The 45,343-nt window shown below is 71.3% G+C and carries 33 protein-coding genes and 4 pseudogenes; 17 read left to right on the forward strand and 20 right to left on the reverse strand.

All coding sequences use genetic code 11. From position 1 onward, the window contains the following. From AC3ET4_RS20435 to AC3ET4_RS20445, 3 genes and pseudogenes are all read right to left on the reverse strand, one after another. Positions 1–198: pseudogene (locus AC3ET4_RS20435) on the reverse strand (hypothetical protein); the annotation flags it as partial. Positions 199–288: 90 nt separating this feature from the next. Continuing rightward, the gene (locus AC3ET4_RS20440) at positions 289–741 is read right to left on the reverse strand and encodes a hypothetical protein (RefSeq protein ID WP_431951418.1); all 453 of its coding nucleotides are present in this window, start codon (positions 739–741) and stop codon (positions 289–291) included. Positions 742–1,200: 459 nt separating this feature from the next. Then, complete coding sequence (locus AC3ET4_RS20445) at positions 1,201–1,470, reverse strand: hypothetical protein (protein ID WP_431951420.1); 270 nt, start codon at positions 1,468–1,470, stop codon at positions 1,201–1,203. A gap of 169 nt (positions 1,471–1,639) precedes the next feature. Between AC3ET4_RS20445 and AC3ET4_RS20450 the strand changes: the two genes are divergently transcribed. From AC3ET4_RS20450 to AC3ET4_RS20460, 3 genes are all read left to right on the forward strand, one after another. Next, the gene (locus tag AC3ET4_RS20450; protein ID WP_431951422.1) at positions 1,640–2,701 is read left to right on the forward strand and encodes a cytochrome P450; all 1,062 of its coding nucleotides are present in this window, start codon (positions 1,640–1,642) and stop codon (positions 2,699–2,701) included. A 162-nt stretch (positions 2,702–2,863) separates the two neighbouring features. Beyond that, the gene (locus AC3ET4_RS20455) at positions 2,864–3,826 is read left to right on the forward strand and encodes a JmjC domain-containing protein (protein WP_431951424.1); all 963 of its coding nucleotides are present in this window, start codon (positions 2,864–2,866) and stop codon (positions 3,824–3,826) included. A 73-nt stretch (positions 3,827–3,899) separates the two neighbouring features. Continuing rightward, complete coding sequence (locus AC3ET4_RS20460) at positions 3,900–4,781, forward strand: GNAT family N-acetyltransferase (RefSeq protein ID WP_431951426.1); 882 nt, start codon at positions 3,900–3,902, stop codon at positions 4,779–4,781. A 595-nt stretch (positions 4,782–5,376) separates the two neighbouring features. On the opposite strand, the gene AC3ET4_RS20465 is transcribed toward AC3ET4_RS20460, so the two are convergent. The 3 genes and pseudogenes from AC3ET4_RS20465 to AC3ET4_RS20475 all read right to left on the reverse strand — a co-directional run bounded on the left by AC3ET4_RS20465 (position 5,377) and on the right by AC3ET4_RS20475 (position 8,216). Next, positions 5,377–6,264, reverse strand: coding sequence for an IS3 family transposase (locus AC3ET4_RS20465; protein ID WP_431951428.1), 888 nt, complete (start codon positions 6,262–6,264; stop codon positions 5,377–5,379). After that, positions 6,261–6,560 carry a transposase gene (locus tag AC3ET4_RS20470; protein WP_431951430.1) on the reverse strand — a complete coding sequence of 100 codons (300 nt, stop codon included), beginning with the start codon at positions 6,558–6,560 and terminating at the stop codon, positions 6,261–6,263. The genes AC3ET4_RS20465 and AC3ET4_RS20470 overlap by 4 nt, the downstream gene beginning before the upstream one ends. Positions 6,561–6,640: 80 nt before the next feature. Continuing rightward, positions 6,641–8,216: pseudogene (locus tag AC3ET4_RS20475) on the reverse strand (IS4 family transposase). Between the two features lie 169 nt (positions 8,217–8,385). Between AC3ET4_RS20475 and AC3ET4_RS20480 the strand changes: the two are divergent. The 3 genes and pseudogenes from AC3ET4_RS20480 to AC3ET4_RS20490 all read left to right on the forward strand — a co-directional run. Beyond that, positions 8,386–8,919, forward strand: a pseudogene (locus tag AC3ET4_RS20480) (aminoglycoside phosphotransferase family protein); the annotation flags it as partial. 50 nt (positions 8,920–8,969) lie between these two features. After that, a pseudogene (locus AC3ET4_RS20485) lies at positions 8,970–9,106 on the forward strand (IS701 family transposase); the annotation flags it as partial. Positions 9,107–9,231: 125 nt separating this feature from the next. After that, positions 9,232–10,206 carry a GNAT family N-acetyltransferase gene (locus AC3ET4_RS20490; RefSeq protein ID WP_431951432.1) on the forward strand — a complete coding sequence of 325 codons (975 nt, stop codon included), beginning with the start codon at positions 9,232–9,234 and terminating at the stop codon, positions 10,204–10,206. A gap of 278 nt (positions 10,207–10,484) precedes the next feature. On the opposite strand, the gene AC3ET4_RS20495 is transcribed toward AC3ET4_RS20490, so the two are convergent. Then, complete coding sequence (locus AC3ET4_RS20495; RefSeq protein WP_431951434.1) at positions 10,485–12,746, reverse strand: heavy metal translocating P-type ATPase; 2,262 nt, start codon at positions 12,744–12,746, stop codon at positions 10,485–10,487. A 118-nt stretch (positions 12,747–12,864) separates the two neighbouring features. Beyond that, positions 12,865–13,092, reverse strand: coding sequence for a heavy-metal-associated domain-containing protein (locus tag AC3ET4_RS20500; protein ID WP_431951436.1), 228 nt, complete (start codon positions 13,090–13,092; stop codon positions 12,865–12,867). Between the two features lie 381 nt (positions 13,093–13,473). Here AC3ET4_RS20500 and AC3ET4_RS20505 point away from each other — a divergent pair, with 381 nt between their 5' ends. After that, on the forward strand, positions 13,474–16,263 hold the full coding sequence (locus AC3ET4_RS20505; protein ID WP_431951438.1) for a heavy metal translocating P-type ATPase: 2,790 nt from the start codon (positions 13,474–13,476) through the stop codon (positions 16,261–16,263). A 191-nt stretch (positions 16,264–16,454) separates the two neighbouring features. Then, a complete protein-coding gene (locus AC3ET4_RS20510; protein WP_431951440.1) occupies positions 16,455–16,685 on the forward strand; it encodes a DUF397 domain-containing protein in 231 nt (76 codons plus the stop codon). Between the two features lie 266 nt (positions 16,686–16,951). Here the strand turns inward: AC3ET4_RS20510 and AC3ET4_RS20515 are convergent, their stop codons facing one another. Then, complete coding sequence (locus tag AC3ET4_RS20515) at positions 16,952–19,522, reverse strand: cation-translocating P-type ATPase (protein WP_431951442.1); 2,571 nt, start codon at positions 19,520–19,522, stop codon at positions 16,952–16,954. Between the two features lie 454 nt (positions 19,523–19,976). Between AC3ET4_RS20515 and AC3ET4_RS20520 the strand changes: the two genes are divergently transcribed. Further along, a complete protein-coding gene (locus tag AC3ET4_RS20520) occupies positions 19,977–20,975 on the forward strand; it encodes a phosphotransferase family protein (protein ID WP_431951482.1) in 999 nt (332 codons plus the stop codon). A gap of 222 nt (positions 20,976–21,197) precedes the next feature. On the opposite strand, the gene AC3ET4_RS20525 is transcribed toward AC3ET4_RS20520, so the two are convergent. Both AC3ET4_RS20525 and AC3ET4_RS20530 read right to left on the reverse strand, forming a co-directional pair. Then, positions 21,198–22,157 carry an alpha/beta fold hydrolase gene (locus AC3ET4_RS20525; protein WP_488175948.1) on the reverse strand — a complete coding sequence of 320 codons (960 nt, stop codon included), beginning with the start codon at positions 22,155–22,157 and terminating at the stop codon, positions 21,198–21,200. 27 nt (positions 22,158–22,184) lie between these two features. Beyond that, the gene (locus AC3ET4_RS20530) at positions 22,185–22,544 is read right to left on the reverse strand and encodes an FAD-dependent monooxygenase (RefSeq protein ID WP_431951446.1); all 360 of its coding nucleotides are present in this window, start codon (positions 22,542–22,544) and stop codon (positions 22,185–22,187) included. Positions 22,545–22,778: 234 nt separating this feature from the next. Between AC3ET4_RS20530 and AC3ET4_RS20535 the strand changes: the two genes are divergently transcribed. Further along, positions 22,779–24,626, forward strand: a complete 1,848-nt coding sequence (locus tag AC3ET4_RS20535; protein WP_431951448.1) for an AfsR/SARP family transcriptional regulator — start codon at positions 22,779–22,781, stop codon at positions 24,624–24,626. Between the two features lie 302 nt (positions 24,627–24,928). Further along, positions 24,929–25,948, forward strand: a complete 1,020-nt coding sequence (locus AC3ET4_RS20540; protein WP_431951450.1) for a helix-turn-helix domain-containing protein — start codon at positions 24,929–24,931, stop codon at positions 25,946–25,948. 121 nt (positions 25,949–26,069) lie between these two features. Here the strand turns inward: AC3ET4_RS20540 and AC3ET4_RS20545 are convergent, their stop codons facing one another. Continuing rightward, positions 26,070–30,287 (reverse strand): Kelch repeat-containing protein, encoded by a 4,218-nt coding sequence (locus tag AC3ET4_RS20545; protein WP_431951452.1) that lies wholly within the window; start codon positions 30,285–30,287, stop codon positions 26,070–26,072. A 256-nt stretch (positions 30,288–30,543) separates the two neighbouring features. Further along, positions 30,544–31,341 carry a CAP domain-containing protein gene (locus tag AC3ET4_RS20550; RefSeq protein WP_431951454.1) on the reverse strand — a complete coding sequence of 266 codons (798 nt, stop codon included), beginning with the start codon at positions 31,339–31,341 and terminating at the stop codon, positions 30,544–30,546. Between the two features lie 342 nt (positions 31,342–31,683). Between AC3ET4_RS20550 and AC3ET4_RS20555 the strand changes: the two genes are divergently transcribed. The 4 genes from AC3ET4_RS20555 to AC3ET4_RS20570 all read left to right on the forward strand — a co-directional run bounded on the left by AC3ET4_RS20555 (position 31,684) and on the right by AC3ET4_RS20570 (position 35,064). Continuing rightward, complete coding sequence (locus AC3ET4_RS20555; protein WP_431951456.1) at positions 31,684–32,154, forward strand: cation:proton antiporter regulatory subunit; 471 nt, start codon at positions 31,684–31,686, stop codon at positions 32,152–32,154. Positions 32,155–32,158: 4 nt separating this feature from the next. After that, positions 32,159–33,376: a cation:proton antiporter gene (locus AC3ET4_RS20560; RefSeq protein WP_431951458.1), complete on the forward strand. Its 1,218-nt coding sequence runs from the start codon at positions 32,159–32,161 to the stop codon at positions 33,374–33,376. Positions 33,377–33,454: 78 nt separating this feature from the next. Then, positions 33,455–34,402: a sensor histidine kinase gene (locus tag AC3ET4_RS20565; RefSeq protein WP_431951460.1), complete on the forward strand. Its 948-nt coding sequence runs from the start codon at positions 33,455–33,457 to the stop codon at positions 34,400–34,402. A 2-nt stretch (positions 34,403–34,404) separates the two neighbouring features. Then, the gene (locus AC3ET4_RS20570) at positions 34,405–35,064 is read left to right on the forward strand and encodes a response regulator (RefSeq protein ID WP_431951462.1); all 660 of its coding nucleotides are present in this window, start codon (positions 34,405–34,407) and stop codon (positions 35,062–35,064) included. Between the two features lie 82 nt (positions 35,065–35,146). On the opposite strand, the gene AC3ET4_RS20575 is transcribed toward AC3ET4_RS20570, so the two are convergent. Next, positions 35,147–36,049 carry a DUF3626 domain-containing protein gene (locus AC3ET4_RS20575; protein WP_431951464.1) on the reverse strand — a complete coding sequence of 301 codons (903 nt, stop codon included), beginning with the start codon at positions 36,047–36,049 and terminating at the stop codon, positions 35,147–35,149. 221 nt (positions 36,050–36,270) lie between these two features. Then, on the reverse strand, positions 36,271–37,869 hold the full coding sequence (locus AC3ET4_RS20580; protein ID WP_431951466.1) for an MDR family MFS transporter: 1,599 nt from the start codon (positions 37,867–37,869) through the stop codon (positions 36,271–36,273). Positions 37,870–38,024: 155 nt separating this feature from the next. Between AC3ET4_RS20580 and AC3ET4_RS20585 the strand changes: the two genes are divergently transcribed. Beyond that, positions 38,025–38,627, forward strand: coding sequence for a TetR/AcrR family transcriptional regulator (locus AC3ET4_RS20585; RefSeq protein ID WP_431951468.1), 603 nt, complete (start codon positions 38,025–38,027; stop codon positions 38,625–38,627). A gap of 160 nt (positions 38,628–38,787) precedes the next feature. Here the strand turns inward: AC3ET4_RS20585 and cobF are convergent, their stop codons facing one another. Beyond that, positions 38,788–39,555 (reverse strand): precorrin-6A synthase (deacetylating), encoded by a 768-nt coding sequence (gene cobF / locus AC3ET4_RS20590; protein ID WP_431951470.1) that lies wholly within the window; start codon positions 39,553–39,555, stop codon positions 38,788–38,790. A 445-nt stretch (positions 39,556–40,000) separates the two neighbouring features. Between cobF and AC3ET4_RS20595 the strand changes: the two genes are divergently transcribed. After that, positions 40,001–40,780 (forward strand): CAP domain-containing protein, encoded by a 780-nt coding sequence (locus AC3ET4_RS20595; protein ID WP_431951472.1) that lies wholly within the window; start codon positions 40,001–40,003, stop codon positions 40,778–40,780. Between the two features lie 150 nt (positions 40,781–40,930). Here the strand turns inward: AC3ET4_RS20595 and AC3ET4_RS20600 are convergent, their stop codons facing one another. The 4 genes from AC3ET4_RS20600 to AC3ET4_RS20615 form a co-directional block, all read right to left on the reverse strand. Further along, on the reverse strand, positions 40,931–42,274 hold the full coding sequence (locus AC3ET4_RS20600; protein WP_431951474.1) for a 6-phospho-beta-glucosidase: 1,344 nt from the start codon (positions 42,272–42,274) through the stop codon (positions 40,931–40,933). Then, on the reverse strand, positions 42,271–42,456 hold the full coding sequence (locus AC3ET4_RS20605) for a hypothetical protein (protein WP_431951476.1): 186 nt from the start codon (positions 42,454–42,456) through the stop codon (positions 42,271–42,273). Before AC3ET4_RS20605 ends, AC3ET4_RS20600 begins: the two co-directional genes overlap by 4 nt. An 85-nt stretch (positions 42,457–42,541) precedes the next feature. After that, entirely contained in the window at positions 42,542–43,309 is a 768-nt protein-coding gene (locus AC3ET4_RS20610; protein ID WP_431951478.1) for a DUF4097 family beta strand repeat-containing protein, read from the reverse strand. 464 nt (positions 43,310–43,773) lie between these two features. Beyond that, positions 43,774–45,343, reverse strand: a 1,570-nt coding sequence (locus tag AC3ET4_RS20615) for a phosphoketolase family protein (RefSeq protein ID WP_431951480.1), incomplete at its 5' end; no start/stop codon positions are given.

The raw sequence follows: 45,343 nt of genomic DNA on the forward strand, positions 1-45,343 counted from the left end.
GGTGTCCGGTTTGTTGGTGATGTCCAGCATGGGGAGTGCTCGTTTGGGTTCGTCGCGGATCGCCCGGGTGGGCTTGGCGATGTCGTCGGCTCCGAGGGTTTTCAGGACACCGATGGCGAGGTTGCGGCCCGGGGTGCGGTCCCCGTGTGAACGGTGGAGGCGCCCTCGGCGGTGGACTGTGCCGGAGCGCGCCGCCACCTCAGTGGACGGCGGCGGATGCCGATGACCGCCAGCAGCGGGTCGGGCACCGCGTCGGGGTAGGGGCGCAGGTCAGCGACTCGGTCAGCGTCAAGCGGCCCCAGCTTCACCAGCACGGCGGGGACAGGAGAAGATATGGCAGCAGGCACGGGCCACCTCGTGATCATCGGGCTTCAGACACCACAATGACCACGAAGCCCGTGCCTGTTCTGCTATGCACCCCAACCGGTCACTACCCGACCAACCGCACGACCCCGAAACCTGCAACTGCCCTGCCGTCATGCGCCCCGGCCCGCGCCCGAATTCGAGCAGCCCCTGATCGGTGCGGAGTCCCATGGGATCGAGGATCCCCTTGGGGTAGTCCTCCCGGCCGGTGAAGATGTGTGCCACGCGGGTGATGTCACCGACGTCGAGCTCGGCCTCGGCCCTCGTCCGCAGGGCGAGCTCCGTCCGCAGCTCTCCTTGCCGCCCCACGGCTTCGGAGATCGCCTCGTCCAGCGCCACGGCCGCCATCAGCCGGTCTTCGGCGTCCGCGTCGGTCACTGGAGCGAACTCCTGGCCGCTGAAGCGCTCTTCGACCTCGGTGGTGCCTCTTGATCGACAGGAGTCTGGCGAGACCCGGCTCCTTGGTGAGCACGACGGCACGGGCACCGTGGGCGATGACACCGTTCTCGAGGGATGCACCACCGTCTGGAAACGAGCCCACGAACTCCCGGCCATCTCCTGACAGACGGCCACCACCCCGCCGAAGTAAGAAAGGAGGAGAGCGAAGCACCCCTCGGCTCCATGGAAGCCGACGCCCCCGCAGCGCATGCGAAGGCCTCCGACCCGACCGGCCGGACACATCAGGGCCTGACGCCGGACCAGCAGAACCCATCAGACCCCTACGGAATCGAGGTTGAACGACGACGTGCGGCGAGCAAGTCCGAGCGCATGCCCGTCGCGGCGGACTTCAACCAGCTCCACGTCGGCCCAAGGACATCAAGAACGGCTGGTCCGGCGTCAGGGAAACATCAGGGGCAGTCCCCTTCCGCCGCCGGGTAGGTTTTCATGAGGACTGTTCGGCCTCCAGTCCGGAATGCCGACCAAGGAAACCGATGCGGATTGCTTCGGCATGTCCGTGTACGGAGAAAAGGAAACGAAATGAAGATGATCCAGGCGCTCGTGAAGAAGTTCAAGCCGGCCGACAACCTGGCCAGCAACGCGTGGCCCTACCACGTCATCTGATGCGCCGCTGCCGATGGCGGCCGAGGCCGCGGCTCCGGCCGTCATCGGCGGCACCTTTTGATCCAGGCTTTCAACTGCCCTTGTCAGCGGCGGCCGCGGCACATCTGATCTGCCGGGTCGCTGCGGAGCGGCGGTTCTCCCCCCTTCGTGTCGGCGAAATCTCGGCGCGACACTGAGTACATTTTCGGCGCCACCCCGAAGGAGGCGGATTCGCATGGAGTCGAACCCAGTGACCGTGGCGGCTCATCGTCACTACGGAATTCGATACGATCGGCAGATCCAGGATCTGCTGACAAGAGAGACGAAGGTCTTCCGGGTCGACGGCACCATGGTCGGCGTATCCGACTTTCCCCTTGTATCTGCTGTCGTCGCGGCGCGCCCGGTGCTGGCCAAGGAACGTTCGGTCTTCAAGCCTGCCGCGGGTGCTGAAATCGGTCACGACAGTGCCACGCGCTCCATTCACGCGCTGGGCCGGGACGTCATGGCGGGTGTCGAGACGGCCCCTCCTCCGGCGCAGCGGCTGTCGGGTGAGTGGCCCTACGCCGCGTCCTCATATCTGCGAGAGTGGCTTTTCGCGTCCGACCCCCTGCCGATGTCGCTTTTGCGGAAGCGTCGGATCACCAGTTCCGACCTGCTTTCCCAGGTGGTCGACCGCGCGGTCACGGTCTGGCCGGGATCCGGCGGCGAAGGACGAGGGAGCATGCTGGGCCGGCAGATTGTCGACGCAGCGGACACCCGGGAGAGGCGGCAGGCCATCGCGCTCTACCGGCGGGCGACGGCCACCCTGTCCGATGGAGTGGCCGCGTTGGTCGCCAACAGCCTGTGGCTCATGGGACCGGAAAGATCTGACGTACCCAGAACGGAACTGACCGCCGTTCTGTGGGAGACGCTGCGGCTCCTCCCGCCCGCGTGGATGCTGCTCCGCAGCGGCGGGGACGTGTACGACGGACTGCACCCCGACATCCGCTCAGAGGACAACATCGCCCTCTTCCCGCTGCTGATGCACCGGGATCCCGACCACTGGTCTGATCCGCTGGAGTTCCGGCCGGAGCGATGGCACGGGGTCGGGGATCCGGAAAAGACCTCCGCCTTCATGCCCTTCGGCTTCGAAGGCGCTCGCTGCTGGGCCAAACACCTGGTTGTGCCGCTGGCCGAACGTCTGCTGAACGTCGCCCTGGACAACCGGATCACCCTCCACAGCCCCGAGCAGCAGACGCACATTCCGTTGCGCTCTCTGCTCTCCGTCCGGTTCACGGCGGAAGTGGCAGCGGCGTAGGCACGTGCGAGTGGCTGCGTGCACCGCCCTGGGGACGCAGCCCCGCGGCCCCGCAGCCTCACCCTCGCGGATCGACGGACACTCGACAAGTACCGGAAGCACCATGAAATCGTCCATGTTGGCCGACTGGGTCGGCGACATCGAGACCTTCGCTCTCCAGCAGTGGCAACGCCGGCCTTCGGTCTTCACACCGGACGGATTCTCCACGCCGTTCGATCTCGTCGAACTGGACGCCGCCTTCGAGGGCGGCCTCCTGGGCACCCCGTACGTCGAGATGGTCCGCGCGGACAAAGTGGTCGTCCCTGCCGCCGCTTACACCACCTCACGAGTGGTCCACGGCACGACCCATCACGGCTTCGCCGACCGCTCCAAAGTCTTCTCCCTCCTGCGTGCCGGTGCGACATTGCTACTGCGGCGCGTCGATCATGGCACCCCGCCACCAGGGACCTGGTCGCCCGCCTGTCGGAGGAAACCGGCCGACGCGTCGAAGCGTTCTTCTTCGTTACCCCCCCGGGCGGTCAGGGGCTTGCCGTTCACCGCGACGACGCCGACGTGTTCGTCCTGCAGGCAGCCGGAAGCAAGACCTGGTACGTCCACGACGCGCCGACGGCCCCGGACTGGGCACTGGGCGAACTCCCGGACGACGAGCGCTCCCCGCAGTTGCTGCGAACCGTCCTGAACCCCGGCAGCGTGCTGTACATACCCAGGGCATTCGCCCACCGGGCTGTGGGAGCGGCAGGACTCTCCGCCCACCTGTCGCTGACCATCCGCGATGTCTCCGTGCGGGATCTGCGGTTGGCCCTCGAAGAGCAGCTGACCGAAGGCCTCAGCTTGCCTGCACGCCCTCTGGGGGACGCCGCGATCGCCGACGCCTGCGCCGCGCTGCTCGAGCACGTCCGGGCGAAGCTCGACACCCTCACCGCACAGGACCTCCGACGCACGGCCCGTGCCCGGCAGGCGGAGCTGCCGGCCCCACACGTGACGCCGGAGATCCCGTCGGCGCGGGAGACCTTCGCCGACGCCGCGCACGACTGGACGGCCGCCCCCGGCGGCACCCAACCCGGCCCGGCTTCCGTCAGCCGCACCTTGCGGAAGCTGCTCGGCGCGGCAAGCCACACCCGCTGACGTACCCCGACCCGGTGCGACAGCGACCGGGTGCCTGCCAGCAGGGCCACGAACCGTTCGCCCAGGAGACGACATGCCTGCCAGCATCACAGCGCTGATCGACCCCGATGCCAGCCCGTCCAGCCGCAGACTGGTGTGGCTGGCGTCAGGCGCCGACGACACGCCGGTCGGGTCCGCATTCCTTCGCCTGTTCATGCGTGCCGGGCAGCACGATCTTGCCGACCTGCGGTTGCACATCCACCCGCAGGAGCGGCAGGAGGACACCGGTTTCCTTCTCCTTGACGCGGCAACGGCCGCCGCACGCGAACACGACCGGCGGCGCATCATCAGCCATGTCAGGGCCGGATCCTTGGGGGAGGCGTTCCTGACGGCCCGGGACTTCCGCAGAGTCCTGTCCCTTACCTCCGCCCGGCTCTCCCTCCGCGACGCGGACCCCCTGGCGCTGGGCAGGATCATGGAGGAGCCGCACCCGGGGTACCGTCTCGCTTCCTGGGAGGGCATGGTCCCGGACCCACTCGCCGAGACATTCGTCGCATCACGACACGCCATGAACGACACACCGACGGGCGGCGTCGACTTCAGTGTCGTTCCCTGGGACCTGGAACGCGTCCGAACCGCCGTCACTGCCGTCGAGAAGCGAGGTGACGTCCTGCACACCGTCGTCGCCATCGCCGAAGGAGACGGCTCCATCGCCGGGTACACCGAACTGGCCATCCCCGGGGGCGGCACCGGAGACGCCCAGCACTACGGGACCGCCGTCCTACCCGAACACCGCGGTCACGGCCTGAGCCGTTGGATGAAGGCAGCTTCCGTTCGGCACGCCCGTGAGCGGTACCCCCTGCTCGGCGGTCTGCTCACGGACACGGCCGACAACAATCCGCGTATCCGCCGGGTCAACGATGCTCTCGGCTACCGGCCTACGCACACCACGTACGAATACCAGCTCGATCTCTGAGGCCGGGGCTTTTACAAGGTCCGCTGCCGTCGCCCGCGGTGCTCCAGGCCCGGTGGGACAACCTCGCGTCACACCTGCGGCCCGGAGACTTCTCCCGGCGCGCATACGGGATCAAAACGAAGGGATTCCGCACCTACGACTGGGCCGTGATCGCCGGACCGAACGGGCGCCAGTACATCGTCCGCCGCACCATCGCGGACGGAGGACAGCGTGCTGGTCACCGCGCTGGCTGTCGCGGCTGATCCAGTGCGTTGACCACGAACGTTGCCGGTGTTGATCAAGCGGCTATGGGCCGCCTGGGGCGACCGGCACGGAGTGCAGTGGTCTGACCACGCCAGACTCCGGCGCTGGGCAGAGGACGGCACCGCACTGCACGATATCCTCGGGATGACCGCACGCTCCCGCCGCGCCCGCTTCAGCGTGCTGCTTGACAGGCCCCTCGTCATCTCCCTTGTGGTCCTGCAATGGACCCGCTGGCTCCAGCCCCGGCATGGCTACGGTCGAACCGCAGGGTGCCGCCGAACCGCCTTGGAATGCCCCCTGAACAGGGCTAATACCAAGGTGAAGTTTCCCCGTGATCTCGGACACGTGATCGTTATGCCGCGAGGGTGTGCTGGTGCCGTTGCCTGGTTTCGGCCGGGGTGAGGTAGCCGAACGTGCGGTGTTTGCGTAGGCGGCGGCGGTTGTAGAAGGTCTCGATGAAGGAGGAGACCTCGGCGCGGGCGGTGGCCCGGTCGGGCCACGTGCGGGTGCCGATCTCTTCCTTGAGTAGGGCCCAGAAGCTCTCCGCGGCGGCGTTGTCGAAGCATGATCCGGTGCGTCCGCAGCTCTGTCGCAGCCCCAACCTCCCTATGTGCTCACGGAATTGGGTCGAGGTGTATTCGCTGCCGTGATCGCTGTGGACCACGCAGCCGGGCTCGAGTCCGCCTCGGCCGTGGGCCATGTCGAGAGCGTCGACCACCAGCTCGGCGCGGTGGTGGTCGGCCATGGCGTAGCCGACGACCTCGCGGGTGGCCAGGTCCAGCCAGCAGGCGAGGTAGAGCCAGCCCTCGGCGGTGGGCAGGTAAGTGATGTCGCCGACCAGCTTGGTCCCGGGGTGCTCGGCGTGGAAGTCGCGGCCGATCAGGTCCGGGGCCGGCTTCGCCTTCGCGTCCGGCCGGGTCAGCGAGCGCCGTCTGCGTCGGGTGACGCCGCGGATGTCGCGTTCACGCATCACGCGGGCGACGCGCTTGCGGTTCACCCGTCGGCCCAGGCGGCGCAGTTCGGCGTGGATGCGCGGGACGCCGTAGGTGTGCCGGGAAGCGATGTGCAGCACGGTGATCTCGTGTGCGAGCGCGTCGTCGGCGGCCCGCCGGGCGCGGCGGGCGGCTTCGCCTTCGCGCCAGGCGTAGTAGGAGGAGCGGGCCACGCGCAGGACCCTGCACAGCAGAATGATCGGATAGTTCGCCTTCTCCGTGTGGATGAACCGGTACAGCTCGCTCACCGGTCGTTCTCCTTCACGAAGAAGGCCGTCGCTTTTTTCAGGATCTCGATCGTCTGCTGCTGTTCGCGGACCTCCTTGCGTAGTCGCTTGAGCTCCTCGCGCTCGGCGCTGGTCAGATCACCGGACGTGCCCTCGCCCTGGTCAGCCTTCGCCCGGCGGTACCAGCCGCGCAGGGACTCGGAGCTGATGCCGAGTTCCCGAGCGACCGCGGTGACCGTCTTACCCGAGGAATCGACGAGCGCGATCGCGTCCCGCTTGAACTCCTCGGTGTACCGCTTCGTGTACTTGCTTCCCACCTGGTGCTACTTCCTCTGGAACCTCAAGATCCCAGTCTCCAGGTGTCCACGATCAAGGGGAAGCTTCCAAGGCCAGGTAGTTAGGGGATTTCCAGCGGTGTCAAGGGGGTTGGGAGGGTGTAGGCGCCGGGGCTGGTCTTGATGATGAGGCCGCGGTCGGCCAGGCGGCTGAGCTGACGGTAGATGGACTGGACGGTGATGTCGCCGAGGCGGCGTGAGAGTTCTTTGGCGGTCCAGGCCCGGTCCGGTTCGGAGCGCAGGAAGCCGATGATTTTCTCGCTGCGGCGCTGGGGCGATGCCCTGGGAAGGGTGCGCTCGTCCGTGGTGGTCTTGGGGTATTGGCTGTGTTCGGGAGGGGGCAGGACCTCCGTGGTGAGGTGGGTGATCGGGGTGGAGTGGTCGGGGCGGCCGTCGTTGAGGCGCTCCGCGTAGCGGACGGTGGTGGATTTGACCTTGCGGGTGCTGACGCGTGGGCGGCGGTCGGGGAGCAGGGCGTCGAGGACACAGCGGCCGATCTCGGTGGCCCGTCCCAGGCCGCCTGTGGCGGGTGCGGCGAGGATGAGCTGGTCGCGGGCTGTCTGGAGGGCGACGGTGAAACCGGCCCGGTCAGGGTCGGTGCCCGGTCGGGTCTCGACGGCGTCGACCATGACGGTGCGCAGGAGCTGGTAGAGGGTGAGGGTGGCCCACATTTCCTGTTCGACTCCGGCTGGGTCCTTCGAGCGCAGGACGCGGCCGTTCATCATGGTGTGCCGTAGTGCGTAGTACGCGGATTCGTGTTCCCAGCGTTCGTGGTAGAGGGCGATGAGGATGCGGGCGGGGTGGCGTCGGGGGTCGGTGAGCGTGGTGATCAGTCGGTAGGAACCAGTGAAGGTGGTTGTGTCCGCGCAGGTCACGGTGATCGGGCCTCGATGACGCGGACGGCGACGGTGCCGATCCGGGAGAGGTAGGAGCCGTCGTCGAGGCGGGCCAGGATGGGGGTGATCCGGTTGGACTTGAGTCTGCCCAGCACTTTCGCGCCGGTGGCGGTCGTCTCGGCGAGGAAGTCGTTGGCGTCGAAGCCTTTGTCCCACAGCACGAGCATGTCCGGGGTCAGCAGATGCAGCAGGCGGCGGTCGTAGGCCGCCTCGCCCTCGCTGGGCGGACCGAAGGTGGAGCCGATCAGTGCCCGGGTGCCGGTCTCGACCAGGGTCATCCGCCGGAGCATCGGCCAGCCGCCGTGCCGGCCGAAGGCCGCCTGGTTCGCGCCGCTGTCGGGGAGCTTGATCGCGGAGCAGCCGTCGAAGGAGACGGTGCGGTACCGGCCGGCACCCCTGGGGTGGAAGGTTGGGCGAGCGGTCCCGTCACGGTCTCGCACACGGCCCGGATCGGGGTGACGCCGATACGCCGACGTAGATCGCGCAGGGCCTTCGCCGTCGGGTCCACCAGGGGAAACTGTCTCAGTGCGGCAGTGAGTTTACGCCATACGAGGCCGTAGCCGACCTCGGGAAACAGGCACATCGCGAGCACGAAGTACACCCCGCAGCGCGAAGGAAGATCACGGAGCCGTGAGTGCCGGCCACCGTGCTCCTCCAGCACGGCGTCGACCAGCTCCGGTGGCAGCAGAGCGCCCAACTCACCCAGGTGTGCGGGCGCGTACCGGCCCCGCGACGAAGCGATCAGTCCCTCTGAGACCCCGTCTGTCGTAGGTGGTGCACAATGTAGGGCCAACGGAGCTCTCCTGACTGCTGTCTTGGACGACGTGCAGTACAACGAGGGCTCCGTTGTATTGCTGCTGCGGACCTGCATGAACCCCTTGACAGCGCTGGAAATCCCCTAACTACCTGGCCTTGGGGAAGCTTCACCCCCCGGCCTGCCCCGGCTGCGTGAGCAGGCCGACGCCTGGGAGGAGCAGCTGTGCAAGGATGCCGAGGAACTGCCGCATGCACTTCCGCGCCAGGTGCTGGGCGCCGCGGTGGCTACCGTGAGGGAACTGGGCCGGGCCCAGCCCGACACCCTCATCCATGGCGATCTGCATGCCCGGAACATCCTGCGTGCCGGTCGGGAGCCGTGGCTGGCTGTCGACCCCAAAGGGTACGCGGGAGATCCCGCCTACGACGGCGGCACACTGCTCAAGTCCCGCGCGCTGGCGCTCTTCGAAGCGGATGACCTGCGCAAGGCCGTCCACCGGGTCTTGGACGTCTTCGCCGAGGCCGCGCAACTCGACCGCGGTCGCGTCCAGCGGTGGGCCCAGTTCCATGCCGTCCAGGCGGCGTTCTGGGGTCGCCGTCACGGTTTCCGTATCGCCCGCAGTGGACCGCGGCTGGACTGGCTCACCGAGTTCGCGGACCGCCTGGCGGAGTTGCTCACCGAACGCTCGTAGGTCGGGTCCGGTGGGCAGGCGAGTGCGGCCACCGTTCTGACGACGAGATGGTGGCCGCAGGTCACAGCATAGATCCCGCCCGGTGGCGGGAGGCGTTCGCTGCGGCCACGGGCCGCATCGCGGGCCGCTTCTCCCGAACGAACCCCGCCTGCGAGCCGGGCGGCTGGTGCTGGGCTTGCTGTCGGACGGCGGCGGCCGTCTTGGGTGCGACGGTTTCCAGGAGCGGGCGCGGGCGGTGACGTGGAGCCGGGTTCGGCCGGGCTCCGAAATTCGACTCGACAGCCCGCCGGCGTGGTTCCTAATGTTCACATCGTGGACTCACGATCCAGCACCCTGACGTGGCGACCGCTCACCACGGGCGACGCGAAGGCCTCAGCCGACCTCCTCAACGCCATCGAGGCCGAGGACAAGATCGGCGAGAACTACGACGAGGCGGACGTCCTCCAGGAACTGGTTGATCCGCACGCGGACTTGGAGCGCGCGAGCCTCGCCGCGTTCCACGGCGACGTGATGGTCGGCTACGTGAAGGCGACCTACAAGCCGACCGCCGAGGACGTACACCGGGTCATGGTCGACGGCGGCGTGCATCCGGACCACCGGCGCCAGGGTGTCGGCACCGTGCTGCTGAAGGCGGGGATCGCGGGCGCGAAGGCACTGCACGCGATGCATCAGCCGACGCTGAAGCTCGAGGTCCACGTCATGGCGTGCGAGCGCATCGACGGTGCGGCCGCACTCTTCCGTTCCCAAGGTTTCGCACCGGTCCGCTACTACCAGTTCATGGAGCACCCGCTCGGTGACGCGATCCCGGAGGCGGCGATCCCCGACGGGCTGCGGGTGGAGCCGTGGTCGGAGCGGAACGACGAGGAGTTCCGGATGATCCGGAACGAGTCCTTCAAGGACCACTGGGGTGCCGTGCCGATGCCCGCGGACGCCTGGAAGAGCAACATCATCAACCACACCTTCCGTCCCGAGGTCAGTTTCCTGCTCCGCGACGTGGCGAACGGGGCCCCGGCGGGCATGCTGGTGACCCTGTACTGGGAGGCCGACACGGTGGCCACCGGCGTGCGCGACGCCTACTTCATGCTCATCGGGACGCTCCGGGACTACCGCAGGCGCGGCGTCGCCGGCGGCCTGATCAGGCACGCGTTGCGCAGCGCCGCCGACCAGGGCTACGGGAAGGCCAGCCTGAGCGTGGACTCGGCCAACCCGACCGGGGCATCCAGGGTCTACGAGAGGGCCGGCTTCGTGCCGAAGGAGCGGCACGTGCGCTGGGCGCTGGACGCCTGACCGCCCCCACACGGGCCGACCCTCCCCGCTGACACGGGGGTTCACGCGTGTCCTTCCGACCGGGCGCACACGGCCGTGCGGAACTGGAGACGACGCAGTGCCGTCACGGCACGAAGGCCGACCCCGGCGCGGGGACGGCCCGGCCCACTGTCACCGTGTGCCGAGGCTGCTGCCCCGGCACCGCAGGGGCGGTCCTCCGGCAACGGCCTGCCGGCCGCGGGCCGGGGGGAGAGGCCGGGGCGGGCCGTGGCCCGCCCCGGCCGGTGTGGTGCCTGCGGTCAGTCGGCGGCGTCGAAGCCGCGCAGGCGAAGGCTGTTGCCGACGACGAAGACCGAGGAGAACGCCATCGCCGCTCCGGCGATCATCGGGTTGAGCAGGCCGGCGGCTGCCAGCGGCAGGGCGGCGACGTTGTAGGCGAACGCCCAGAACAGATTCGACTTGATCGTGCGCAGGGTGCGGCGGGACAGGCGGATGGCGTCGGCGGCGGCCCGCAGGTCGCCGCGGACCAGCGTCAGGTCGCCGGCCTCGATGGCGGCGTCGGTGCCGGTGCCCATGGCCAGCCCCAGGTCGGCCTGGGCCAGGGCGGCCGCGTCGTTGACGCCGTCGCCGACCATCGCCACCGAACGGCCTTCACCCTGCAGGCGCTTGACCACGGCGACCTTGTCCTGCGGCAGTACCTCGGCGATCACTTCGTCGATGCCCACCTCGGCGGCGACGGATCGGGCGACGGCCTGGTTGTCGCCGGTGAGCAGAATCGGGGTCAGGCCCAGGGCCCGAAGCCGCCGGACGGCTTCGGCACTGGTGGACTTGACCGCGTCGGCGACTTCCAGGACGGCCCGGGCCTCGCCGTCCCAGGCCACCGCGATGGCGGTGCGGCCGGCCCTCTCCACTTCCTCCTCGGCCCGGGCCAGGTCTGCGGGCAGGTCCATGGCCCATTCGGCGAGCAGGCGCCGGCGGCCGACGAGGACGGCGTGGCCTTCGACTATGCCCTGCACGCCGAGACCGGCGATGTTCGCGAAGTCCTCCGGCGCCGGGAGCGGACCGACCTTCGCCTCGGCTCCCTTCGCCACCGCCCGGGCGATCGGGTGCTCGGAGGCGTGCTCGAGCGCGCCCGCCAAGCGCAGGACGTCTGCCTCGTCCACACCGTCCGCGGTGTGAACCGCCAGCAGCGTCATCTGCCCGGTGGTGACGGTGCCGGTCTTGTCCAGGACGATGGTGTCGACCTTGCGGGTGGTCTCCAGGACTTCGGGGCCCTTGATGAGGATGCCCAGCTGGGCGCCGCGGCCGGTGCCGACCATCAGCGCGGTGGGCGTGGCAAGTCCCAGCGCGCAGGGGCAGGCGATGATCAGCACGGCGACGGCGGCGGTGAAGGCCGCGGTCGGGCCTGCGCCGTTGCCGAGCCAGAACCCGAGCGTGGCCAGGGCCAGGGCGATGACGATCGGGACGAAGACCGCGGAGATCCTGTCGGCGAGTCGCTGGGCTGCGGCCTTGCCGTTCTGCGCGTCCTCCACCTGCTTGGCCATCCGGGCCAGTTGGGTGTCCGCGCCGACCCGGGTGGCCTCCACCACGAGCCGGCCTCCGGCGTTGACGGTGGCGCCGGTGACCGTGTCGCCGACAGTGACCTCTACCGGCACGGACTCGCCGGTGAGCATCGAGGCGTCCACGGCCGAGGATCCCTCGACGACCGTGCCGTCGGTGGCGATCTTCTCGCCGGGCCGCACCAGGAACCGGTCGCCGATGGCCAGCTCCCCGGTGGGGATCAGCATCTCACGTCCGCCGCGCAGGACGGTGACGTCCTTCGCGCCCAGTTCCAGCAGCGCCCGCAGGGCCACGCCGGCCTTGCGCTTGGAGCGGGCCTCGAAGTAGCGCCCGGCCAGGATGAAGGCGGTGACGCCCGCGGCGGCCTCCAGGTAGATGTTGCCCGCGCCGTCGCTGCGAGCGATGGTCAGCTCGAAGCCGTGGGTCATGCCCGGCATGCCCGCGGTGCCGAAGAACAGCGCCCACAGCGACCAGCCGAACGCGGCCGCGGTGCCGACCGAGACCAGCGTGTCCATGGTGGCGGCGCCGTGCCGCAGGTTGGTCCAGGCGGCCCGGTGGAACGGCCAGCCGGCGTAGGTGACGACCGGCGCGGCCAGGGTGAGCGAGAGCCACTGCCAGTACTCGAACTGCAGGGCCGGGACCATGGCCATCGCGATGACGGGCACGGCCAGGGCCACGGCGGTGATCAGCCGTTGCCGCAGCGGCAGCAGTTCGTCAGCCTTCCCCGGCGCGTCCTGGCCGCCGTCGCCTGCCTGGCCGTCGGCGCGGGGAGGAGCGGGAGGTGTGGCGGTGTAGCCGGTGGCCTCGACCGTGGCTATCAGGTCGTCCACGGCTACGTCGCCGTGGTAGGTGACCTTGGCCTTCTCGGTCGCGTAGTTGACGGTGGCCTCCACACCGTCCATGCGGTTCAGCTTCCTTTCGATGCGGGCGGCGCAGGAGGCGCAGGTCATCCCGCCGATGGCGAGTTCGACCTCTGAGGTCTGCGGGACGGTGGTGGTCATCACTGCTCCTCGAGCTGACAAGAGGGATGGACAGGCTGGCGGACGAGGGGGCTGGACATGCCGGCGGGCGGGTCGGGCTTTCCCCGCGCGGGCGGGGCGGGTACGCGGAACGGCCGGTTCAGGCGGCCCGGCCGGTGAGCGCGTATCCGGCGTCGTCGACGACCTCGGCGAGCAGGGCGTCGTCGGGTTCGTTGGCGGTGGTCACGGTGACACGGCCGGTGTTCAGGTCGACGTCGACGGACAGAACGTCGTCCAGTGCGCCGATCTGCCGGGTGAGGGTGGCCTTGCAGTGGCCGCAACTCATGCCGGCGACGTCGTAGGCGGTGGTGCGGTCAGTGGCGGTCATGGGTTCCTCCGGACGACGATGGGCCCTGCGGACACAGGACCGTATACCCCCATGGGGTATCTTGGCTGGCCCCTCTTGTATACCCCCCTCCCCTATCCGCGCACAACCGCGTGGGGGCAGCGATGCGTCGCATACCGGCCACGCCTCACCCGCCCGGGGCGGCAGACAGCCGTCGGTCGATGTGCAACCGGTGCGTGAGCTGGCAGGCGAACGAGCACCGCTGCCGCCGAGCGAGGTGTTGCGCGTCCCTGCGAAGCGCCGTGTCGGAGAACCGCACGACACGGCCCGGCCGGCGTTTCCGGGTGGGCCGGGCAGCCTATGCCGGAGGAGGTGGGCCGGAGGCACAGTGAAAGGGGGAGGTGTCCGGAAGGCGAAGGTGCCATGGGTGTTCTCGACGTGATCGTGATCGTCGCCGCCATCGTGCTGATCACTGCGCTGGGCTGGTTCTTCTTCGGGCCGCGTCGCACCCGTGACGCCCGGCTCGAGGACGGCGTGCAGCGCGTGGAAGTGACCGTGCGCGGCGGCTACAGCCCCGATGTCATCCGCGTGCGCCAGGGGACCCCGGTGGAGATCGTCTTCGACCGGCAGGAGTCCGGGGAGTGCACCTCCCGCGTGGTCTTCCCCGACTTCAAGATCGGTGCCGGGCTGCCCGCGCATACGCGTACCGCGGTGCGGTTCGACCCCGACCAGGCGGGCTCGTACAGCTTCACCTGCGGGATGCACATGATCCACGGCACGCTCCTGGTCGAGCCCGCTGAGGGGCTCCAAGCCGCGCTCCCCTCCCCCGGCGGCGGCAGCACGGCGCCCCCCGGGCCGGTCCCGGCGGGCCCCGCGGCGGCAGAGCCCGCTGCGGGTGGCGGGCCTGCGGATCAGGGCCGCGAGGCGGCCGAGGCGGAGGCCGCGGATGCCGCCGAGCGGCAGGCGGAGATCGCTGACCTCACGCGCCGGGTCGCCGTCGGAGCCGTGCTGACCCTTCCGGTGCTCTTCGCGGTGATGGCACACGAGTTGTTCGGCGCCCCGTGGGTGCCGGGCCTGCTGCTGAACCACTGGCTGCAACTGGTGCTGATCACGCCGGTGATGTTCTACACCGGGTGGCCGGTCCACTCCATCGGCTGGCTGACCTTGCGTCACCGCGGCGCCGACATGAACTCGCTGATCACGTTGGGCACGACCGCCGCGTACGGCTACAGCCTGCTGGTGACGGTCGCTCCCGGCCTGCTGCCCAGCGACCTGCGCGAGGTCTACTACGAAGCGGTCGGTGTCATCCTCACCCTGATCCTGCTCGGCCGGCTGCTGGAGGCACGGGCCAAGGCCGGCACGGGTGAGGCCATCCGCGCGCTCCTGGGGCTGCGGGCGCGGACCGCCCGGGTGGTCCGCGACGGCGCCGAGACCGAGATACCGGTGGAGGACGTGGCCGTCGGCGACGAGGTGGTGATCCGGCCCGGGGAGAAGATCCCGGTGGACGCCGAGGTCCTGTCGGGAGCTTCGGCCGTGGACGAGTCGATGGTCACCGGGGAGCCGATGCCGGTCACCAAGCGCACCGGGGACACGGTGATCGGCGCGACCGTCAACGGCACCGGCTCTCTGCGGGTTCGTGCCGCCAAGGTGGGCGCCGACACGATGCTCGCGCAGATCATCCGCCTGGTGCAGGCCGCCCAGGCGTCCAAGGCGCCCATCCAGCGTCTGGCCGACGCGGTCTCGGGCTACTTCGTGCCCGCCGTCATCGCGATCGCCGTCGCCACGTTCGCGGTGTGGTTCACCCTCGGCCCGCCGCCGGCGCTGACGCTCGCACTGGTGTCCGCCGTAGCGGTGCTGATCATCGCCTGCCCCTGCGCGCTGGGGCTGGCCACGCCGCTGTCGGTGATGGTCGGCACCGGCAAGGGCGCCCAGGCGGGAATCCTGATCCGTTCCGCCGAGGCCCTGGAGAGCGCGCACAAGCTGGACACCGTCGTGCTGGACAAGACCGGTACCGTCACCGCGGGCAAACCCGTCCTGACCGACGTGCACACCACCGACGCCTTCGCCGAGGGGGAACTGCTGCGGCTGGTCGCGGCAGCCGAAGCCGACAGTGAGCACCCTCTCGCGCAGGCCGTCGTCAACGGCGCCCGCGAACGCGGCGTGACCTGGCCCGCGGCGACCGGGTTCGACTCGGTGACCGGCAAGGGAGTGCAGGCCACCGTCGAGGACCGCCCCGTGCTGGTCGGCACCGCCCGGCTGCTCGGCGACGTCGGCATCGACACCGCCGACGTGACCGCCCTCGCGGACGGTTTCTCTGCCGAGGGCAAGACCCCGGTGCTGGCCGCCGTCGACGGCCGGGCCGCAGGCGTGCTGGCCGTCGCCGACACCGTCAAGGACGACTCCGCCGCCGCGATCGCCGCCCTGCGCCGGCTGGGCATCGAGGTCGTCGTCATCACCGGCGACAACGCCCGCACCGCCGCCGCCATCGCCGCACAGGTCGGCGTGAGCCGGGTGCTGGCCGAGGTCCTTCCCGAGCACAAGGCCGACGAGATCCGCCGCCTGCAGAGGGAAGGCCGCACCGTGGGCATGGTCGGCGACGGCATCAACGACGCCCCGGCGCTGGCCGCAGCCGACGTGGGCCTGGCCATCGGCACCGGCACCGACGTGGCCATCGAGGCCGCCGACGTCACCCTCATCTCCGGATCCCTCGCCGGTGTCGTCACCGCGATCCGGCTGTCGCGGGCCACCATGCGCAACATCCGCCAGAACCTGTTCTGCGCGCTGATCTACAACGCTGTCGGCGTGCCCGTCGCCGCGGGCGTCCTCTACCCGCCGTGGGGCATCCGTCTCAGCCCGATCATCGCCGCCGCCGCCATGGCGCTGTCCTCCCTGTCGGTGGTCGCCAATGCCTCCCGCCTGCGGCGCTGGCACGCCCCGGAGCTACCGCCCGCCCCACCAGCCGCGGCCGTGCACCCGCACGTCGGATCCGCTGCCGACCGGTCCCGGCACGACGCGCGACCCGGCCGGGCGGCCGTCGTGGACCCGGTGTGCGGGATGCGCGTCGACCCGGCGACCGCGCCGGAGCGCCGTGACACCGCTGACGGCAGCTACTCCTTCTGCTCCCCACGGTGCGCTGCCGCCTTCGACTCCGCACCCGACCGCTACCGCACGCCCAGTGGTGTCCGTCGCGACGAAAGGGGCCACCTGCGCTGAGCGACGACGGGCCGGTGCGGCCCGGCTGGGAGCGGGGGCCGGCGGTTTCCGCCCGATGCCGGTCATGCCGGGGCCGGGCCGGCGGTTCCCTCGGCATTCGGGGGGCGGGGCCACCGCCGTTGCACAACCGGGGAAAAAGCGCAAGCGTGGAGGGAGGAAGGTACGTACGACCACTACCGCATGAGCCTGCCATGCACGCCAGAGAGAGCGACCTGTACGCACGCGACCTGACCCAGGCCAGCTGGGTCAAGAGCACCGCATGTCCCTATGGCTACCGCCCTCACTGCGTCGAGGTAGCAGACATCGGTGACGGAGCCGTCGCCATACGTGACTCCGCCCACCGCGAACTGCCTCCCCTGCGGTTCAGTGCGGAAGAATGGGCAGCCTTCCGAGACGGCGTACGCGAAGGCGAATTCGGATAGGACGACACGCCATCGAGGAACCGGGTCGGCGGCTTTCCTGCCGGCCCAAACCATGCCCGCGACTCGCCTCGAACGACCGACTCGCTGAATGTCCGCCCGTCGAGCACCCGCTCGCATGCCACATCGTGCATCGGCGCCGTATGACTCGTCGACCGAGGACGACCAGGGAACACCCTTCGCATTCTCTCCTCCGGCTGCCGAGCACGGCTGTCGGCTTGGCCTACCCCCGCGCCGGTCACACCGGCCGCCCGGGGCCGGGCGCTCGTTCACCGCGTCGGGAGAAGCCGGGCCTGGAGCCGCATGGCCAGGTACCCGAGAGCGGACAGGCCGCATGCGATGCCGAGGTCCTCCACGGAGAGCGCATCCGTACCGAGGAGCGCGCGCAGCGGCGGCAGGTAGACGCCCGCGATCTGCAGGGCGAGCGCCGCCGCGACGGCGGCCGGCAGGAAGGGGTTGGCCCAACTGCCGGGCCGGGCCCGGGACGCGAGGGCGACACCGAGCTGGGTGGCGCCCAGGACCAGGAAGACCATGGTCTGCCAGGGGCGTCCCGTGTCGTGGGCCCAGATGCCGGTGAGCAGCGTGACGGCCGTGACGAACAGGCCCATCAGCAGGATCCGCGGCCACAGCCCGGCGCCGAGCACGCTCTCGTCCGGTGGCCGCGGCGGACGGCGCATGGCGGCCGGGTCCGCGGGCTCGGCGCCGAGCGCGACCCCGGGCAGGCCGTGGGTGAGCAGGTTGATCCACAGGATCTGGGCGGGGAGCAGCGGCAGCGGCATGCCCAGGAACGGGCCCAGCAACATGACGAGGATCTCCGCCATGCCCCCGCACAGGCCGTAGAGCAGGAAGCGGCGCACGTTGGCGTAGACCCGGCGGCCTTCCTCCACGGCGGACACCACTGTGCCGAGGTCGTCGTCGGCCAGGACGAGGTCGGCGGCCTGCCGGGCGACCTCGGTGCCGCGGCGTCCCATGGCGACGCCGATGTCGGCCTGGTGCAGCGCCGGCCCGTCGTTGACGCCGTCGCCGGTCATGGCGACCACGTGCCCGGCGCGCTGCCACGCCCGGACGATGTCCAGCTTCTGCGCGGGGGTGGTGCGGGCGTAGACCCGGGCGCCGGTGGGTTTCCCCGAGAGGGCGTGTCCGACGTCGCTCCGGGTGGTCACCACCCCGCCGTCGGGCCTGCCGACGATGCCGAGGCGGGCCGCGATGGCGCCCGCGGTCAGCGGATGGTCACCGGTGATCACGACGGGGACGATCCCGGCGGTCCGGCACGCGGAGACGGTGGCAGCCGCGGCGGGACGGGGCGGATCGAGGATCGCGACGAGGCCGAGCAGCGAGAGCGGTCCGCTCTCCCAGTCGGCGTGAGCGTCGGACGAGGGGGGCGGGCGGCGGTCCCCTGCCGCGACGGCGAGCACACGGTACCCCTCGCGTGCCAGCTCCTCGGCTCTCTTGACGGCCGCGGCGAGCACGGCGGGCCCGTCGTCCAGTACCCCGGGCCGGAGCAGGACCTCCGGTGCGCCCTTGGACACCACGTGGCGTGCGCCGTGCGGCAGCCGGTGGACGGTGGTCATCCGCTTGCGGCCGCTGTCGAAAGGCACCTCGTCGACGCGCGGCAACTCCCGTGCGAGGGCCGCCCGGTCCAGGCCCAGCCGGGCGCCGGCGACGAGGAGAGCGGCCTCGGTGGGATCGCCCAGGGCGTGCCAGGCCGTGTCGCCGTCCGTGCCGGACGGCGGCTGCAGCCCCGCGTCGTTGCACAGCAGGGCGGCGCGCAGCAGGCGGGCCAGGTCGGGTGCGTCGTCCGCGGTGACAGCGGCGCCGTCCCGCACCACCTGCCCCGCCGGGTCGTAGCCACTGCCGCGCACCTCGGCTTCGCCGACCGGTGTCCACAGCCGTTCCGCGACCATACGGCCCTCGGTGAGGGTGCCGGTCTTGTCCGTGGCGATGGCGGTGACGGAACCGAGCGTCTCCACCGCCGGCAGGTGGCGGACGATGGCGTTGCGGGCGGCCATCCGCCGGGCGCCCAGGGCCAGGCCCAGGGTGACGACGGCGGGCAGGGACTCGGGGACGGCCGCGACGGCCAGGCTGATCGCGGTGACCACCATGAGCCTCACGGGCTGTCCGCGCAGCAGCCCGATCGTGAGGACCACGGCGCACAGCACGACGGTGACGGCGGCGAGGACCCGGCTGAAGCCGGCGAGCCTGCGCTGCAGCGGGGTCGGCCCGGATGCCGTGCCCATCAGTGAGGCGATGCGGCCCGTGGCGCTCGCGGCTCCCGTGGCGGTGACCACGATCGCGCCCCGCCCGCGGACGACGACGGTGCCCGACGCCGCCGTGCCACCCGTGTCCTTGCCCACCGGAACGGACTCGCCGGTGAGCGACGACTCGTCCACCAGCAGGGCCGCCGCCTCGACCACGTCGCCGTCGGCGGGCACGATGTCCCCCTCCCCGAGGAGCACCACGTCCCCGGGGACGACGTCCACCGCCCGGACACGGCGCTCCTCGCCGTCGCGGACCACGCGGGCCGCGGGCGCGCTGAGCGCGGTCAGCGCCGCGACAGCGCGCTCCGCACGGATCTCCTGGACCACGCCGACGGCCGTGTTGACGGTGACGACCAGCAGGATGACGCAGGCGTCCGGGATGTCGCCCGTGGCGAGGGTGAGCGCGGCGGCCGCGAGCAGGACCAGGATCAGCGGATCGCGCACCTGCCGCGCCACGCGACGCCACACAGGAGTCGGCGCCGGCGGCGCCACCTCGTTGGGGCCGTACCGCAGGAGCCGCTGCTCCGCCTCCGCCTGGGTGAGCCCTTCCAGGGCCGCCGTCGTGCCGTGGTTCGTTGCCACTCCCACAGGATCACCTCGCCCAGGGGCGGCCGCAGGTCGCGGTGACCTGCCCGGTGGAGCCGCCCCTCGCGGCCCCCGCGCCGGGACGGCCGCGAGGGCGGCAGGGGGCCGGGCCGCGGCGGCACCGCCGTCAGGCTCCCCGGCCCGGCCCGGCCCGGTCCGGTCCGGCCGCACAGCGCTCACTACAGCAGCCCGGTGTTGCAACGACCGGTTGAACTCGCCCTGGCTTCGCCACGTTCGGTAGGGCGAGTTCACCGGCGGCTCCAGGTTCGACGGTTCGCAAGGCACTTGCTCCGTTGGATGCGACAAGGCAACATTCGAGACGGCTGGGCAACGAGGGCTTCTGGAATTGGCGTATCCGCTGAGCACCAGTGAGCGAACCGCCCTTCATCACGCTATTCGGCTGACCACTGACCATTGCCAGAGGGACATCTGAACCAGGAGCATGGATACGATGCTCCGAGTGGACTACCGACCCATCGAACGCAATACAGGCGACTTCCAGCAGTCGATGAGCGCCAACGACATTCTTGCGGTCAGCCGCGCAGCTTTTGGCGCGGACACCGAAGTGCGCTCTGCGGTCGAGCTCGGCAACAGCTACTACAACAACACCTACAGGGTGGACATCGGGCAGGACCGACCGGTCATCCTGCGGGTTGCCCCCGAGCCCTCGCGGCAGGCTCGGGCGGACCCAGAGCTGATGCGCAACGAGTACGCCAGTGTGCCATTCCTCACGCCGGTGTCCAGCCTGCTGCCGCGCACTCTCGCAGTCGACTTCACGCACCAGGTGATCGGCCGCGACTACCTGTTCCAAACGCTTCTCGACGGGGCACCCGCAGTCTCCGCGCTCGGCTCCTACCCTCTGTCGTCGCACACCGCGTTCTACAGCGATCTCGGCGGCATCACCCGCACGATCCACCGGGTACGCGGGCCCGGCTTCGGCCGGGTCGCCGGTCCGACATACGAGCGGTGGAGTGACGCGCTGCTGAGCTGGTTCGACCTCGCCGCTGCGGATCTCAGTCACAACGGGCTCGAGGCGGGCGATATCGGCAGACTGATCGAGGTAGTCGACCGCAACCGTGCCCTGCTCGACGAGGTCACGGAGCCGAGGCTGCTGCACGGTGATCTCTGGGTCGGCAACACGATGCTGGCCATGGACGCACCAAAACCGACCGTAACGGGCGTATACGACTGCGACCGCACGTGGTGGGGAGACCCGGAAGCGGACTGGCCGATCTACTTGGCGCTGCGCAAACCAGGCAGCGAGCGGGACGCGTTCTGGGAGGGTTACGGCCAGGTCGGACAGACCGAGCAGGCCCGCTGGCGGGCCTTGGTGTACGAGGCCAAACACGCGACAGCACTGTTGTTGGAGTACAAACGTTTCGGCCTGCACGAAGAGCTCGGCAAGACCTACGCCGAAATCCGGGGCCTGATCACCCGGCTGGCCGCATGAGCTGCGCCTGCGGAAGAACGATTGCGGTCCGCGCCGGCGCGGGGGAGGCAGCACACCTGCCCACGACCTCCTGGACGCCGAAACGGCCCGCCAGAAGAACCGGGGGCCGTCAGGAAGGACTCGGGGGCAGAGGTGATCGACCCGGAGTACGGACCGGCCGTCAGCCGTCGTCGTCAGTCGTCAGTCGTCAGTCGTCAGTCGTCAGTCGTCAGTCGTCAGTCGTCAGTCGTCAAGCGTGGCCACGAGTTCATCGAGAGCCTGGTCGACCGATGTGAGGAGGATCGACACGTGCCCATGTCCCTCGAGCAGGCGCGCGGTTGCCCCAGGAATCCGCTTCGCCAGCCACTCGCCATGGCCGATGGGCGCCGCCAGGTCGTCGGTTCCGTGCCAGACGGTGACGGGCACCGCTATCTCCTCGACCGAGAACCCCCAGGGTGCGAGGTAGGAAAGCGTCTCGTCGACCCATCCGTCGACGCCGTTCCGCAGGCTCTCGGCCCAGCTCGCACCGATGTCTGCCGCCAACTCCTCGGTCGCGAGGGCTCGGTCGGCTGAAGAGAGCAGACCCATCAGGATCTCCCGCACCTCCCCGGAGCCGGCGGAACGCATTCCTTGAGCTTGCGCCTCCATCGAGGGGCGAATGGCCTCTTCGCCTTCCAGCGCCGCCCTGAACTCCTCCACGTTGTCCTGGCCCATTCCGGCGAAGAACTTCTCCCCCAGCTCCTCGTACGGGGCCACACTGCACATGACCGCCGCGCCGGTGACCCGTTCCGGCAGCCGGGCCGCGGCAGCCAGGGTGTGGGGGCCGCCACCGGACCACCCGAACTGAAGCGAACGGGAGGCTCCGAGATGGTCCAGGACGGCGGCCACATCACTCACCGAGTCCACGACCGAACGGCCGGCCAGGCGCGTGGAACCGCCGACACCAGGTCGCGAGAACGACACCAGGCGCAGCCCCCGCTCGTGTGCGGCGCGCTTCAGGAAACCGAACTGCTCTCCCGAGGTCGACGAACCGTGATGGTAGACAAGGGGAATCCCGTCGGAAGGCCCGGAGACCTCCACGTCAAGAACGCGTTGGCCCGGCAGGGATATGGTGAACACTTCCATCATCTCCAGTTGTGCAATTGACGTCGTTTCACGGAGAGGCGAATCCGTTGCGATGCGCGGTGTTCTCTGACGGAGCATTGCCTTCCCCATGCAGTTGAGGGGCGATCATGATGCGGGTGCACGGCGTGGCCGCGGACGGTTCCTCGGCATCGGCGTCGAGATCACTCCCGCCCAAGATCGTTCGGCCTCGTAGCGGCGTGCGGCGCCGGCAACGCCCCCTGCCGCACCTCGGTGCGCCGCAGCCTGGAGGTCGTCGAAGACCTCCAGGCTGCGCGGGTGCGGCCCCTTCACCCGCGAACCGGTGGCGGGTGCGGCGGCCGCGTCGACGATGCGGACTGCGACCCCCCGGCGCGCCAGGTCGCACGCCGCGACAAGGCTCACCGGCCCTCCTCCGACGCTCAGTACCTGGCGGTGAGGGGTGTTCCCGTGCTGGGTGTAGCTCAAAGCTGATCCTCTTCGTCGCATCACAACGGGTTCCGCACCCACTGCGAACGTAGCGGCGCCTTGTCAACGCGATATACATAGAAACGATGCGAGCATGACAATCCCGTCGCGGCCGCCATGCCGGACAGGCACCGGCGCGCGGCGCACGTTTGCGTATCCTGGACCCGACCCTGCATATGCGTTGTGAGGTGAACCGTCCATCGGGGCAGCCGGCACGACGGCAGGCACACGGGTGGATGAAGGAGACCGTTCCGGATGGATCTGCACTTCGCTGTGCTCGGCGGAATACGGGCGCGACGAGAAGGCAGCGAACTCGATCTCGGTTCGCCGCAGCAGCGCGCTGTCCTGGCCCTCCTGCTGCTTCGCCATCCGCACGCCGTGCCCCTCGGCGAACTGGTCCATCAGATGTGGGGGGAGAACGCTCCCGCTCACGCGGGCGGAACGGTCAGGACCTACGTCCACCGGCTGCGCCGGACACTGGCGGCGGAAGGAGACCCGGGTCGTGACGCGGTCCTCGTGTCACGGAACGGCGGCTACTCGCTGCGCGAGCGTACGCTGGATCTGGACCTCGCCGTGTTCCGGAAAGAGATCGAGCGCGCGCACGGCGCTCGGAAGGCCGGAGACGTCGCCGTGGCGGCGGAGCACCTGCGCGCGGCGCTGGCACTGTGGCGGGGACCGGCGCTGTCCGGAGCCCACGGAGAGTTCGTCCTGGAGGCCAGAGGCAGACTGGAGCTGGAGCGGCTGGCGGCGCTCGAGGAACGCATGGCCTGCGATGTGGAGCTCGGGGTCCCTCCCGGTCTGGTGGAGGAGATCGCCTCCGAGGTGGAGCTCCATCCGTTCCGTGAACGGCTGTGGGAGCTGCGGTTGCTCGCCCTGTACCGGACCGGCCGGCGAGCAGAGGCACTCTGCGCCTACCGCGAGGTGCGGGACCTTTTGGACGCCGAGCTCGGGGTCGACCCCGGTCCGCGACTGCGGTCGCTTCACCAGCGCGTTCTCCGAGGCGATCGCGATCTGAGCCGTCCTGCCCCCTCGGCTCCGGCGAGGCCGGCACAACTGCCCGCCGATCTGCCGGGCTTCGTCGGCAGGTCGGCCGAGATCCAGGAGGTCTCCGCCTTGCTCTCGGGGAACGAGGCAAGTCCTGTGGTGGCGGTGACCGGACTCGCCGGATACGGGAAGACGGCCCTCGCCGTCCATGTGGCCCATTGTCTGCGCGACCGCTATCCGGACGGCCAGGTCTTCGCCGATCTCGACCCCTGGAAGGAGGACCGCCAGGATGCGAGCGCTGTCCTCCTGGGGTTCCTGCGGGCGTTCGGCCTGGCCCGGAGCGAGATCCCCGAGGGACTCCATGAGCGCGCCGCCCTGTGGCGGGCGACCCTCAGCGACCGACGCGTGCTCGTCCTCCTCGACAACGCCGAGGACGGGGACCAGGTCAGGCACCTGCTGCCGGGGAGCCCCGGCAGCGCGGTCATCATGACCACAGGTGTCCGCAGGATGGACCTGCCGAACGCCCACTGGGTCACCGTGGGCCAGATGCGGCTTCCGGACGCGGTCGACCTGCTCGGTGCTCTCGCGGGCAGGCAACGCCTGCTCCGCGAACCCCAGGCGTCCACCGCACTGGCCGACGCCTGCTCGGGACAGCCCCTGGCCATCCGGGTGGCCGCGAGCAGACTGCTGACACGACCGCGGTGGACTGTCGGTGAAGTGCAGCGTGATCTGGTGGGGAAGCTGGGAGACGTCGCCAGCATGCACGACGACTGCCATGTCGTGGGCGATCGGCTCCGCAGGGCCGAGCGCCGCCTCACCCCCGTGGCGACCGCCGTGTTCCGGCTGGCCGCCGCCCTGGGCCACGAGGACATCACCGTCGACGTGGCAACGGCCGTCCTGGGCCTCCCGCGTCGTCAGGTGGTCACAGCGCTCGAGCAACTGGTCGACTCCCACTTCATCGACACCGTGGCACCCGGTGTCTACCGCTACCGCCGCCTTGTCAAGGCGTTCGCATGGCGGCAGGCGCAGTTGCACGACCGGGCGGGCTGCGAGGCGGTACTGCGGCGCACCGGGCGGTCGCGGGGCGCGCGGCAGACACAGCCGCCGCTGTCGCAGTGACGGACGTGCCCGCACGACCGGACGGCGATCGGCAGGGCATCCGCAGACGACCGGGCCTCGGCCCGAGCCGTCGGCCGGGCCGGTGACGTCAGCGCAGCGTGCGGCAACCCCCGGAGCCGCCGCACCTGGCCGCCTACGGGAATCCCGCAGTTCTGGAACCGCGTGACTGCGGGTGTCCCGCAGTCACACCCGTGGACCGTCCACGACCACTGCAGAACGTTACGGTGGCAGCAAGGGGTCCCCGGCATCGCCCGTCGAAGGCTTCAGGGACCCACGGGCTCCTGGCCGTCCGGGAGGACATCGTGGCCCAAGCCTTCTGCACCGACACCGCGCCACCCGCCGAGCGGCACGAGTACTGGACGGACGCCGTGGGAAAGGCGTTCATCCCGTTGGAGGTCCGCACGCGCGGGAAGATCGGCATCCACGGCGCCATACGCCAGGCGTGCCTGGCGGACGTCCAGATCGGAACCCTCCAGGCGAGCCCGCAGCGGATGGCGCGCACCGGGCCGCTCATCGACGCGGGCGGCGACGGCCCGCTGGTCGTGAGCCTTCACAGGGCCGGGGCCGGCGTCGCGACCCAGGACGGGCGAGAGATCCCGCTCATGGCCGGCCGGCTCGTCCTCCTCGACGCCCGCAAGCCCTATGAACTGGACTTCGCCGGCCCCGTGCGGCAGCACCTCGCCACAGTCCCGCGCGAGTTGGTCGATCTCCCCGACTCGGCACTGCGCCTGGCCACGGGCCGGGCCTTCTCTCCCGAACGGGGCGTCAGCGAAGTTCTCGCGTCGTACGTGGACGCACTCGCCACGCTCACGCACCGCTGCACCTGCGCGCCGAACCAGTGCGGCTGCGCCCCGGCGTCCAAGGAATTCCTCCGGCAGGGGATCGTCGACGTGCTGACGGCTCTGGTCGCGCTGGAGGGGTCCACTGAAGACCACGGCGCGGTGGAGCGAGCCCTGCTGCCGCACGTCCGCGCCTACATCCGCGCCCACCTGGACGATCCCACCCTCTCCCCGGCGTCGATCGCGGCGGCGCACCAGATCTCCGTCAGCTACCTCCACCAGCTCTTCCGCGACGAACCCACCACCGTCGGCCGGTGGATCCAGCGCCTCCGGCTCGAGGCCTGCCGCAAGGACCTCATACGCCCCGAACTCGCCGGGCTGACCGTGGCGGCCGTCGCGCACCGCCGGGGCTTCGTCAGCCACTCGCACTTCAGTCGCGCCTTCCGGGCCGTCTACGGCCTCTCCCCCGCCGAATGGCGGCAGGACTGCCTCCCGGGGGCCGGGGCCCCGCAGGAGCGGTCCGACGGTGCACGGGGTGCGTGAGCCCACCGTGACGAGTAGAGCTCTCCGAGGACGTCCCGGACGACGCGGTGGAGCGCGCGCTCGGGCCCGGCTCCGCTCGGCGAAGCGCCGGCAGGATCACGCGAACCGGCGCCTCGGGGCACTATGCCCGCTTCAGAGTGACGTCGTGGACGACGGCGACCCCCTTCTTCAGACGGACGGTGGCCGCGGTGGGCCGGTACCCGTCCTTGGCGACGATGACCGTCAGCGGGTTCTCACGGGTGTCGAGCCACAGTCCGAACGTGCCGTCCTGGCGCGTGGTCAGCGTGTGGGAGCCGGTCCAGCTGTCGATCTGCACGGTGGCGCCGGCCAGGGGGGCGGTGCCACCCGCGGTCGTCGCCCCGAGGATCGTTCCTCTGATGCTCCCCCAGGTCTTCGGCGGGTCGACATGCAGCACGACGGGGATGTCGGGCAGTGCGTAGGGGGTGTCGGTGAACAGGGCCAGCCGGGCGCCGTAGTCGCCGGGCTGGGCGACCTCCAGTGCGGCCGTGTCGAAAGTGAGCGTGAGCACCGTCTTCTGGCCGGGGGCGAGGGTGATCTTCTTGGCGGACTCGCCGAGCCAGCCGACCTCCGACAGCCCCTCCTGGTCGTAGCCGGGCAGCAGCTCGACCGTGGAGGTGGGAGCGAGCTCGTAGGCGCTGACGGTGCCGCCGACCTTGTAGAAGCCCGTCGCGCCGCCGCTTCTGAACGTGGGGGTGTTGGCGTTGGGCAGGGCGCTCCACGTGCCCGTCGCGGGGTCGAGGGCGAAGCCCTCGTTCGTCAGCCGGCTGTCCTCGGCCACCCCGCTGGAGATCAGCAGCAGGCCGTTGGCGGCGGTGTGCGCCGCCCCCCACAGCGGGATCGGCATGTCGGGCAGGGACGACCACCGGTCGGTGGCGGGGTCGTAGACGTACGCGGAGGACACCGCGACGGCGCCTCCGCTCTCCCCTCCGGCGCAGTAGATCTTCGTCCCGATCGCCGCGCAGGACTGCCAGGCGATGGGCTCCGGATAGGAGGCGATCTCGGACCAGCGGTCCTGCTTCGGGTCGTAGACCAGGGCGTCGGTCGTGCCGCAGCTCTCGGCCGAGCACCCCCCGATCATGTACAGCTTCCCGTCGAGGACGGTGCTGCCCGATCCGGCGTAGGCCCTGGGCGCCTTGGCGCCGTCGGCCCACCTGTTGGTGACCGGGTCGTAGATGTCCAGGCCCGGGTCGATGCCGCCGGTGCTGTCGCCCCAGCCGCCCGCGGCGTACAGCTTGCCGTCGATGAAACCGTGCGCGGGTGCGCGGCGCGGGTGCGCGGACGCGGTGAGCCGGGTCCAGGCGCCGGTGTCGGGGGAGAGCCGGTACAGGTCGCCGGTGTCCTCCTCCCCGTCGTACCCGTACGCCGAGTAGACCGTGCCGTCGTGAGTGTCGACGGCGTTGTCCATGACGCTCACGGGCAGGTCGGTGACGGGCTTCCAGGCATCACCCGAGGGCCCGGCCTCGGCGGAGGCGGAGGCCGAGGCGGAGGCGGAGGCGCGTCCGCCGATCCCGGTGGTTCGGCCGTCGATCGGCGCGGGGCGCCGGTCGCCGGCGGACGGCGCGGGCGGGCGCTGGGTGACGCGCCGCAGGGGTGCGCCCTCCTCGGTGTTGCCGGTGCCCGCGCGTTCGGAGAGCGTCAGGGTCGCCGGGGCGCCTCCGGTGTTGGTGACGGTCAGTCTGCGGGTCGTGCGCTTGCCCAGGACCGCGGTCGCCTCGATCGGTTCGGTGGCCAGGGACAGTTGGCCGGCCACGAGTTTCCAGGTGGAGGAGACGGCCGTGTCGGCGAGGGCCGTGACCGCCTTGGTCCGCTCGGTGTAGTGCGGTGCCGCTGCCGTGAGGGTGTGCCGGCCCAGGGGCGCGACCAGGGTGAAGAAGCCGTCGCCGAGGTTCGAGTCCTCGGGTGTCGCCGCCGTGGTCGCGCTCAGGTCGGGGGAGGTGACGGCGGCGGACGCCACCCCCGCGCCGGTGTTGGCGTCGCTGACGGTTCCGTTGATGAGACCGGCCGGGGTGGGCGTGAGTTCCCTGCCGCCGACGAAGACGTTGTCCACGGCCCACCACAGCGCGTAGGCGCCGGTGTAGTGGAACCGCAGGCGGACGGAGGGCTTGCCCGCGTAGGCGCTCAGGGGGACGTCGAAGTGTCTCGGGCCGGCCGCGTCCGTGGTCAGGGACCGGATGTTCGTCCAGGTCGCGCCGTCGTCGGTGCTGGCGTCGAGGTCGGCGGTCTGGCCGGGGAAGGGCACGAGGTCGGTGTCGAAGGCCACCTCGGGGACCGCCACGTCGGTGAAGTCGAACGGCGGACTGACCAGGCTGGAGTCCTGGGACGCGGTGTAGCCGTAGTAGTCGCTGTCGACCACCGCGAAGCCCCCGTCGCCGCCGGTGGTGTTGGACCGTCCTGCGGGGTTGTCGAAGGTCCAGCCGCCTTCGGTCCCCTCGGCGTTGACGACCGACCAGCCCTGCGGCGCGGAGTCCGCCCTGGTGAACTCCTGGGTCGGGCCGGTCAGCTTGGTCGTGTAGGCGGGGCCGCCGGCCGACCAGACGTCGGCGGGGACCGGAACGTCGAGTTCCTGCGCGGCCGTTCCCTGCGGGATCTGCCGGACGACCTCCCGGTAGCCGGGGAGGGAGGCCGTGATCCGCAGGGTGTGCGCGCGGTTGCGCGGAAGCGTGAGGCTGTACGCACCGGTCGCGGGGTCGCTCCACACCGGGCCGCCGGGCGAGCCGTCCACGACGATCTTGGCGTAGAGCGGCCAGCCGTGCCCGGAGCCGTCGGTGATCCGGCCCGAGATCGTGCGACTCGGCACCGTGCGGAGGGCGTAGTCCCTGGTCAGGGTCGCCCCGTCGGCGATCGTGACATCCGCGGTGGTGGCGTTCGCGTAGCCGAAGGCCTCGACGTTGATGTCATAGGTCCCGGTCGGCAACGGCAGGATGTAGGCCCCGGAGGCGTCGGAGTGCACCACGACGTCACCGCCCGAGACCGCGGCGCCCGCCACCGGCTTTCCGGTGGCCGAGTCCGTGATCGTTCCGGAGATCTCCCCGTGCGGTCCGCCGCGGAAGGCGCCCACTCCGCGCGGCGTTCCGAGGCCGGTCGGTCCGTCGTAGCCCGGGCCCGCGGTGCACAGATAGGAGGAGTCGCACTCGCCGTTCGACCCGCTGGTCACGTCGTTGAGGCCGTTGGAGGCCGCATAGGGGTAGGAGTTGGGGTAGCTGTCGGCCGCGGGCGTGCCGGCGACCGCGTAGACGCCGGCGATGATCGGCGTGGCGGCGCTGGTCCCGCCGTAGACCTGCCAGCCGCTCTGGCCGTAGCTCTGGTAGACCGCGACGCCCGTGGCGGGGTCCGCGACCGCCGAGACGTCCGCGACGGTACGCCGGGGGCAGCCGGTGTCCTTCTGGAAGGCCGGTTTCGCCTGGTAGGCGGAGCACCCCGAGCCGGTGCCCTTGGCGCCGTTGCTCCAGACCGACTCCGACCATCCGCGGGGAGTGTTCGGATCACGGACGAGGGAGGTGCCGCCGACCGAGGTGACATAGGGGGAAGCGGCGGGATAGGGGACCCCGTAGTTCAGGTCGCCCGCGGCGACGACCATGGCGACGCCCGGGTGGTTGTAGTGCGGGTCGGTGGTCTCCGCGGGGTCCTCACCACCCCCGGGAAGGCTGTCGTAGTAGGAGCCGTAGGAGTTGGAGACGGCCGTGGCGCCGAGCGCGACCGCCTGGTCGACGGCTGCCCCGAGGTTGTCCCGGTCGGCGCTGTCGGCCTCGACCAGCAGGATGTGCGCGTTCGGGGCCACGGCCGAGACCATGTCCAGATCGAGCGCGATCTCCCCGGCCCATTCGGGATCGGGCTGCGGGTAGTCGGTGCCGCCGCGCTGGTCGACCTTGCGGAAGCAGCCGTTGCCGGTGGTGCAGGGCGGCAGCCCGTACTGCTCCCGGTACACGGCCAGGTCCTGCTCGGCGGTGGGAGCGTCGTACGCGGCGACCACGGCGACGGTCTGGCCCGCGCCGCCGCCTTCCGGCAGGTCGTATGCGCTGCGCAGGTCGGCGGGGCCGTACCCGGTCGGCTGCGAGGTCCGCTTGGCGGCGGGGAGGTCCGTGCGGCGCAGGGCGAAGCACGCGTACTCGTTCTTCTTCGGTACGGAGCAGGAGGGCTCCATGGACAGGCCGTCGTCCCTGGCGGTGTTCGCGGTCTCGCGATGCGCCCCGTCTGCCGGCGTCTGCGCGGTGGCGGACGCCTGCGTCCCCAGCAGGGTGAGCAGCGACAGGCCGAGCGCCGTCAGGCCGGCGGTGAGTCCGTGTCGTCCGGAGCGTGTGGGCTTTCTCGGTATGTACAACCAACCGTTCCTGTCTGTCCGGTGAGGCAACGTCAACTGTGCGGTCGGCGGCGACGAATGAATCCATTCATCGCCGGCCCCATTAGACATCGCTCGCCCCGGCGAGGTGGCGCGTTGAGCCGATCGCGGTGAATCTCGGGGAGCGGCCCCCGAGCGGTGGGCGGTGCCGGACGGACGCGGAAGGACGGCGGAGGGACGCGACGGGACGGCGGAAGGACGCGGAAGGACGGCGGAAGGACGGCGGAAGGGCGGCGGTTCAGCGGGGCGTGCCGAAGTCCTGGGTCCACCAGGGGCCCCCGGACGTGGTGTTCACGCCGACGCCGATCTGCTCGAAGGCGCAGTTGAGGATGTTCGCCCGGTGTCCCTCACTGTGCATCCAGGCGTCCATCACGTCGGCGGCGGTCCGCTGGCCCACGGCTATGTTCTCGCCGAGGGTCGACCACCGGTAACCGGCCGCCTCGACCCGCCCCGCCATGGTGGACCCGTCGGGACCGGTGTGGGAGAGGACTCCCGAGCGGGCCATCACGTCCGTGTAGTCCTGGGCGGCCTCGGTGAGCCGCTCCTCGAGCGTCACCGGACGGCATCCGGCGGAAGCACGCGCGTCGTTGACCAGCCGGACGATCTGCGCGACCACCGGGTCCTCGCCGTCGGCGGTCGCCGTGGCTGTCGTCGCGGCCGTCGTCGGGCCTTTCGTCACACCCGTGGTCGACGGGACCACCGTGCGGGTGGGCGTGGCGGAGGCCGTGGGCGTCCGGGTGTGCCGCGGCGTCGGCTCGCGCCGCCGCGGTTCCGTGGACGCGCTGGGGCTCACGGCCGTCGGGCCGGGGCTCGGGACGGCGGTCTCCGGGGGCGCCTCGGCCGCGACGGGAGCGGCGCCGTCGGCCCGGTCCCCGGCCACCGCGAAGGCCTTCTCCTTGCCGCCTGCGTCGTTCCCGAACTGGGCGCCGGCCCCGACCAGGGATCCCGCGGCCACCGTCGCCACCGCGGCGGCCAGCGGCCAGGACCGCGCCGAGGGTGCGCGGCGGGCGCGGCGGCGTTTCCTGTGGGAACTCATGCTCGGGATACCTCCGTCAGGACGGGACTGCCGCACCGGGCCCGTCACAACGCCGTGAGCCCGGCACTGCGACCGACCCTAGGCGCGCCGCCCCGCACAACTACCGGTCCCGGAACGGATCTTCAAGCGCGGAAAGGGCCGCCCCCGGATGAGGCACCAGCTCCCCGGCCTGCGCCTCCTCTCGGTGTGGGAAACGTCACAGCGGTCCGCGATGGGTGTCAGCACCCATACCGGCCCGCTTCGCCCGGATGAAAGGATGAGGCCCGCTGGGGGCGAAACGGACAAGGAAAGGGGCGGCGCCGCGCCGTCCGTGAAGGGAACAGAGCTGTGCCTGCTCCGCGGATGAGCACGACACCACTACCGGGCATCGGTGTCCGGTACGACCTCACCACGCGGGACCGGCGCCATCTGTCGGTCGTCGCCCACCGCGACGGATCGCGCACGGTGAACATCTACCGCGCCGACGACCCCGACGCGTGCGCGCAGTCGCTGCGGCTGTCCGGGGCCGAGGCCACATCCCTGATCGACGCGCTGATGCCGACGCACCACAGCCCGAACCTGCTGCACACCACCGACCTCGGACTGGTCGCGGAGCGGATAGAGCTGTCCGCCACCTCGCACTGGAACGGCCGTCTGCTCGGCGAGACGCGGATGCGCACGGACACCGGCGCCTCCATCGTCGCCGTGCTGCGCAGGGCGGACGCGATCCCCTCCCCCACCCCGGACTTCCGCCTGTCCGGAGGCGACACCCTGATCGTCATCGGTACCCGCGAGGGCATCGAGGCCGCCGCCGCCATTCTCGGGCGGGAGTGAGCCCTTGCACTCCGCGGTCTTCCTCATCGAGTTCGGCGCCATCATCCTCGGTCTCGGCCTGCTCGGCCGGGTCGCCGGGCGACTGCGCTTCTCTCCCATCCCCCTCTATCTGCTGGCAGGTCTCGCCTTCGGCGAGGGCGGCATCCTCCCGCTGGGCACCAGTGAGGAGTTCGTGGCGATCGGCGCCGAGATCGGCGTCATCCTGCTGCTGTTGATGCTGGGCCTGGAGTACACCGCGAGCGACCTGATCGGGAACCTGCGGACGCAGTACCCCTCCGGTCTGGTCGACATCGCGTTCAACGCCCTGCCCGGCGCGGCGGCGGCGCTTCTGCTGGGCTGGGGGCCGGTGGCCGCGGTCGTCCTGGCGGGTGTCACGTGGATCTCGTCCTCCGGGGTCATCGCCAAGGTCCTGGGCGATCTCGAACGGCTCGGCAACCGCGAGACACCGGTCATCCTGAGCATCCTCGTCCTCGAGGACCTGGCGATGGCGGTGTACCTGCCGATCCTCACCGCCCTGCTGGCCGGTGTCGGCTGGGCGGCGGGCAGTGTGACGCTGGCCGTGGCGCTGGGCGCCGCGGGCCTGGTGCTGCTGATCGCGGTCCGCTTCGGGCGGGTGATCTCCCGGTTCGTCTCCAGCGACGACCCGGAGAAGCTCCTGCTGGTCGTTCTCGGCCTGACGCTGCTGGTGGCGGGCATCGCCCAGCAACTGCAGGTGTCGGCGGCAGTGGGGGCGTTCCTGGTGGGCATCGCGCTGTCCGGGGAGGTCGCCGAGGGCGCCCACTCGCTGCTGAGCCCGCTGCGCGACCTGTTCGCGGCCGTGTTCTTCGTCTTCTTCGGTCTGCACACCGACCCGGCGAGCATCCCGCCGGTCCTGCTGCCGGCGCTGGCACTGGCGATCGTCACCGCGCTCACCAAGATCGCCACCGGCTACTGGGCGGCGCGCCGCGCCGGAGTCGCGGCGCCGGGCAGGTGGCGTGCGGGCGGCGCACTCGTGGCGCGGGGCGAGTTCTCCATCGTCATCGCGGGACTCGGGGTCACGGCGGGCATCGAGCCCGCGCTGGGCCCGCTGGCGACGGCGTACGTCCTGCTGCTGGTCGTCTTCGGCCCGCTGACGGCTCGCTACACCGAGCCGCTGGCCAACGCCCTCTCCGGGCGCCTGGCCCGGGCGCGCAAGAGCGGGGCCGAGCCGGAGCGGACGCCCTCCCCCGTCACCGGGGACTGACCTCCGCCCTGGTGCGCCCCGCACGGCGCGCCACGGCGGTTCCCGTTCCGCGCGACACCCGAGAGGAGGACCTGGCCCGTGTCGCTGTTCTGGCGGATCTTCCTGCTCAACGTCGTCGTGCTGACGGCGGCGGCGATACTGCTGCTGGGTCCGGTCACCGTCTCCTCCCCCGTCCGGCCCGCCGAGGCGGCGGTGATCCTGGCGGGCCTGGTCGTGATGCTGGTCGCCAACGCCGTGCTGCTCCGCGTCGCGCTGGCGCCGCTGCGCCGGCTGACCCGAGCCATGGCCGCGGCGGACCTGCTGCGGCCCGGGAGCCGGCCGGCCGCCGCCGGGCACGGCGAGATCGCCGAACTCATCACCACGTTCAACACCATGCTCGACCGGCTGGAGAGCGAGCAGGCGGCCGGCAGTGCCCGTGTGCTCTCCGGCCAGGAGGCCGAGCGGCAGCGCATCGCCCAGGAGCTGCACGACGAGGTCGGGCAGACGCTCACCGCGGTGCTGCTCCAGCTCAAGCACGTCTCCGAACTTGCCCCCGGCCCGCTGCGCGAGGAGCTGCACCAGGTCCGCGAGACCACCCGCGGCAGCCTGGAGGAGATCCGCCGCATCGCCCGCCGGCTGCGGCCCGGAGTTCTGGAGGAGCTCGGCCTGCCCAGCGCGCTGCGGGCGCTGACCGCCGAGTTCACCTCCCCGGCACTGGCGGTGGGGCTCCGCCTCGACCCCGAACTGCCCGCCCTGGACGAGCAGACCGAGCTGGTCCTGTACCGGGTCGCCCAGGAGGGCCTGACCAACACCGTGCGCCATGCCCATGCGGGCCGGGTGGACCTCCGACTGGTACGCACCGCCGAGGGTGCACGCCTGACCGTACGCGACGACGGCAAGGGCCTCGGCGCCGCCCCGGAGGGCGCCGGGATCCGGGGGATGCGCGAACGCGCGCTGCTGGTCGGGGCGCGCCTCGCGCTGGGTCCGGGACCCGGTGGCGGCACCGAGGTGCGGCTCGACGTACCCGTGCGCGAGGAGGACCACTGACCGTGCCCGGGGCGACGAAGACCCGCATCCTGCTCGCCGACGACCACGCTCTGGTGCGCCGCGGCGTGCGGATGATCCTCGACGACGAACCGGACCTGAGCGTCGTCGCGGAGGCCGGGGACGGCGCCGAGGCCATCGAGCAGGCCCGCGCCCACGAACTCGACCTGGCCGTACTCGACATCGCCATGCCCCGCCTCACCGGGCTCCAGGCGGCGCGCGAACTGTCCCGGCTGCGGCCCGGTTTGCGGACCCTCATGCTGACGATGCACGACAACGAGCAGTTCTTCTTCGAGGCCCTGCGCGCGGGGGCCAGCGGCTACGTCCCCAAGTCCGTCGCCGACCGCGACCTCGTGGAGGCCTGCCGGGCGGCGGTGCGCGACGAGCCGTTCATCTATCCGGGGGCGGTCACCGCGCTGGTGCGCAACTTCCTGGAACGCGCCCGGCAGGGCGAGCCGCTGCCCGCGCGAGCCGTCACCGACCGGGAGGAGGAGATCCTGAAGCTGGTCGCGGAGGGCCACACCTCCAAGGAGATCGGGGACATCCTCTACATCAGCGCCAAGACGGTCGAGCGGCACCGCGCCAACATCCTCCAGAAGCTGGGCCTGCGCGACCGCCTCGAGCTCACCCGGTACGCGATCCGGGCCGGTCTGATCGAGCCGTGAGCGGCCACCGCCTCGCGGCCTCGTGGGGATCGACGGTTCTTCAGCCCGGGACCGTTCCCACAGCCCCTCCGGCACCAGCCCGTCAACGAAGGCCGTCGAGTACTGTCCCCTCCACCGGTGCCGGAGTCACCGGTCCGCCACTGGCCTTCCATCGCGCCCCGAACCGCGCCAGGTAGTGCCACACCTTCTTGACGGCCTGCGGGTCATGGAGACCAGCACGTGCGGCATCTCCGACGATCCGAGGATCGAGCACGCCGTCGACCGCGACCTGCGTGCCCAAGGCGACGTATTCCTGGCCGCGGTAGTCCGGGTGACGTCGGAGTTCTTCAACCCCGAGCCGGAAGCCGGGGTGCCACTCCACCGGGCAGCCAAGACGCAGTGCCGCAGCCTCGACTGTCGTGCCTCGGTAGCAGGGGTCCAGGACCAGCGCCTCAACGTCGGCACTCGGCCGGACCGGCCCATGCACCTGCGCCTCGATGTAGTCGTCAAGCTCGTCCTGACGATCAGCGAGGGCAAGCCCGATGAGCCCCATGCGGTCCGCGACACCGAAATCCGAAGGTTCGAGGAAACTGTCCGGGTAGCAGAACGTGGTCCGCGCCAGCGTCTCGGCAGCCAGCCGGAAGTGAGCGGAGCCGAACCGCGGCGCCCCGCCGACTGGTTTGCGACGGAAATTCAACGCCCCGTAGACGGGCCGTTCATGAGGGGTCGCTTCGTCGTACGCCCCGTCGAAGATCCGGCTCTCCCAGCGCCACCGGTCGCCGCCCGGATACGCGGTCAGTCCGCCGTTGCTGGTCCCCGTGACGAACTGCGAGCGATAGACGCCGTCCTCGGCCATGGCGTCCAGGATCGGCTTGCCGCGCAGCAGACGGTCCGGGTGGAAGTTGAGGGTCACCCGCAGCGCCGGGTCCATCGGAGGGCCCGACGCCAGGTCACCGACATGCCGAAGGGCCCGTTCCTGCGATGTCTGGGAGGCTGCGGAGTTCATCGGCACAGTGTTCCCCGACGTGATCGATCAGTGCACGTGGATTGTCCACCGACAGCCCGGTCCGGCGTCACGGACCGTCGATCGCCCAGCGAGACGATCTCCTAGCGGATCCGCTCTCGGCGTGGAGCGACGACCGCACTTGGCCGCGCCTCGGTCCCGGGCCGTCCGTGGCCGGGGCGCGGTCCACGACGCCCCGGCCCGCGGCATGGCGCGGTAGTGGATCAGGGCGCCTCAGCCGGTGTCGGGCCCGACGTGGCGGTGTTCTGCGCGCCGTTCGGCGGTCCTGCCGTGCGGAGCGGGGTCTCGACGACGCAGAGCGCCGCGACGAAGGCGGCCGCGCACAGAGCGGCCCCGGTGAGGAAGATCTGGTGGGTGCCGCCGGTGACCGCCCTGAGGTAGGCGTCCCGGGCCCCCGCGGGCAGGCGGGCCAGTGCGTACGCCTGGCTCCCGGCGCCGCCGGCGGCGCCGGGAAGGTGGGACCGGACGCTGCGGGTGAACAGGGAGCCGAAGACGGCGACGCCCAGGGATCCGCCCAAGGAGCGGAAGAGCGTGACCGCGCTCATGGCGGCTCCCATGTCGCGTAGGGAGACGCTGTTCTGGGCGATGGTGCCTGCCATCTGCTGGGTGAGGCCGAGCCCGGTACCGAGGAGAACCATGTAGCCACAGGTCAGGAGCCTTGGTGTCCCGGTCCCCATCGTCGCGAGAAGCCCGAGTCCGACGGTGAGGAAACCGGCGCCGAGGACGGGGAAGATCTTGTATCTGCCGGTGGCGGACATGACCTTGCCCGCGACGGTGGAGACCACCACGACGGGGATCATCAGCGGCAGCATCGCGAGACCGGAGTCGGCGGCCGAGGCGCCCTGTACGGTCTGCTGGAACAGCGGCAGGTAGAGGCCGGTGCCAAAGGTCACGACTCCGGCCGCCAGCAGCAGGAGGGTCGCCAGCGGGAAGTTGCGGTGTCCGGTGAAGATCGCCAGCGGCAGTACCGGCTCCGCGGCCCGCCGCTGCACGCGGACGAACAGGGCCAGTCCGAGCACGGCGACGGCGCCCGCGGTGAGGATCTGCCAGGAGCCCCACGCGTAGGTGGTGCCGGCCCAGGTGGCGGCCAGCACGGTCGCGCTGATCGTGACGGTCAGCAGGGCGATGCCCGGCCAGTCGGTCCTCGCCCTGACGCGCCGGGCGGGTACGTGCAGCAGCCGCCACAGCCACGCCAGGGCGAGCAGGCCGAGCGGCAGGTTGACGTAGAAGGCCCAGCGCCAGCCCCAGTGCCCGGTGACGAGGCCGCCGATCAGCGGACCGCCGATGGCCCCGGCGGCCATGACGGAGGCGGTCATGCCCTGGTACCTGCCGCGTTCGCGCGGCGGTACGAGAACGGCGATGAGAGCGAAAGCGCCCGCGCCGACGCCGCCCGCGCCGACGCCCTGCAGCGAGCGACTGGCGATCAGTTCGGACATGGACCGGGAGGCGCCGCAGAGCGCGGAGCCGACGAGGAACACGACGATCGAGGCCAGATACACCGGCTTGCGGCCGTAGAGGTCGCCGCACTTGCCCCAGATCGGGGTGGTCACGGCGGTTGCCAGGGTGTAGGCGGTCACCACCCAGGAGATGTGCTCCAGACCGCCGATGTCGCCCACGATCGTGGGCATCGCGGTGCCCACCACCATGGTGTCGAACATCGACAGCAGCATGGCGAGCATGACGCCGGCCAGCACCCAGCGGACGTTCCTGGGCGGGCCTTCCGTGGCCGTCGCGAAGCCGGCAGGGGACGCCGGAGGCGTCGGAGACACTGCAGACGTCGACGGCGGTGGAGACGTGGACATGGCGAAGTCGCTCCCTCAGAGGCGTGAGGCAGAAGAGGAGGGGAGGCCGGCGGCCGGTAGGGCCCGACGGCGACCACGCCACAGAAGCACAACAACTCTAAAAGTGCAACGACTCTACTTTTTGATTGGACTCGCATCGGGGTAGGGTGGCGGGCATGGGAGCGACACAGATCCGCGAACCGCAGACACCGGGACGCCGCGAGCGCAAGAAGGCGGCGACCCGCAAGGCCATCGCCGACGCGGCACTGCGCCTGTTCCTGGATCGCGGCTACGAGAACGTGGGAATCCGCGAGGTCGCCGACGCCGCCGATGTCTCGACCGCCACGCTGTTCAAGCACTTTCCCAGCAAGGAGGCGCTCGTCTTCGACATGGACGCCGACCGGGAGACGAGCCTGCTCGACGCCGTCCGCAAGCGCCCCGCCGGACAGCCGATCCTGTCCGCACTCCGGGAATACGTCCTGGCCAGGGCCGACGTCTCCCAGGACGCGGGGATGGCGCGGTTCATCGAACTCATCGACACGACCCCGGCGTTGAGCGAGTACGCGCACCGCATGTGGATGCGGCACGAGGACGCGCTCGCGCAGGCCGTCAGCGAGGCGAGCGGCGCCCCCCAGGGCGACCCCACCTGTCGGGCGCTGGCCCATTTCACCCTCGAGGCCGCCGCCCTCGCCCGCACGGGCGGCGATCCCCGGACGGCCGTCGAGAGCGCCTTCGACCTCCTGGAACGCGGCTGGAACACAGCCCGTCCAGGCGTCTGACGCCACGAGGACGGGCCCCGTCCCCTCCAGCCGCACCGTGGAGCGGGGCGCGCGCTCCGCGCGACCCGGCCGGGCGGCTCGCCCCGGGGCCGGCGCCCCGGGTTGCTCGCCGGCCACCCCCGGGGCGCTCCGGAACCGGCCGGGCGGGCTCCGCGCCGGCTCAGCCGGTGCTGTCGGGACGGCGGCGCAGCAGATAGGTGTCCATGATCCAGCCCTTGCGTTCCCGGGCCTCGGTGCGGGCCCGGAGGATGCGCTCCGAGGTCTCGGCGAGCGGGCCCGAGATGAGGATCTCGTCCTCGGTGCCGACATACGCGCCGTAATGGATGTCCAGGCCCTCCGGGTCGATCTCAGCGAAGGCAGCGCGGCCGTCGAGCATGACCACCACGTCGTCGGCGTCCTTCGGGAATCCCTCGGCGAGGCGGCGGCCGGTGGTGATCTGCAGGGGGCGGCCGACCCGGGTCAGGGTGAGCCGGTGCCGGGCCGCGAGGGCGGCGACGCTGCTGATGCCGGGGACGACCTCATGGGTGAAGGAGCCGGGCCGCCGGGCGAGAACCTCCTCGACGACGGCGATCACGCTGTCGTAGAGGGAGGGGTCTCCCCAGACCAGGAAGGCGCCCGTCTCGCCGGGGCCGAGGTGGGCGTCGAGGAGGTCCGCCACCAGGTCGGCGCGGCGGCGGCGCCAGTCCTCGACCGCCTCCGCGTAACCGGGTGCGGCGCGGTCCCGCTCGGCGTCGGGGACCTCCACCAGCCGGTGGCCGGGGCGCGCGTGGTCGTCGAGCATCTGCCGGCGCAGGCGGATCAGGTCCTGGCGCTCCTCCGGCTTCCCCAGGACGAGGAAGACGTCCGTACGGGCGATCGCTTTGACCGCCTGAAGGGTGAGGTGTTCGGGATCCCCCGCGCCGATGCCGATGACAAGGATGTGTCGCATGCGGTGATTGTGCCGTGCGGTGCGACGGCGACGGCCACCGCGGCAACTGTTCCGGGACGCCCTGTGAGGTCCCTCACGCTGGATGGGGTGGTTACGGTGCTTCTTAGTAGCCGGGGCGCACACACCATATAGCTGCTATCCATGACGAAATAGGACATATTCCGCACAGGGGGCGACAGCCGTCGAGACCACGCGACACCATGGGCGAAGCCTCCCCAGGGGCATAGCTTCTGACTGATCATCAGGTTGTCTCCGAGTGCCGGGTCCGGCCACCGGACACGCCCGGACGCCCGGTGCAAGAGGCGCCGCCGCTACGAGTGCGCGTAGTAACGATCTTTCATTGCCCGAAGTCCGGGGCCGTCCACACAATGGCCGGGCCCGCCAGCCGCCGCGGCTCACACGGGTTGTGAACTCGCACGCCGAACCCTTGAGTGAGGTCTCGCTGATGACGAAGAACCGCCGGGCGATGCCCTTCCGGAAGACCACCGTCGCCGTCCTCGCCGTGGCCGCCGCGGGCGTGCCGTCGGTGGCCATGGCCTGCGTCGGCGCCCAGCAGGGCCCCCGTTACGGCGGCCCCCGGGCCCAGAGCCCCTCCCAGGCCGCTTCCCAGGTTCAGACCGAGGTCAAGGGGCGCGGGGACCACGGCGCCTGGGGCGGGTCGTGGAGGGGTTCCGCGGGCGGGTTCGCCGATCTGTCCTCCGGTGGGACGTGGACGAAGCGCGGCCCCTGGTGGGGCGGGAAGCCGTCCTGGGCGTCCGCCGCCGCACCCGCGGCGCCGGCCCCCGCGCCCTCATCGGCGCCGTCCGCCGCGCCGGCCTCCCAGGCCGCGAGTTCGGGCGCGGCGCTGAAGGGAGCCCCGGCCACCGTCCTCAGCCTGGTCAACAAGGAGCGGGCCAAGGCCGGCTGCACGGCCCTGAAGGCCAACCCCAAGCTGACCGAGGCCGCGCAGGACCACAGCAAGGACATGGCCTCCCAGCACGCCATGTCGCACACCGGCTCCGACGGTTCGTCCCCCGCCGACCGCATCTCCTCCGAGGGCTACGACTGGAGCCGTTACGGCGAGAACGTGGCCTACGGCTACTCCTCCGCGTCCAGCGTGATGCGCGCCTGGATGGCCAGTCCGGATCACAAGCGGAACATACTGGACTGCTCCTTCAAGGAAATAGGGATCGCGCTGGCGCAGCCCGGGAACTACTGGACGCAGGACTTCGGCGCCGCGCGCTGAAGCCGCCGCCCAAAGGCCCGCGCCGGTGGCGCGCGTCTCGAAAGCGATGGCGGCCACGAGCCGTGGGCACGGAGGCGGATGACGGAACCGGCGTTTCGCCGGTTCCGTCAACCGCGCGCTTGTTGGCGCGCGCCGTCGGCCGCGTCCGGCTCAGTCCCGGAGGTAGGCCAGGCCGGGAAGGCGCTCGCGGTAGCCGTCGAGAAGCCGCCGGGCGACGGCCACGGAGTCCACGAGCGGATGGAGCGCGAAGGCGCGCAGGGCGGCGGCCCGGTCGCCGGTGGTGGCGGCGGCGATGACGTCGCGTTCGACCGCCTTGACGGTGGTGACCAGGCCGACGGCGTGTCCGGGCAGCGGGTCGCCGACGACCGGGCGGGCGCCGTTGGCGTCGACGTGGCAGGGCACCTCGACGACGGCCTCCGCGTCGAGCGGTTCGAGGGCGCGCCGGTTGCGGACGTTGAGGATCAGGGTCGTCCGCTCGTCGAGGGCGATGGCCCGCATGAGGGCGAGGGCGACCTTCTCGTAGCCGCCGGACTCCAGGTCGTCCGCGTCGCGTTCGCCCGCTCCCGCGGCTTCCCGGACGTCCGCCCCGTAGGTGGTCTCGCGTTCCAGGCGGGCGGCGTCCCAGGCGGCGAAAGGCTCGGTGCCCGGGGCCCGCATCGTGTCGTAGAAGCGCCGCTGCTGCTCCAGGAGGAAGGCGCCGCGGGTGTGCTCGGCGCCGCGGGCGGCGGCGACGGCCTCGCGGGTGGAGTAGTAGTAGTTCAGGTACTCGTTGGGCACCGAGCCGAGGGCGCGCAGCCAGTCGGCGCCGAAGAGCCTGCCCTCCTCGAAGGAGGCGAGCGCCCCGTCGTCGGCCAGCAGTCGCGGAAGCAGGTCGACGCCGTCGACGCGGACCGCCCGCAGCCAGCCGAGGTGGTTCAGTCCCGCGTAGTCGAGCCGGGCGCGGCCGGGATCGACGCCGAGGGCTCGCGCCACGCGCCTGCCCAGGCCGACGGGCGAGTCGCAGATGCCGATGACGCGGTCGCCGAGGTGGCGGGACATCGCCTCGGTGACCAGGCCCGCGGGGTTGGTGAAGTTGATGACCCAGGCGCCGGGGGCGAGCCGCGCGACGCGGCGGGCGATGTCGACGGCGACGGGGACGGTGCGCAGCCCGTAGGCGATGCCTCCGGCGCCGACCGTCTCCTGACCGAGGACGCCCTCGTCGAGGGCGACGTGCTCGTCGACGACGCGTCCGGCGAGGCCGCCGACACGGATCGCGGAGAACACGAAGTCGGCCCCGGTCACCGCCTCGTCGAGGTCGGTGGTGACGGTGACCTCGGGCGCGTCGGGGCGGTCCCGCGCCTGCCGGCGCAGCACCCTGACGACGGCGTCCAGGCGGGCTGGGTCCAGGTCGTGCAGGGCGACGTGGGTGACGCGCCCCTCCGCGCGGTCCTCCAGCAGGGCGCGGTACACCAGCGGGACGCGGAAGCCCCCGCCGCCGAGAATCGTGAGCCTCATACCTCGACCACCTCCACCCCGGCCTCGCGCCGCGAGGTGCGGGTCGTCGTGTCCGCCGGGGCATCGGTCACCACGGCGCCGATGCCCTTCGTGCCCCCGCCCGTCAGAGCCGTGCCGGTGCGACGTAAGCCCCGCCTCGCGCGCCGGGCGCCGGACCGGTCCATGTCGTTGGGCGGCGGCACGGCTCGAACCCTACCCGGGCGCTCGGCGAAGTCAATCAAGGGCGGACCCGTCCCTCGCGGCCCCGTGCCAGGGCCTGCGGGGCGGTCATCCCGTGCGCACGGTGACGACGCCGGCCCGGGTGGTCGCGGTGATCCGGTACGGCGACGAGGGGTCGGTCGGCGCGTCCACCTGCCGCATCCCGACCTCGGCCGTGGCCCGGACGTCGTAGGAGCGGCCCGCGGGCACCGTGACCGTGACCGCGCCGTTCCCGGTGCCGGCGTCGACATCGTACGGAGCGGCGGTGAACGCGGCCTCGACCATGCCGTTCCCGCTCCTGAGCGTCGCCTCGCGGGCGCCCAGCGAGACGCCCTTGACCGTGCCGTTGCCGGTCGTGAGGTTCAGCGTCCCGGTCAGTCCCTCGACGTCCACGTCGCCGTTGTCGAGCCTGACGGTGACGGGGACGGCGGCCGGGACCGTCACCGTGAAGTCGACCCGGCAGGGGCTGGCGCCGCCGCAGCCGGACCCGGTCAGCTCCAGGGTGCCGTCCTTCACCTGGTGCCCGGTGGTGGGTTCGACGGCGCCGTACTCCAGCGTCTCCACCACCGACACCGGACCGCTCCCGGCGGTGACGCGCACCGTGCCGTTCACATTGCGCACGCTCAACGCCTTGACGCCGGACACCTCGTACGCGTGCGGCCGGGGGGAGGGCGCGCCGCCTGTCGAGCCGCTGCCCGCTGGGGGCACGGAGGGCGAACCGGGAGCGGGGGACGCGGGACGTGCCCGCTCGCCGCCGCCTCCCGCGTCGCAGGCGACGAGGCACCCGACCGCCATGAGGGCGGACACGGCCGCCACGGCCCGCCGACTCGTCACCACGCCTCGCTCCTCGCTGTCGGCACCGGACCCGCCCTGGCGGATCATATCGCCGCGAACACGGCATTCCCGATCCTCCGCAGGGGTGAGCCGCCGACCTTGTCGCGGGGCGTCGGTACCCGTGCGTCCCTCGCAGTGGAGCAGGCATGAGCCGGCGGGCTCGGTGACCGCCGCGACGGCCGCGACGGTCATCACCGAGTCCCTGTGGCCCGCGGTTTTCGGAGTGGTGCGGCGGGGGGACTCCACATGGCACGACCGGGCGCCGCCGGCGGTGCTCGGTCGTGCCGTCGATCGCGGGGGCACTGGCCCTGGCCCGGTTCGGAGAGGCGGACCAGGGCACGGCAGGCGCGCCCTTGAGGCCGAACGGGTGCGACCGGCGGCGCGCCGTCGGTCGCCGTCCCTCGGGGGTCGACCGCCGGACGGGTGCGCCGGACGAGCCCCCGGCGGCGGGCCCCGGCGTCAGCCGGTCACTGCCCGGTCCAGGTCCAGTCGACGACCTCCGGCAGGTCCACGCCGTGCTCGCGGATCCACGCGTGGTGCCGCAACCGGGCGTCCTCCATGAGCTGCCATACCGGGGCGGCTCGCACCGCGAGCCCCGGCACACGGTCGATGACGTCCATGACCAGCCGGAAGCGGTCGAGGTCGTTGCGGACGACCATGTCGAAGGGCGTGGTGGTGGTTCCGATCTCCTTGTAGCCGCGCACATGCAGGTGGGCGTGGCCGGCACGGCGGTAGGCGAGGCGGTGGATGAGCCACGGATAGCCGTGGTAGGCGAAGATCACCGGCTTGTCGCGGGTGAAGAGCGCGTCGTACTCAGCGTCCGCCATGCCGTGGGGGTGCTCCTCCTTGGGCAGGAGCCGGGCGAGATCGACCACGTTGACCACGCGTACGGCGAGCTGGGGCAGGAGGCGGCGGATCAGCGAGGCGGCCGCCATCACCTCCAAGGTGGGGACGTCCCCCGCGCAGGCGAGGACGACGTCCGGCTCCCGCGTGCCGTCCTCGGTGCCCGCCCACGGCCACACGCCGGCGCCGCGGGCGCAGTGGGCGCGGGCGGCGTCGAGGTCGAGCCAGTCGAAGGTCGGCTGCTTCCCGGCGACGACGACGTTGACGTAGTCGCGGCTGTGCAGCACGTGCTCGGCGATGGACAACAGGGTGTTGGCGTCCGGCGGCAGGTAGACCCGCACGACCTCGGGCGCCTTGTTGAGGATGTGGTCGATGAAGCCGGGGTCCTGGTGCGAGAAGCCGTTGTGGTCCTGCCGCCACACGTGCGAGGTCAGAAGGTAGTTCAGGGAGGCGATGGGGCGGCGCCAGGGCAGCGCCCGGGTGGTGCGCAGCCACTTGATGTGCTGGTTGACCATCGAGTCGACGATGTGGACGAAGGCCTCGTAGCAGGAGAAGAACCCGTGCCTGCCGGTGAGGAGGTAGCCCTCCAGCCAGCCCTGGCAGGTGTGCTCGGAGAGGATCTCCATGACGCGGCCGTGCCGGTCGAGGTTCTCGTCGACGGGCAGGATCTCGGACTGCCAGGCCTTCCCGCTGGCCTCGAAGACGGCCTGGAGCCGGTTGGAGGCGGTCTCGTCGGGGCCGACGAGCCGGAAGTCGCGGCGTTCGGCGGTGTCGGCCATGACGCGTTCCAGCAGGCCGCCCAGGATGCGGGTGGGCTCGTGCCGGGTCACGCCCGGCTTGTCGAGCGCGACGGCGAACCGCTCCAGCGGCGGCACGGGCAGGGCCCGCAGCAGCAACCCGCCGTTGGCGTACGGGGTGGCACCGAGGCGCAGGTCGCCCTCGGGGACGCAGGCCAGCACCTGAGCCGTGGGGGCGCCGTGCTCGTCGAACAGCTCCTGCGGCCGGTACGAGCGCATCCACTCCTCGAGCTGCCGCAGATGCTGCGGGTTGTCGCGGACGGCCGCCATCGGCACCTGGTGGGCGCGCCATGTGCCCTCCACGGGCAGGCCGTCGACCTCGGCAGGGCCCGTCCAGCCCTTGGGCGTGCGCAGCACGATCACTGGCCAGCGGGGGGGGACCCGCTCCCCCCCCCCC

The sequence above is a fragment of the Actinacidiphila sp. bgisy167 genome (assembly GCF_057707665.1).

What these genes read in the sequence shown, in the direction of transcription:
- AC3ET4_RS20445 (WP_431951420.1), bottom strand. Translation starts at nt 1,470, where the DNA reads ATGACGGCCGGAGCCGCGGCCTCGGCCGCCATCGGCAGCGGCGCATCA.
- AC3ET4_RS20450 (WP_431951422.1), top strand. Translation starts at nt 1,640, where the DNA reads ATGGAGTCGAACCCAGTGACCGTGGCGGCTCATCGTCACTACGGAATT.
- AC3ET4_RS20460 (WP_431951426.1), top strand. Translation starts at nt 3,900, where the DNA reads ATGCCTGCCAGCATCACAGCGCTGATCGACCCCGATGCCAGCCCGTCC.
- AC3ET4_RS20495 (WP_431951434.1), bottom strand. Translation starts at nt 12,746, where the DNA reads ATGACCACCACCGTCCCGCAGACCTCAGAGGTCGAACTCGCCATCGGC.
- AC3ET4_RS20500 (WP_431951436.1), bottom strand. Translation starts at nt 13,092, where the DNA reads ATGACCGCCACTGACCGCACCACCGCCTACGACGTCGCCGGCATGAGT.
- AC3ET4_RS20505 (WP_431951438.1), top strand. Translation starts at nt 13,474, where the DNA reads ATGGGTGTTCTCGACGTGATCGTGATCGTCGCCGCCATCGTGCTGATC.
- AC3ET4_RS20510 (WP_431951440.1), top strand. Translation starts at nt 16,455, where the DNA reads ATGCACGCCAGAGAGAGCGACCTGTACGCACGCGACCTGACCCAGGCC.
- AC3ET4_RS20520 (WP_431951482.1), top strand. Translation starts at nt 19,977, where the DNA reads ATGCTCCGAGTGGACTACCGACCCATCGAACGCAATACAGGCGACTTC.
- AC3ET4_RS20525 (WP_488175948.1), bottom strand. Translation starts at nt 22,157, where the DNA reads ATGCTCCGTCAGAGAACACCGCGCATCGCAACGGATTCGCCTCTCCGT.
- AC3ET4_RS20530 (WP_431951446.1), bottom strand. Translation starts at nt 22,544, where the DNA reads ATGCGACGAAGAGGATCAGCTTTGAGCTACACCCAGCACGGGAACACC.
- AC3ET4_RS20535 (WP_431951448.1), top strand. Translation starts at nt 22,779, where the DNA reads ATGGATCTGCACTTCGCTGTGCTCGGCGGAATACGGGCGCGACGAGAA.
- AC3ET4_RS20550 (WP_431951454.1), bottom strand. Translation starts at nt 31,341, where the DNA reads ATGAGTTCCCACAGGAAACGCCGCCGCGCCCGCCGCGCACCCTCGGCG.
- AC3ET4_RS20555 (WP_431951456.1), top strand. Translation starts at nt 31,684, where the DNA reads ATGAGCACGACACCACTACCGGGCATCGGTGTCCGGTACGACCTCACC.
- AC3ET4_RS20575 (WP_431951464.1), bottom strand. Translation starts at nt 36,049, where the DNA reads ATGAACTCCGCAGCCTCCCAGACATCGCAGGAACGGGCCCTTCGGCAT.
- AC3ET4_RS20580 (WP_431951466.1), bottom strand. Translation starts at nt 37,869, where the DNA reads ATGTCCACGTCTCCACCGCCGTCGACGTCTGCAGTGTCTCCGACGCCT.
- AC3ET4_RS20585 (WP_431951468.1), top strand. Translation starts at nt 38,025, where the DNA reads ATGGGAGCGACACAGATCCGCGAACCGCAGACACCGGGACGCCGCGAG.
- cobF (WP_431951470.1), bottom strand. Translation starts at nt 39,555, where the DNA reads ATGCGACACATCCTTGTCATCGGCATCGGCGCGGGGGATCCCGAACAC.
- AC3ET4_RS20595 (WP_431951472.1), top strand. Translation starts at nt 40,001, where the DNA reads ATGACGAAGAACCGCCGGGCGATGCCCTTCCGGAAGACCACCGTCGCC.
- AC3ET4_RS20600 (WP_431951474.1), bottom strand. Translation starts at nt 42,274, where the DNA reads ATGAGGCTCACGATTCTCGGCGGCGGGGGCTTCCGCGTCCCGCTGGTG.